We start from the raw sequence: 57,522 nt of genomic DNA, 5'->3' as shown, positions 1-57,522 counted from the left end.
TCCAACCTGAGAGGGAGGCAGCTTTACGTCCAGTTGAATCTCAAAGAGCGAGCCCTCTTCAAGTTCCTTGGAGACGAACTCTCTGGTTACATAGGAGATACCGAGTCCTTTCCGTGCAAACGCGATGAGAAGATCAACGCTGCCGACCTCGATTTCAGGCTTAAGCTCATAGCCGTAGCCCTGGAATAATTCCGTGATGGCCATCCGGGCTCGACTGTTGCGCGAGAATAAGATAACAGGATGCTGTAGCAATCTATCCAGCGACACAACCTCATTCTTTAGCTCTGCGAAATGGTCGCCAGCGACGAAGCAGTCCTGCAGCTGGATGCCTTGCCGAACTTCGAGCTGCGGATCAACGATCGGCATGCGGACAACGCCTAAATCAATTCGTCCTTCTTTCAAAAAAGCGATAATTTCCGGTGTTGTGCCATGAATCAACTGAAGCTTGATGCCTGGATAGTTGCGGTGGAAGGTTTCCAAGTAAGCAAGCAAATAATGCTTAAACAACGAGTCGCTGCCGCCGATGCGAAGCTCGCCGCTGTCCAAATTTTTGAGCGCCCCAAGCTTTTCCTCAGCGAGCGTAATCAAAATTTGTGACTGCTCAATGTAAGAATAGAGGATCGCTCCCTCCTGCGTTAGAGAGACTCCTTTGGAGTTGCGATAAAACAGAGTAACGCCGAAGCTGTCCTCAAGCTGCTTGATGGCGTGGCTGACACTCGGCTGCGTAATATAGAGCGCTTTTGCCGCTTGAGTCAAGCTTCCGGTCTTTGCAGACCAATAAAAAACCTTATACAACTCATAATTGTTCATAGACATGGTCTATAGCTCCTGTGAAATATATTAATTACTTGTATGGCTGTATTTCGTATTATAGTGGAACTAAGAAAAAGAAACCAGAGCATTCTGACAAATCAAGCGTAAACGGCTAAGGCTGTCCCTTGGCGGCTCAACTAACGTTACGCAAGAAATATAGAGAAAGGTGGCAGAAAGATACACTTTCCTATATTTTGAAAAAGCTCATGGTGTTATGTAGGGGACATACTGGAGGGAGATAGGAAAATGGAGGCAACCACGTTTGTTTTGTTTGGAGCGACAGGGGATTTGGCCAAAAGAAAAATTTACCCTGCCTTGTATAATCTGTTTATCGATCAAAAGCTGCCGCAATCATTTTCCGTATTCGGGCTCGGCAGAAGGGAAGTATCCGACGAAGCGTTCCGGGCAAGCGTTGAGCAATCGCTTCGCACTTTCTCTAGGCGCGAAGTAAGCGACCAAGAACAATTAAACAGCTTCCTAAGCGGATTCCGCTACAGCGTATTGGATGTTAGTCACAAAGAGGACTATAAGAAGCTGCTCGGCATGATTGAACAGCGCGAGAAGGAATTGGATCTAGCACCTAACCGGATGTTCTACCTGTCCGTTGGTCCTGAGTTTTTCGAAACCATTGCAACAAATATTAAAGAAAGTGGTCTAGGCGCAACTAACGGTTGGAAACGCCTGATGATCGAGAAGCCATTTGGTCATGATCTCCAATCCGCGCGTGACTTGAATGAACATCTAAGTAAAACGTTTGAAGAAAATGAAGTATTCCGTATCGATCATTATCTCGGTAAGCCGATGGTGCAGAAGCTTGAGGTGCTGCAGCAATCGAATCCAGTGCTGCAAGCTTTGTGGTCGAACCGGTACATCGCCAATGTGCAGATAACAGCTAATGAAACGGTTGGCGTAGAAGAGCGAGCCGGTTATTACGATAAAGTAGGCGCAGTTAGGGATATGTTCCAGAATCACATGCTGCAATTGCTGATGATGCTGGCGATCCATCTGCCTAAGAACAGTACGTCTAAGGACGTTCGTTTCAAAAAGAAAATGGTTATGGAATCACTCGAGCCGCTGGAAAAAGAGCATGTGCAATCTCAGGTTGTCCGCGGGCAATATGCGGCAGGTTCCATCCAAGGGAAGCCGGTCGTGGGCTACACCTCCGAGCCTAGCATCCCACAGTCGTCAATGAATGATACGTTTATCGCAGCCAGATTGCAGATTGACGATGTTTTTTGGAGAGATGTTCCTTTCTATATTCGTACAGGAAAAAGACTCAAAGAGAAATCAACTCGGATCGTGATCGAGTTCAAAGAGCCTTTGAAGCAGCAAGTGAAAGTGAACGATGATACGAGAGTTCCTAATTTGCTTGTATTTGAGATAAGTCCGAATGAGGGCATTAGCTTGCAATTGAATACTCGCGATCCACAACATAAAGGTGAATTCAAACCAATCAATATTGATTTCCACTCGATACGGAGCGACGTGCCTGAAGCCTATGAGAATCTAATTCATGATGCTTTGCATGGTGACCCAACCTTCTTTGCGCACTGGGATGAAGTCGAGCTGTCTTGGAAATGGGTTCAGCCGATATTGAACGCGTTCCAAGAAAATACGGTGCCGCTTCACCATTACTCAGCTGGGTCTTACGGACCTGCCGAGTCGGATGCGCTGCTCGCAAGAGACGGCTATCATTGGTGGTTTGATTCCAAAACAGAACAAGAAAATACAGATGCAAAAGGAGAACAATATGCCTATCACACAAACCATTGACCAACTTTCTATCGATACGATCCGCACACTGTCCATTGATTCGATCAACGCCGCAAACTCCGGTCATCCGGGACTTCCAATGGGTGCAGCTCCAATGGCATACGCGCTATGGTCCAAATTGCTGAACCACAATCCTGGCCATGCAAAATGGTTTAACCGCGATCGCTTCGTGCTTTCAGCGGGCCACGGCTCCGCATTGTTGTATAGTCTCCTTCACTTGTCGGGCTATAACGTAACAATTGAAGATTTGAAACAATTCCGCAAGCTCAACAGCAAAACGCCAGGGCATCCTGAATTTGGCCACACGGACGGCGTTGAAGCTACGACTGGCCCTCTCGGCCAAGGCTTGGCGATGGCTGTCGGAATGGCGATGGCAGAAGCGCATCTCGCTTCGAAATTCAATCAAGAAGGCTATCCCGTTGTCGATCATTATACGTATGCGCTAGTCGGTGACGGCTGCTTGATGGAAGGCGTTGCTTATGAAGCGATGTCCATGGCGGGTCATATGAAGCTTGGCAAATTAGTAGTTCTATATGATTCCAATGATATTTCATTGGACGGAGACCTAAGCCTCTCCTTCGGTGAAAATATTCAAAAAAGAGCAGAATCGGCACAATGGGAATATCTTCGGGTTGAAGACGGCAATGATGTCGAACAAATTACGAAAGCGATTGAAGCGGCTAAGCAAAACAGTTCTAAACCAACGCTTATCGAAGTTCGTACCATCATTGGTTACGGCAGCGAAAAAGTAGCCGGAACAAACAAAGCACATGGCAATCCGCTAGGTTTTGAAGAAGCAAAAGCAACAAAAGCGGCCTATGGCTGGGAGCATGAGGAGGATTTCACGGTTCCTGCTGACGTGAAAGCTCATTTCGAGCAATTAAAGCAAAATGGCGAGTCGAAAGAACAATCATGGAACAGCCTGGTCGCTTCATATAAATCGAGTCATCCTGCTCTTGGGGAAGAGCTTGAGAAAGTCATAGATGGAGCTGTACGTTTTGAAGCCGCTGATCTCTTAACCTTTGATACTTCCAAATCGATCTCTACACGAGTTGCAAGCGGTCAAGCGATCAATCACTATATTAAGTCAGTACCTTCGATATTCGGAGGCAGTGCAGACTTGTCCCACTCCACTATGACGGATATTAACGGCGAGCAAACCTTCGCCGTAGATTCCTACTCAGGCCGCAATATATACTTCGGCGTCCGTGAGCATGCTATGGGAGCAGCGGGCAACGGGCTTGCCCTGCATGGCGGCGTAAAACCATTCGTCAGCACGTTCTTCGTATTTAGCGATTATTTGCGGCCAGCGATTCGTCTTGCTGCCATTCAGAAGCTGCCCGTTACCTATGTATTTACGCATGACTCGATTGCGGTTGGGGAAGATGGGCCGACACATGAGCCTGTTGAGCATCTGGCTGCGCTTCGGACGATTCCAGGTCTTACGGTCATCAGACCGTCCGATGCGAATGAGACGGCTAATGCATGGGCTTATGCCTTGCAGCAGCAGGAAGGCCCAGTTGCACTAGTGTTGAGCCGCCAGAACCTTCCGATTTACGAAGAAACGAAGGCTAATGTCGATGGCGTGGCAAAAGGCGCTTATGTATTGTCCGAAACGAATAATAAGCCTGACCTTATCCTTATCGCAACGGGCTCTGAAGTTTCACTAGCTGTGAATGCAAAAGCAGAGCTGGAGAAGGATAACCTATCCGTTCGCGTTGTTGCAATGCCGAGCAGAGAGCTGTTCGACCGTCAATCCGATGCCTACAAAGAATCGGTGCTTCCGGAGTCCGTCACGAAGCGCGTATCGCTTGAAGCAGGAATTTCATTAGGCTGGGAACGCTACACGGGACCAAAAGGCAAAATATTGTCCATCGATACATTCGGTGCGTCAGGCCCAGGCAATGAAGTATTGGATTATTTCGGGTTTTCGACTAGCAACGTTGTTCGATTGGCGAAAGAATTATTTTAAAAAATAAAAAACTAATTGGAGGAAACAAATATGAAATTTTTTATCGATACAGCTAACCTGGTAGATATTAAGAAAGCTTACAAAATCGGAGTTTTGTCCGGTGTTACGACTAACCCGTCGCTGGTCGCCAAAGAAGGCGTGAAATTCGAAGACCGTATCGCCGAAATTTTGCGCGAAGTGCCTGAGGTTGAATCCGTATCTGCTGAAGTAACGCCTGATGCTGTAACAGCCGAAGAAATGATTGCACAAGCAGATGAGCTAATCAAAATCAACAACAACGACAAGAACATCACGATTAAGCTTCCGATGACGCTTGCAGGCCTAGAAGCATGCCGTTATTTGACTAAAAAAGGCGTTAAAACAAATGTCACGCTAATTTTCACAGTAAACCAAGCGCTCTTGGCTGCTCGTGCCGGTGCAACTTATGTATCACCGTTTCTTGGACGCTTGGACGATATTTCGGAAGACGGCGTGCAATTGATCGTTAAAGTGGCGGAATTGTTCCGCACGCATAAATTGGATGCTCAAATTATTGCTGCATCCGTTCGTCACCCCGACCATGTCACTCGCGTAGCTATGGCTGGCGCTCACATCGCAACGATTCCATTCAGCGTGATCGAGCAAATCTCCAAACATCCATTGACCGATCAAGGGATGGAGAAATTCGCAGCCGATTGGAAAAAAACAGCTGAGCTGTAAGCCTTGATAAAAAATCAGAATCAAAGGAGTCGCTTTATATGGCTATAACATTTGATTACTCCAATGCCTTATCATTTGTCCAACAGCATGAAATCGACTATTTCGGAGATTTTGTGAATGTGGCTCATCGCAAGCTGCATGAAAAGGAAGGACCCGGCTCCGATTATTTGGGATGGGTCAACCTTCCCCTTGCATACGATCAAGAGGAATTTGCGAGAATCAAGCATGCCGCTCAGCGTATTCGCAGTCATTCTGATGCATTGATTGTAATCGGAATCGGCGGTTCATACCTAGGCGCAAGGTCTGCGATTGAAGCACTATCCCACACCTTTCATAATCAAATGGAAGGCAAAACGCAAATCTATTTTGCCGGCCAAAATATAAGTTCGACGTACATCACGCATTTATTAGAAATGCTGGAGGGGAAAAACATTTCCCTGAATGTCATTTCGAAGTCTGGAACGACGACGGAGCCGGCTATTGCATTCCGAATATTGCGAGAGTACATGGAGAAAAAATACGGGAAGCATGGTGCTAGAAGACGTATATTTGCAACGACTGACCAATCAAAAGGTGCGCTGAAGAAGCTTGCTGACGAAGAAGGATATGAAACCTTCGTTATTCCTGATGATGTAGGCGGCCGGTACTCCGTATTAACGGCTGTAGGGCTTCTTCCGATAGCAGCAGCGGGACTTGATATCGATCAAATGATGGCGGGAGCTGAGGCTGCAGCCGAGAAATACAACAATGCGGATCTGGCTACGAACGAAAGCTATCAGTATGCTGCTGTTCGCAACGCGCTATACCGCAAGGGGAAATCGATCGAGCTGCTGGCTAATTTTGAACCGTCCCTGCATTTCGTGTCCGAATGGTGGAAGCAGCTATTCGGCGAAAGCGAAGGCAAAGACCAGAAAGGGCTTTATCCAGCCTCTGTCGATTTCACGACCGATTTGCATTCAATGGGCCAATACGTCCAAGAAGGGCGCCGCGATCTTATCGAGACCGTGCTTGCCGTGAAGAAACCGCGAATTGAGCTGACGATCCAAGAGGACGAGGGCAATCTGGACGGATTGAACTTCGTTGCGGGCATGACGATGGACGAAGTGAACAAGCAGGCTGCTTTAGGTACGCGGCTTGCCCATGTAGACGGCGGCGTTCCTAATCTAATTGTAGAATTGGATGAACTAACAGAATATACGTATGGCGAAATGGTCTATTTCTTCGAGAAAGCATGCGGAATTAGCGGGCTGCTGCTTGGAGTAAATCCGTTCGATCAACCTGGCGTGGAAGCTTATAAAAACAATATGTTTGCGCTGCTCGGCAAACCAGGCTTTGAATCACAGAAGGCCGAGCTTTTGAATCGTATAGCGGCAGCCAAACCCGAATAATGTCATAGAGATGCTCACAAACAACTGGGAGGAAGTCTACGATGTCTAAACAACAAATTGGTGTAATCGGATTGGCGGTAATGGGTAAAAACCTTGCCTTGAATATGGAAAGCAAAGGGTTCTCGGTTGCTTTGTACAATCGTTCGCCCGAGAAAACAAATGAGCTATTGGCGGAAGCCGAAGGTAAAAACGTAGTAGGTACTTTTAGTTTGGAGCAATTTGTTCAATCCTTGGAGACGCCTCGCAAAATATTAATTATGGTAAAAGCCGGCCAAGCGACGGATGATACCATAGATCAATTGGTGCCCTATTTGGATCAGGGCGATATTCTGATCGATGGCGGGAACGCGTATTTCCCTGATACGCAAAGAAGGAACAAAGACCTTCAAGCGAAAGGCTTCCGCTTCATCGGAGCAGGTGTTTCTGGCGGCGAGGAAGGCGCGCTCAAAGGTCCGGCGATTATGCCTGGCGGGCAGCAGGATGCTTATGAGCTCGTAGAGCCGATCTTAACGGCGATATCCGCAAAAGTGAACGGCGACGCTTGTTCCACTTACATTGGCGGCGATGGTGCAGGCCATTATGTCAAAATGGTTCATAATGGCATTGAATACGGCGATATGCAGCTTATTGGTGAAGCCTATCAATTGCTTAAAGATGTCTTGAACTTGAGTACTAGCGAGCTTCACGACATCTTCTCTGAATGGAACCGCGGTGAGCTGGACAGCTATTTAATCGAGATTACGGCTGATATCTTTGCAAAAACAGATCCGGAAACAGGAAAACCGATGGTAGATGTCATCCTCGATTCGGCTGGCCAAAAAGGAACGGGCAAATGGACAAGCCAAAGCTCATTGGACCTCGGTGTACCATTGTCCATCATCACGGAATCCGTGTTTGCACGTTTCCTATCCGCGATGAAAGAAGAGCGCGTAGCAGCGAGCAAGCTTCTGAACGGCCCTTCAACTTCTAGCTATGATGGTGATCCTAAAGCATTTATCGAAGCGGTTCGCAAAGCATTGTATACGAGCAAAATCGCTTCTTACGCACAAGGTTTTGCCCAGATGAGAGCTGCTTCCGACGAGTATGACTGGAATCTGAATTACGGAAGCATTTCGATGATTTTCCGCGGCGGCTGCATTATTCGTGCCGGAATCCTGCAGAACATCAAGGATGCGTATGATAAAAATCCGGGACTGAAAAACCTGTTCTTGGATGATTATTTCAAAGGCGTCGTTGAGAGCTACCAAGACGCATGGCGCAGCGTAATCGCAACGGCTGTCACGAGAGGAATTCCGGTTCCTGCTTTCTCCTCAGCTCTCGCATATTATGACAGCTACCGTTCAGAGCGTCTGCCAGCTAACCTGCTGCAAGCGCAACGGGATTATTTCGGAGCGCATACGTTTGAGCGTTTGGATCAAAAGGGAAGCTTCCACTTCCAATGGATGGACAATAACAACTAATTTGGCATACTTCTAGATGCAAGATGGCAGCGACTTACAGGTCGCTGCCATCTTTTTCGTTACAGGCTTCTTTCAACCTGTTAACGGATTTTATTCCATTCAGTATTGACTAACGAACATGTAACTGATAAAGTTACAAGTGTAAAGCGTAAATTTTTTTGCGGGGATTGTAACAATCAATGTTACAAAATTTACATGAGAATCTAGGAGGATAAATCATGAATCATTTAATCGTATTTGCACACCCGCATGCCGAGAGCTTTAACCATGCAATTCTGAACGCAGCGGTGGAGGCACTCCAGTCTAATGGGCATGAAGTCAGTGTCCGTGATCTTAATCAACTAAGGTTTAACCCCGTTTTGACGACGGAAGATACAGCGGCGTTGCGCGAAGGGAATATACCAGCCGATATTAAGACAGAGCAGGAGTTTTTGGCAAAAGCGGATGTTGTCACGTTTATCTATCCAATCTGGTGGACCGGTCTTCCCGCCATTCTAAAGGGTTATGTGGACCGCGTTTTCTCTTACGGATTCGCGTACCAGTACAATGCCGAAGGCGGAATTGACAAGCTGCTTGCCGGGAAAAAAGGATTGCTCGTCAATACTTACGGGACGCCAGGCGAAATCTACGAGAGCATTGGGATGAACGCTTCCTTGAAGCAGACGTCCGGCGGAGGCATATTTGAATTCAGCGKAATCGAAGTCGTGGATCATTTGTTATTCGGCGGCGTGACGTCGCCAGATGCGAATGAAGCTCGCAAAAACATGCTTGATCAAGTGAAGCAAACGTTCACTGCTCTTTAAAATATTTATTCATAGGGAAGCTTGGAATTTAAGAGGCGAGCGTGCTGCATTTTATACAGCACGTTCGCCTTTTTTCTTAGATGGATGCATCCATCCAAGCTTCCTTTGCTCTACTTATTGTATTGGTGCTTTTTTATCATTTCTTTGATCAACTGATAGATTGTCGTGACACCAAGCCACAATGCAACCGTTATGCCGGATAATGTAAGTGCGAAAGCAAAGTATTCAAAAGGTGAGTATTCCTGCATTTTTCCCCAATCAATATCGCCCTTTAAGTCCTCGATGACTTGATTCATGCCGTAAATTCCGCTTATAACCGTATAAATCGTTAGAATGAGCAGCAAATAATTGCTTCGCTTCGTCGTGAAGTTTTCTTGGTATTTGTACAAATCCGCCAGCGTTTGTTTTACATCCGTAAACAGATCGATGTTGCCGAATTGACTGCGGAGTTGAATGAAAATCTCTTTGCCCTGCGTTTGTGAAACGACCTCATTGAAATAGTATTTGGCAGAGAAGGTTGTGATCGATCGGATCAATTGCTCGATCTTGTCTTTATTCTCATCCAAACGGATATGGGAATACAAATTAGACAGCTTCAGCAGCACGATTTTATGAAACAGATTAATGATAAGCGCATAGTAGTATTCGCCATACATGTGGTTAGCGATCCGTGTTCGCATAGCTTGTTCTTCATTGGTCACACATACAAACGATGTTTCATGTGTGATGTAATACGTATGCGGCGCCCAGCGGTCATACACATGCTTGTCGAGATAACGAGCGATGTACGAGGGGTTCGTTGAACTCATATAAGGTTGATTGTCTCCGTCAAATCCGTCAATATGCGATGCACGGAACAAGTCAGCTTCGGTAATTTCACTCTTGCTCTGAAAGGCAATTAGGCCTTGTATATACATCCGTTCATCTACGAAAAACGGATGTCTTGCGAAATAGGTTTCCTCTATGCCTTTTGTATTCATGAAGGGAACGATGCCAGGCACGAGATGCTTAAACAAAAAATCCTCCACATCCTCATATTCCGATCGATCGGATACCCAGCTGACCTCACGGTCCCGGCTATTCATATCTTGAAGGACACGGAACCGTTTGGCGAATTCCATCGCTTCCGAAAAGTCGGCAGTGCCTCGCGGTATTTCAACTCGAATCGTAATAAACCCAAGGTCGAACGGACAAAGAAATACATCCGTCGATTGCACAATGAAACCGATGCTGCGGGCTTCGGAGCGCATGGTGCATGCTTGATTTATTTTTTTGGAATAGCGGTGCAGTCCCGGCTTGTCCTCTGTGTGCGGGAATATCATGCTGTTGGTAAAAGGYAAATAATATCGTTCCAGATTAAGATGGGAGACTCGATAATCATCCCCGTAATATTCCGATTCCAATGCGGTGTTCTTCAAAGAAAATCGTGTAAAACCATCCATCTGAAGCTGGGATATCAGCTTATCTTTACAATTCTTGTTTAATGAAAACGGGAAAATGAAATGGAACAATGCTGCATCAAGCAGCTTTTCCTCGGAACCGAGCTCTGTCATCATAATTCACCCTTTATTCGAAAATCTTCGTAAAGCCATATACACGGATTTGCTGAGATTTAAACGTATGAGTATGTTCAACTAGGGGGGAAGTGAAAACTGGAGCTTTCTCTATATGAGTTGATTAGCAGCCATATCATCATGAGGAGGGAAGACCTTTATTAAATCGAATAGCGGTTGCTTAGTCTGAAGATTCTTCTAGGATCTTCAGCTTTTTGTTGCCATTGCTCTGGTAACCTGCAGTATGATACGCTACTTAAAAGACTTATTAAAGATAATGTCCGTAAATGAGTCCGTAAATGATGGGGGATTTACATACATGGATCATAGCACTGAGAAAGGAATAGCGATCGGTATCATTGGTCCTGAAGTGATGGTCAATCGAATGATGAAGGTGCTGCAAGCATTTCCATCTTTCCTGCCGATAGCGAGCGTTTACAAGAAAGTAGAGGAAGCAGCGGGGCTAGCTGCTGAAATAGCGAGCGAGGCGGAAGTCATATTGGTATCCGGGCCGCTCCCTTATCATCGGATTAGGGAAGAAACAAGCTTGGATGTTGCGCTTCATTATGTACCATTAACGGACACGAGCTTCTACCGGTCGTTGTCCCGATTGAAAAATGCGCTTGAGCCAGAGCAGCAGCTGCGAATATCCATTGATACGTTAGGGAAAACAATGGTTGCTAAATCTCTTCAAGAAATTAATGAATCTAGCGTGCAGACGATGCTGTATAGCGGAACAGCTTATCCTACGATCGATGCGTTGATTGACTTTCATGCGCGGCTATACGATTCCGGGTCATCCGATGCTGCAATGACGGCAGAAGCGGCTGTATCTGAAGCGCTTACGGAGCGGGGGATTCCGAATGAATGGATCATACCTACGGATCAGAACATAACGGTTGCGCTAGAAAGAGCATTGTTATCAACGGAAACACGTCAAAGCAAAGAAGCACAAATCGTAGTCGGTTTGCTTAACATCGATCATTTCGAGAAGCGCATTCATACGCATACGTCGGAGCATGAGGTACAGAGGCTCAAGCTGGAGATTCACCGGATGCTGCTTGATTACGTGGAATCTTTGGACGGTTATTTGACCCATCTTGGCGGAGAAGAATATTTGTTTTTTACGACCCGAGGCATATTTGAAAGAGAAACCGGCGGATACAAGACCATACCGCTCGGCAAGCATGCCAACCAGAAGTTTGGCTTGTCACTCAGCATCGGCATCGGATTTGGCCGTTCTGCGAATGAAGCGGGCACCCATGCGAGATCTGCATTGCGCAAGTCGAAGGATGCTGGCGGAGATACTTGTTTTATTGTGAGGGAAGACAAAACATTTATTGGGCCGCTTGCGATGGCAGACCCCATTGAAATTACATTGTCGATGACCGACGCGGCGCTTATAAAGAAGGCCGAGGAAGCGGGCATGACTTCGGTTTATTTGAGCAAAATGCTTGCTCATGTTGCGCGAAGCGGCCGCGTTGATTATATGGTGCATGAGCTGGCGGCTATTCTTGATATAACAGTCAGAAGCACGCACCGGCTTGTTCTGCAGTGGATCGACTACGGACTGGTCCGGATCGCAGGGGTAGAGAAGGTTCCCAAAGGGAGGCCGCGCCAAATATTCAAGCTATCCTTTCTGGAAGACAAAGTGAGTGACTAACCCGAATATTTCGTTATTCGGGTTTTTATTCGAACATTAAAAGACAATTAAAAGATTTGTCTTTTAAGAACGGAATCACTATGATGAAGATATCCTCACATCTGGAAGGGAGTTATTTATCAAATGAGAACGATTGAACAGCTCGAGGCTAAGCTGGCCGAACCGTCGGAAGCAATCATAAACGATATGAAAGCACTCAAGGGGGACATTCTCCTATTAGGTGTTGGAGGAAAGATGGGGCCGAGCTTGGCTAGACTATTGATGAACGCGATCAAAGCCGCTGGCTTGAACAAAAAAGTGATCGGTGTATCGCGATTTTCAGAAGCGGGACTTCAGGCACAGCTTGAAGCGGAGGGGATCGAGACGATTGCTTGCGATCTATTCGACGATGAGAAGCTTCAGGCTTTGCCGGATGTTGAAAATGTCATATATATGGCAGGAAACAAATTTGGCACAACAGGCAATGAATCATTCACTTGGGCGATGAATGCGTATTTGCCGGGAAGAGTTGCCGTGAAATACCGGTCCTCGCGCATTGTCGTGTTTTCTTCGGGAAATATATACCCGTTCACACCGGTTGGCTACGGCGGGGCTAGTGAAACGGTAGCGCCTTCTCCAATTGGGGAGTATGGACAATCTTGTCTTGGACGGGAACGGATATTCGAGCATTTCTCCAAAAAGTACGAGATTCCAATGGTCGTTTATAGACTCAACTATGCCATTGACATGCGCTACGGCGTGCTGCTGGAAATTGCAAAATCCGTCAAGAACGGCATACCGATCAATCTGACGATGGGGCATGCGAATGTCATTTGGCAGGGGGACGCTAATGAAATTGCGATTAGATCATTGCTAGCTTGCGAAACGCCGGTAAACTTTCTGAATGTGACAGGCCCGGAAACGATGTCGATTCGATGGGCAGCAGAGGAATTCGGCAAGAGATTCAATGCGGCGCCGATCTTCGAAGGCATGGAAGCGGATCAGGCGCTGCTGAACAATGCATCCAAAAGCCATCAGCGTTTCGGATATCCTCGGGTTTCTTTGCTTCAAATGATTGATTGGACTGCCGAATGGGTAGAGGCTGGCGGAGCAACGCATAACAAGCCGACACATTTCCAAGAAAGAAAGGGGAAATTCTAAGGATGTCCCCTCTACTATCGCAAGAGCAGACGCAGGCGCTTCATGAAGGGCTTGTCATTCCTGCACATCCCCTAGCTCTTGATGAACACAGAAAATTGGATGAGCAGCACCAAAGGGCGCTTACCCGTTATTATCTCGCTTCAGGCGCAGGCGGTGTTGCCGTTGGCGTTCATTCGACACAATTCGAAATTCGCGACCCGCAGTACGGATTATTCGAAAAACTGCTTCGTTTAGCCTCGGAGGAGGTTGAGGCTGCGAGGCTCTCACGTCCCTTCCTGCGTGTTGCTGGTATATGCGGGCCAATGGAGCAGGCGCTGAGCGAAGCCGCTATCGCAGTTGGACTTGGATATGATGCGGGGCTACTGAGCATGGGCGGACTTCAGGGCTGGTCGGAGGCGGACATTTTGAAGCGCACGGAACTGGTAGCGGAGGTTATTCCCGTTATCGGATTTTATCTGCAGCCTTCAGTAGGCGGGAGGGCATTCAGCTTCGAGTTCTGGCGTGCTTTCGCTGATATTCCCGGTGTAATTGCAATAAAGATGGCCCCGTTTAACCGTTACCAGACGATTGATGTCGTACGCGCCGTATGCTGCTCTGAGCGAAGGGATCAAATCGCATTATACACGGGCAATGACGATAATATCGTCAATGATTTGTTTACGGTTTACCAGTTCCAGGTACAGGGCAGAATGGTTGAAAAAAGAATCGTCGGCGGGCTTCTTGGACATTGGGCAGTATGGACGCATAAGGCTGTGCAGCTGCTGGAGGAAATCAAGCTTGCGCGGATACAAGAAAGCCTGTCGCCTGAATGGCTGGTTCGCAATATTGAAGTAACCGACTCCAATGCCGCATTATTTGATCCGGCACACGGCTTTGAAGGATGTATTCCCGGCATTCACGAGGTTCTGCGCAGGCAAGGGCTTCTTAAAGGGACATGGTGCCTGAATCCGCACGAGGAGCTCTCACCGGGACAGAATGAAGAAATTGACCGGGTTTATGCGGATTATCCGCATTTGAACGATGATGAGTTCGTAAGGAGACATCTTTCTGATTGGCTAAAATAGGAGGTATCGACCCCGATATGCGGTTTAAAGATGTGTTCTCCATTATTGGTCCTGGTATGATCGGACCGTCCAGCTCACACACGGCGGGAGCGGTTCGTCTGGGCAGAGTAGCCCGTGGATTGCTTGAAACACAGCCATTAGAGGCTGAAATCGTATTTTACGGATCTCTTGCTGCCACCTATAGCGGGCATGGGACGGATTTGGCTGTGACAGCTGGATTGCTTGGATTCGATACGGATGACGAGCGAATTCCGGAATCACTGGAGATCGCCGAATTATCGGGGATGACGGTGGACTTTCTGACGAGCAGCGTGCCTGCTGTTCATCCGAACACATTGAAGATTAAGTTATCCGCTGGCAACAGGGGATGCCAGATGACTGGCTGCTCTATCGGGGGAGGAAATATCGAAGTGATCGAAGTGAACGGATTCGATCTTACGTTTACAGGAAATTACCCGACGCTTATTGTCGAACATACTGATCAGCCTGGCGTACTTGCGGACCTGACAAGGCTGTTAAGCGAGGCTAGCGTTAACATCGGTTACATGGATGTTGACCGCAAGGCCAGACAAGGCCACGCAGCAACGGTTTTTGAGACGGATAGCATGATTCCTAAGGAGCTGCTCGGTAGAGCGAAGTTACTATCGCATGTGAGAAACTTACATTATATTGATTTGAATGGCGGTGCTTCAGAATGAGGTTCAGCTCTTTGAAAGAACTCGCAGTTGTTTGCGAGAAAGAGGGCAAATCGATTTGCGATATTATGCTGGTAGACCAAGCTGCGGAATCAGGGCGCTCTATAGAGCAGGAATGGGAGAAAATGAAAGCTTATTACGGCATTATGAAAGACGCAGCTGCGAAAGGCATTGTTTCTGAGAAAACATCGCGAAGCGGATTAACCGGCGGGGATGCGAAGCGCGTGCATGAATATACTCGGAAGCCGGATGCGTCGCTAGAGCCCTTCACTGGCCTTGCAATGGCCTATGCCCTCGCCGTATCTGAGGTGAATGCCTCTATGGGCCGCATAGTTGCGACGCCTACGGCAGGATCCTGCGGCGTTATTCCCGGCGTGTTTGTAAGCAGCCAGGAGCGTTTCGGCTGGGATGACGATCATATGGTAAAAGGGCTGTTCAGTGCAGGCGCTATCGGCTATATCATTGCCAACAATTCGTTTATCTCCGGCGCTGAGGGGGGCTGCCAAGCCGAGATTGGATCAGCAATCGGAATGGCTGCAGGCGCCTTAGTCGAGTTGAAAGGGGGGACACCAGCCCAAGCGGTGCATGCCGTTGGACTGGCGTTAAAGAATACGCTTGGCCTGATCTGTGATCCGGTAGGCGGCTTGGTGGAAATTCCTTGTATTGTCCGAAACGGGTTTGGGGCCGTCAATGCGCTTGCTGCTGCTGATATGGCACTTGCAGGCGTACGCAGCGCCATCCCGACAGATGAGGTGATACAAGTCATGCTTGAAGTGGGTAGTGCGATGCCAGAAACATACCGAGAGACGGCAAAAGGCGGTCTGGCGCAGACGCCGACAGGCAAGCAGATTATTCGTCAGCTGGCCAAGGACAAAAAGAAGTCGACTGCTAGCAAGAAGGAGGATACAACATAATGGTTTTCGCATTGCATGGACTTCGTACAACTGCCAAAGCGCCGGAAGGAGAGCTGATTGCGCTGCGGTCAGATATGGATTCAGCTGAAGATCATTGGATGGCTTGCTTACGGAAAAGGATGATTGATTAGCGCAAGGGAGATGAAACGGGTATGGCATTTCGAATGGAAACGAATAAACATAAGCTTAAGGTCATTCTAACAGGTGCTACAGGCATGGTAGGAGAAGGGGTGTTGCACGAGAGCTTGGCGCATCCGGATGTGGAGCAAGTGTTGGTTATTGGCCGCGAGCCTTGCGGAGTTACGCATGTGAAGCTCAAAGAATTAGTCGTTCCTGATCTTTATGATTTATCAGCCATCAGTGAGGAGCTAGGCGGATTTGATGCTTGCTTTTTCTGTTTAGGCATTTCGTCTGCGGGTATGAGCGAAGCGGAATACAGTCAAATTACGTATGATTTGACGATGTATGTGGCAGGGCTGCTTTCAGGTAAAAATGAAAAGATGGTGTTTTGTTATGTGACAGCAGGAGGAACGGACACCGGAAAGAGCATGTGGGCGAGGGTAAAGCGGAAAACGGAGAACGAATTGCTGAAACTTCCTTTTAAAAAAGTATACATGTTCCGCCCCGGCTATATTCATCCGACCAAAGGATTGAAAAACGCACATCGCTATTATGCGGCACTGACTTGGCTGTATCCCCTCATACGCCGGTTGATGCCGAAGCATGTCATTACGTTAAGCGAGCTTGGCAAAGCGATGGTCCATGTCGTTCAAAAAGGGAACGATACTCCTTATTTGGATAGTCGTGATATGGCTAGGCTTTCTCGTTAATAATCGTGATTGATCACAGGCTTGGACTTATTCAATTTAAATGAAATGACTTTTGTCATCTACAATGGGTTACTTCCTTCACTAGTGATGAAAGCATGGATAGGAGATACTTGATTCATAAATAAACAAGGATGTGTYGTCATTTATGAATCCGATAGAATCATTTAGTATCTCGCTAGCCATCTTTATTCTCATCGTGCTAGGCTTGTCACGCGGAATGCGCAAACCGATCCATAAATCAGGTATCAGACTGCTGCTGCCAATTGCTTATATTTCGATGTCTATGTTCCAGTTACTAGACCCGACAATCCAAGTCAGCCCCAAGCAGCTATGGATTTCCATTTTGATCGGCCTGATTATCTCAATCCCGCTGATTGCTACAACGAACTTCGTAAAACGAGAAAACGGGGAAACCTTTATCCAACGCAGTAGGTTGATTTTTGCGTTATTAGCAGGAGTTTTTATTGTCCGGATCATCATGATATCCCAGATTCATTCGATTGACCAGAGCACTCTTTCTTTTCTAACGAGCATGGTTATGGTTTGTTATATAACGGTTTGGCGAACGGCCAGCTTCGTGAAGTTCCGTCAATTGGTTAAATCGATCACATAAATTCTATGCTGAAATGTAGTGTTCAAAGGCAGCTTCCTCTCATTGAGGAAGCTGCCTTTTTGCTGTTTATTTTGCCTATACCGGTAATCACGGCAACAAGATTTGCAGTGCTTCCATACTTGCTTAATTCTCGATTATAGATGGCCATCGATCCCATTATTTACGGAAAAAATGTCACCATTGCTCTTGCATTACTTTGATTTTGAAGGTTGGTGCATATTTATGGGTCAACTATCTCAATATAATGTTATCCAATTTGATCCATGTAAAGAAAGGAATGCATTTTGAAGCAAAGGCGGTGCATCAGTATTGAACGTACCAGAGCTGGAGTATTTGGACAATCCCATGCTGGAAAAGCTTGAGCAGGAGTTGTTGAGCCTTTCGATTAATGAAAATGCAGACGTGCTTGGACAGTTCTTTCTGGATTGCGCTGATCTTGTGATGCATGATTTCGTTGCAAGCAGAGGCAGGGCTGCGACTGTCTTTTATTTTCAAGGCCTAACGGATACGATGCAGCTCGAAATGCAGATCATTCGACCGCTTTCAACACGAGAAGCAGAGTCGGGCGAGCTAGACAGCTTTGAAGGGGTCATTATCAGCAACAAAAAAACGGTCGAAACTTACGGCGACGCCGTAAGATCGATTCTGACAGGCCGTTCGCTGCTGCTCATTGATGGAATTAAAGGTGGACTCTCCTTAGGCTTAACAAAGTTTGACGCGCGAAGCGTGGAGGAACCTCAATCCGAGTCGGTCGTCCGCGGACCGCGGGAGGGCTTCACGGAAACCTTAACGACGAATACCTCGCTGCTGCGCAGAAGGATTCGCAGTTCCACGATGAAAATCCAATCGTTCGAGTTAGGCAGATACTCCAAGACGATCATTGATCTGATTTACATAGAAGGAATTGCAAGAGATGAAATCGTGCAGCAGATCACTGATCGACTGCAAGCCGTAGATATTGACGGAATTCTTGAAAGCGCGATGGTGGAGGAAGCAATCGAGGATTCCACCTTTTCACCGTTTCCACAAATCCAAGCGACCGAAAGACCGGATGTAGCCGTTGCGGCGTTGCTTGAAGGCCGGATCGTAATATTAACCGAAAATACGCCGATTGCACTTATCGCGCCTACTACTCTTGCTTCGCTAATGCAGTCTCCAGAGGATTATTATCAGCGATTTTGGATCGGCACGACGATTCGGTGGCTCCGTTATTTATTTTTCTTCATTGCCTTGCTGGCACCCTCGGTGTATGTAGCCATATTAACTTTTCATCAAGAGATGGTGCCCACAACGCTGCTTCTGCGGGTTGCGCAATCCAGGGAAGAAATACCGTTTCCCGCGTTGCTTGAAGCGCTCATCATGGAAGTTATTTTTGAAGCACTGCGCGAAGCTGGAATTAGGCTGCCGAAGCAAGTAGGTTCCGCAGTAAGCATCGTAGGCGCACTTGTCATCGGCCAAGCAGCTATTCAGGCGGGGCTCGTATCTGCTCCAATGGTCATGGTCGTTGCCATTACGGGCATTTCGTCATTCATGATGCCGCAATATCCGGCAAGCATTGCGCTTAGATTGCTTCGATTTCCAATCATGATCCTATCAGGGATGTTTGGGATATTCGGCCTTATGCTGTCGCTGCTGCTTATCATCACGCACTTGTGCACCCTGCATTCCTTTGGCATACCTTACTTGTCCCCATTCTCTCCATTGCGGCCAACAGAGTGGAAGGATTCACTGATTAGAGCTCCGTTGAAATATTTGAAGCAGCGACCTAGCACCTATGTTGGCAAAAACAAAATGCGGCAATCGGTTTATGCCAAAACAAGGGAATGATAAGCCGGGAGGAGGGTTTCGAACGTGAGTATTCAAATTTGGAAGCTGACTTGTCTATGCTTGGTTCTTGCGATTTTGCCGGGATGCTGGGATCGGATTGAAGTTAATGATATGGCGCTCATCATGGCGGTAGGCATTGACAAGGCAAAGGACGAGCACATAGAGCTCACGGTTCAAGTCTTCATTCCGAATCCCTCTTCAGGAGGAAGCGATGGTGGAAGTAACGAAGGGCGCGTCTATACGCTATCCCGTACAGGGATGACGCTGCCTGATGCCTTGTCGGTGATGCAGAGGGAGCTTCCGCGAACTTTTTTCTGGGGCCATGCCAAGGCCTATATTTTTGGTGAAGCATTAGCAAGAGACGGCATGCACGACCAATTTGATTTTTTATTCCGAGATATTGAACCGAGAGAGCAAGCTAACGTTTATTTGTGCCGCCAAACCGCCAAAGCTCTGCTGCTTTCATTGAGCGATCCAAATTCCTATGAAACGTTGATTAAAATGGGTCAGAAAAGGTCACTTGAGTCATCAACGGTCATTAATATAGCAGAAATGATTGCATCGGAATCGGATTCTTTTACCTTGCCGATTGCCCATTCCTCATCATTCATGTCTGCAGGCGAAGAAAAAAACATTCTCATCGTTAAAGGTGATGCGATCGTAAAAAAGAGGAAGGTAATCGGTTATTTAGATGCTGGAATGACTGAAGGACTGCAGTGGTTTCAGAATATGCGAATTGAACGCAATGTTGGAATAGCTCTGGATAATCCGAAACAAAAAATAACAATAAAGCTCAAACGAAGCAGCGTTCGAGTCATTCCCTCTATTAAGAACGGAGAATGGAGCGTGCTCATGAAACTGAAAATTAACGCGGACGTGGCTGATAATTCAACCAAGCTTAATCTTATTGATGAGCATGACCATTTAAGAAAGATTGAGAAGCCGTTCAACGAAATGCTAAGCAGACAAATAGAATCGGCTGTCAAAAGGCTGCAAAACCAATATGATGCGGATGTGCTTGGTCTTGCAAAAGCATTTCACCATAAATATCCAAAAGAGTGGAAGCAAAACCGACAACGCTGGGATGAACGATTTAAGTCGCTGGACATCAAGATTGAAGTGGATACGATTATCAGAAATCCAGGTATTTCGAACATTAATGTACGTGTTAACAAAGGGGAAAGGAGTTGAGCTGCCTATGGATTCCATGGTCTTATCGAATCGGCAGATTTTCTGGATGATTGCAAGCATGCAAATGCTGATGCTCATATTGCTTACTTCGTCGGCTACCGTTCAAATAGCCAAGCAGGATGCCTGGGTATCCTCTTTGCTGGTCGTAGTGATTGGTACCAGCATTGCGTATTGCTGCGCGAAGATAAGCACGCTTTATCCGGGTCAAACGTTGATTTCATTCAGTCATCAGCTACTCGGCAAATGGCTTGGGAGCTTCGTAGGCATGCTGTATATTATTTATTGGATCATCGTGTATGCAGCAATATTACGGCAGTTCACATCTTTTATTATCGGCACGATTCTGCCTGAAACACCGATTGCAAGCATCCTTTTGATCATGTCGCTTGCCGTCATTTACCCTACGATTCAAGGCATTACGGTGATTGGGCGTTTAAGCGAAGTGTTAGGTCCGATTATCGTCGCAGGGGTGCTCATCCCGATCCTGCTAGCCGTCAACAAAATGGATATTGAACGACTATTTCCAGTGTTCGGCGATAACAACGCGCTTACGGTGCTGTCAGCCGCAATCCCTTCAGCGCCTTTTCTTGGCGACTGTATCGTACTCATGATGTTAATCTCATTCCTGAAACAGAAAAAATCGGTCATACGGCATTCTGTCCTCAGCGTTCTGCTCGCAGGCTTGGGGTTCGTGTTGTCCATATTCGCTGTACTTATGATGTTCGGACCAATGGTTACGGGAAGCTCCCCTTACCCCTTGTTGCTGCTCGTTCGTTCCATATCCATAGGCGGGGTTGTCGAGAATTTGGATGCTATCATGACGGCGATTTGGATGATGAGCATCTTCATTAAGCTCTCGCTATACTTGTTCGCCGCAAGCTACGGTACCGCCGAATGGTTCGGTACGAAGAGATGGCGTCCATTCGTGTGGTGGATTTCATTAATAGGAGGCCTGATTGCATTAATTCCAAGGAACTATGTCGAGGTATCCATTGTATTTCCGGCGAAGGTTGCCGTTCCATATATTTTCCCCATACTAAATGTTTTTCTGCCTCTGCTTATGCTGATGATTGCCTTGGCAAAGCGGAAACGTACGGATCAGCTGCCTTATGGATGACAGGAATTTTGGTATGGATGACAGAAATTATGGTTAAGTTTTTCATTTGAACTGCTCAGACAATCGGTATTCACGCGGTGATTGGCCGGTTTGCTTCCGAAAGAGTCTAGAGAAATAGTGAACAGAGCTGAAATGGTATTTTTCGGATATGTCCGTAATGCTCAAGTTGGTATGCAGAAGATCTTCCATCGCTCGGCCTATACGAAAGCGGTTCATATACTGGACCGGCGAGTAGCCTGTTGTTTGTTTGAATATTTCAAAAAAATGCCCTCGGCTGATATGAAGGCTTTCATAGTAATAAGCAGGAGGATATTCGGCTCCGCTTAATAGATTTTGTTCCATTTGCGTCAAAAGCCGTCCGATCCGAGGGTCCGGAATATGATCCTCCTTAAGCACGTTTTGAAGGAAATATTCGATAAAGTCTTGGAAATTCCGCTGCGTCGTTAAGCTCCTCAGGAATGTTTTTCCGCTTGTATATTCCCCTGTTTTATAGAAGCTTTGAAAATGATCAATCCATGGGCGCATGGAATCGACCGCAAGCACCTCTGGTATTGCATAGGGGAAAGAGGGTCCAACCAATTCAGCCACCAGCTGCTCAGCTTGATAACAGATCGGTGCTGCCCAATCGGAAATCGCGCTTCTCTCCACATAGGACCAGTCAAAATAACAGCAAATATGGACCATCGGTCGTTCAAGGTCGGCTAACCATTCGTGATGCTGACCAGCTGGGATATATACAAGGCTGCCTGGCTCCATCATGTAAGTTTTCCCCAGCATATTTAACGTCCCCCTACCTTCGCTAATTAAATAGATGGAACTGGCATAACAGATTCTAGGAAAGCTAGTTTGCCCACGGGCAAACGGATATCTTGTCGCGTAATACACATAAGGATGAAAGCTTGAAAAAGTCATGTATATAGTCTCCTTAACGCTTTATGAAGAAAATAGCCTACTATTGTGCAAAAGGAAGACATCTATGTAAATACATAAAACGGCTGCTCCCATACAGTTAATACTGTAGTTATAAGATAATATAAGGAGCGATCGATATGCAACAGAATCTAAAATGGCTGACTGATGAACAAATCGTTCAATTTATTACGAATGGTTATTTGGTGCTGCAGAATGAGCTGCCCAATGAACTGCATCAGAAAGTAATGAGCCAAATCCACACGGTACTGATGGAAGAAGGGAATCCTGGAAACAACATATTGCCAAGAGTTCCTGATATTCAAGCTTTCTTTGAAACGCCGGTTGTAAGGGGAGCTTTGACGGGCATACTCGGACCAAACTACTATATGCATCCGCATCGGCATTGCCATTACAACCAGCCAGCGAATCAGAATCCAGGAGGCGGACTGTGGCATAAGGACGGTTATTGGAGCGCAATGAGGAGTCACCGGCCTTGGTGGGCCATGATTTTTTATTATACGCAGGACATAACAGAGGAGCTCGGTCCAACAGCGGTTATGCCAGGGTCTCAATACAATGAACATTTTCCCGGAGATGATAAGCCGTTCCTATTGCCGACAGGTCCAGCAGGAACCATGGTGCTCGTCCATTTTGATCTGTGGCATAAGGCTTCGCTCAACACATCCAATCAGGACCGCTATATGCTGAAATTTCAATTCGCAAGACTGGAAGCGCCAACATCGCCAACTTGGGACAATGAGAACAATTCATTTCAAGTTTCCGCAGGTCAAGCAGATGAAACCTTGCTTCCCATTTGGTTGGATGTTTGGGACTGGCTGAGAGGCGGTTCTGACGTGATCGAAAAACGAATCGATTCGCCTACGGTAGATCAAAGAGAAGCGGATCGATTAAAACAGTTGGTCGTGGGGGATGTGGAAAATTTAGCACTGAACGCTGTCTATACGCTGGGGAGATCGGGCGCAGCGGGGCTAAGCGAATTATTAAGTATCATGCGTTCGGAGTCAACCGAAGCGTCGGTTAGAGCCGCATATGGCTGTATTGCAGCTGGGGAAGCTGCTGTCGAGGGATTAATCGAGCTGCTTGACCATACTGACGGAGAAAGGCGAGCATTGGCATGTTTTGCGCTCGGCATGGTCGGCAGTCCGAAGGAGCAGGTCGTACCTGCGCTCATTGTTGCTCTATCAGATGAGCATGCACAGGTAGAGCGGCAAGCGGCGGAAGCACTCGGTTTCATCCATGCGACATCTTCTGAAGCGGTCTCATCCACCGCCCACACTTTAGTGAAATCACTAGAACAGGAGAAGCAGGAGCAGGCAAACGATTTTTGGCCGCATCAAGGCTATATTGCGAATAAGATAGGCTATAGTGCGGCATTGACACTGCTGCGTACTGGGAAAAACGGGGAAGCAGATGAAGTCATAGGTGCACTCACTGCTGCTCTGGACAGCAAAGACCGTTACGTAAGGGCGTATGCATTTGAAGCGTTGACCTACTTGCGGACGGAGAAAGCTGTAGAAGTCCTTCTTCGTTATTACCGCACTGCGCGGTGGTGTCCGGATACGAGCAATGCAAGCATGTTTTAGTCATCGCAATTAAATAAATCGAAGAACGAACCTTATTGAAGCGGCAAGTAATAATTCTCATAGACAATAACAGATAAAATGAGCGAGGCTGTCTAGGGCAGCCTCGCTGCATGTAATCTCTAGCTTTTGCTTGCAATCGGAATATAAAGATCAACCTCGCAATAATCATCATTCGCTAACCCGACGTCAATATATTCGAAGAAATATGGCTTGCAATGCGAATAGGACGATTCTGGAAGCCATACATGTATATAGTCCCATATTTCTTGTAGCTGATGAAAAGTAAGCAGCCGTGGACGGAAGTCGCCTACATATTTAAATGTAGCGTATTTTTGTGTTGGTAAAATATTCGTATGAAGCATGGGATTCTGATTGTTAAAATGATGAACTTCGGCGGATGGGAAATAAAGTGTACTATCTGGCTCATCTGTTAGATAAGTCAGTCCGATATAGAGCTGATCGTTGGTTTTCTCAGGAATATGAGGATGTATCCGATAAAAGAATTCATTGCCTGCCGTGTTAGCCGTATGTTTGACATAATTCTCCGCACTGCTCATCACATGTCTGCTTCCTATCAAGTAACTGGTTGATTTAATAACGAAAAGCGGTTCGAACAAAACGCCACGTGTCATCTTCTTAAGCTTGCTGCTGTCAAATTTCTCTGTTATTGTAATTTGCTCGAAGCGCTTCCGAAGCCGGGAAGGGGTTACGCCGAATTGCTGTTTGAAAGATCGGATGTAGGATTGCTCGTGCTCGAAGCCGAATTCCATGCCGATGCTCAATATATTCCAATCGGTATTCAGCAAATAATCGACACTGCTGCTCAGCTTGCGGGCTCGAATGTACTCCATTAAAGGAATGCCAGTTGCATGCCGCATCAAGCGATGCAGATGGAATTTAGATAGGTTTAAAGCAGCAGATATACGGTCAAGTGTAAGCTGCTCTTTCATATTCTTTTCGATATAGAGAACGGTGTCCTCAATAATCCGATGGAAGTGGTTGTCGCTCATTCTAACTCAAACTCCTTATTAGGTAGAGCAAGATTTGTTCATTTTATTATAGGTAGTTTTATGATAATAGCAATAACAAGGCATTGTGCTATCATTATAAAAGATGGAGAGTGAATCGTTTGCCCTATCTATCTGTTCGGAATTGGATTTCTTCAAACGTACTGCAGCTTGAGCGGCTAACTTTGCTTGATTTGCCATTGGAAGCTTCCAAGAGAGGTTATCAAGCCGTTGAAATTTGCCATTTTCATTTCCCGTCCATCGAAACCTCTTATTTGCTGCGACTGAAAGAAGCTTTCTTGGACAGCGGCATTAGTTTTGATACGCTGCTTCTGGATTACGGAGATTTATCCAGTGAAGACAGAATAAAGGCGAAAGAAGATTTTCGCTATATTTGTGAATGGATCGAAATCGCTTCAATCGCTGGAGCCAAACAAATTAGAATCATAGCCGGTGAGGCATTAGCCACGGACAAAGCTGCGATGCAAAGGGTTGCAAGGTGCTTAATGGAGCTTGATGAATATGCCGCGATGCTCGAGACTAAGGTCGTGTTGGAAAACTACAAGGCGCTCACATCGAGCGGGGACAGCTGTCTGCGGCTTCTTGGCCAGACGAGGTTTCAACTGCCATTCATAACGAATTTAGGGAACTTTTCCGGTAAAAACAAATATAAGGATTTGTCGCTGACGGTTCCTTTTAGCGTATCCATTCATGCAAAGCCGCAATTTGATGATAATGGTCTGCTGGACGAAGAAGATTTCATGCAGTGCATGGAAATTGCGCGGTCTGCAGGTTATGACGGTTCTTATGTGCTGATCCACGAAGGACAAGGCGATGCGTGGATGGAGCTGGAGAAGCTCAAGCATCTCGTTATGCCGTTTCTCACTTCCACGACTTTGAAGTCATTATGAGACTATACGAACCAGTTTTGTTAGGAGACTGGTTTTTTTATGTTTCCGCTGCGTTTCAATTGTAAAAATATTGTATTTTATCCTTTTGTCGAAAGAGGCAGGAATTTGCACATGCGACACGAATAATATGTATACTCGTATTTTTGAATTAATTATGATAAAGACCGCAACTTTTCGTTCCCGGCTCGGTACAATGTAATATAGCGGCCCGGGAATAATCCGCAGGTGGAGGAGGTTCGCCTGTCATGACTGATTCCCAATTAATACGTGAGATCAAGGATGGCAACGTCGAGCTGTACTCCGAGCTTATGCGGCGCTATCAGCGTAAAATATTAGCCTTTATCTATCATATGTTAAAGAGCGCAAAGCTTGAGCTGCTAGCAGAGGACTTGTGCTCCGAAACATTTTATAAAGCTTACCGCAGCCTCCATTCTTTTCGTGAACTGGATGCTTCTTTTTCGACGTGGCTATATACGATTGCTCGCAATACGGTGCTGAGTGAGCTTCGCAAGCAGAAATCGGCTAATGTTTCACTCGATGAATCCGGCTTCGAGCCTGTTGCGGCGCTTGATGCGGTACCGGAGCAGCAGGTGCTTAGGAAAGAACGAATGGCTATGGTGCGTGACGCGATTAATAACTTGCCAGAGAAACAACGCTCGGCTCTTATTCTTAGGGAATATGACCAGCTAGACTATCAGGAAATCGCTAATATATTGGGACAGACGGTCAGTTCCGTTAAATCACTGCTTTTCCGGGCTAGAGCAAGCGTAAAGGCGCAGCTGGAACCTTATTTCGGTCAATCGCCGCTGCTGGAAGAATTTGAAGGGATGAATACGAGATGAATTGCAACGATGCGCAAGACAAATTCGGCGAATATTGGGATTTAGCTGAGCATGACGAGGATCGAATAGCGATCGATACTCATATGCAGCAGTGTAAATCATGTGCGGAGCAGTTTCGGCTTTGGGAAGAGAGCGAGGAGATGATTCGTTTTCTATCGGAGGATGAGGAAAGTCTGGGACCAATCGAGCATATGAACCGGAGCGTTATGGATCGGATTTATGCGGAAGAATCTTGGCTCATGCCCGTACCTCACAAGAGCTACCAATTCTCCAAAAATTTTCGCCGCAATATTGCGTTGATCGTTGCTGCATGCATGGCGATGTTTGCAAGTGCATTTTTTGTTTTCGTATTCGATGGTCACAGCGGTGCATCGCAAGCCGAGATCGCGGACTTAAGCGGATTAATGGATACGGCCAACGCTTCAGGAGATGGACTGGTATCCGCCGCAGGATTTTATGCCGAGGTTCCCGTTGCAAGCATTAGCGATCCATTCGTTCTAAAAGTGATGCCCGCTTTTCCACAATATTATGTTGCTCTATCGTTGCTCGGAATTATTATGACATTGTTAATCTTGAATTGGCTATCGCGGACGCGAAGCTAACTTGGCCTGATATGAAGCTCCTACGGGGGCTTTTTTATTGTATTCATATAGATGAAGGAGTTGCATGCAGCATGTTAATCGGATTGGTTCGGCATGGCAAAACAGATTGGAACAAGGATGGCAGAATTCAAGGGCAAACCGATATTCCATTGAACCAGGAAGGCATATCGCAGGCAATCTCGTTAGCTGAGCGTTTGAGCGGTGAAGCTCGAATATGGGATGCGGTTATTTCAAGCGATCTGCAAAGAGCTAACGCAACAGCAAAGATTATAGCGGAGAGACTGAGCATTCCGCTTCTAGACAGCGACCCGCGGCTTCGGGAACGATTTTTCGGTGAAGTTGAAGGTACGAAGGAGCAGGAGCGGCATGAACGCTGGGGTACCAATTGGCGCGATTTGGCTGATGGTGTAGAGTCGAATGATGATGTTAGGACACGCGGCTTAAGTGCCATTAATGATTGGAAGAAGACTTTTCCTGACCGCAATTTGCTTGTCGTCTCCCATGGCAGTTTTTTGGCTCAAATACTAGCAGAAGTTTGCTCGGATCTAGAGGATCAATACTTATCTAATTTATCGTACTCCATCTTGGAGCTAAGGGATGATCGGTGGCATCCTCAGCTTTATAATTGTACGATCCATTTACAAACATAATTGTTCGCTTATTGAGCTCTCTCCTTATTCGTAAAGGAGAGAGCTCATTTTTTATACAATCTTTCTGTACGGCAGGTTATAAAACGATAGAATTTTTCCCATAATGTAATCAACAGACGCTTAACCAATGCACAATACGCTTACGTAACGGAACGCGGACCATCTAGCGAATGTTCCTGCAGAAAGGAGAGAGYCATGAATTTATCGGATATGCTAGGTTATGCCGACATAAAGCAGCTAAGCAGCATTGCTGACGTCTATCGATGCGAGTGCAACGGCCATTCAAAAAACGATTTGATTCAATCCATTCTCTCTACCGTAAGTCGAAATGATGTCTTTGAAGCGCAAATTAGCAGCATGAAGATGGAGGATTTAAGGTTTTTGAATTCCTTGCTGTTCGAAGCGCGCAATTCCTTCAGCCTGGAGGATTTGCTTGCACGAGTTCAGCAGAGCCGGTTTGGGGAAGATGCCATCAAACAAGAGCCCGAGCCGCAGCCGAAAGCAAAACGCTCGAAAAAGAAAAAAATAGAGGAAACAGTGCCTCTAAGCCCGCGTGAAATGATTGTGAAATTCAAGCAGCAAGGCTGGTTATTCAATGGCTTCAGTGGACCCAGCAGATATTTGTTCCAGGTTCCAAATGATCTGAAAGCACGGTTCCGTGACACGCTTGCAAGAAGATTTGCTTCTGACCTTACCTATTCGGAAGAACCGCCAGTCTACCGCGATGAACAAATGTTGATTCACGATGATATCTCACATTTGCTTCATTATATGTACCATAATGAGGTGCAGCTGACGGCTGACGGATCCATGTACAAACGGTTTACCTTGCAGCTTCTCGAGAAGTTTGGCGTACAGGAAGAACTGCCGACCAAGGGGGCGTGGCGTTTCGGCTATGGGAGGCATTTCAACCATTATCCGAATCGATTATCGTTTATTTACGATTACTGCTATTTCGCCAATTACATAACGGAGAACCAAACACAGCTCAGTATTACAGGCCTCGGCGAGGAACGCATGCGGAGCAAGCCAGCAGGCGAGGCGGAACAAATCTATCGCTTTTGGCTGAAGCTGTATAAAGGGCCTATTACGCACTTGCTGTCGCTCGTCCATTGGATAAATGCCTTGACGGTGGAATGGGTTACGGTGGACTCGCTTAGGACAGTACTCGTTCCGTTTATCAAGCCTTATTTCTATGATGATGCTAATACGATTTTAGAGCAGCGTATTTTGGCTATGATGGTTCATTTGGGCTTGCTTCGGGTCGGGGAGCATCCGATCAACGGCGCTGTAGTCAGAATGACCAAGGCCGGCCGTTCGATCGTATCCGGACTCGGGCTGGAAGATTTGGAATCAGTACGTCTGCATTGACTAATGACCACACTCTTGGAGAATCATTCAATATAAGCTAGAGTATAAGCGAGTTATGAAAAAACCTAGCGATTTGAAACGAACAAAGGGAGTGAAGGTTATGTTGATTCCTTATAAAGGCGTACAGCCGAACGTACATCAGAGCGTATATCTAGCAGAAGGCGCGAAAATAATCGGAGACGTATCGATTGCGGATAATAGCACGGTTTGGTTCAATGCAGTTTTGCGAGGGGACCTCGCGCCGATCCGCATTGGACACAGCTGCAACATTCAAGACGGAGTTGTCGGGCATGTTAATGTGAACCAGCCTCTTCTATTAGCAGATGAGGTATCTATTGGACATGCTGCTATTATACACGGCTGTACGGTAGGCAAGGGCACATTAATTGGAATGGGGGCAATCGTACTTAACGGCGCAGACATTGGTGAATATGCTTTAATAGGAGCCGGTTCGATTGTTACAGAGAATAAAAAAATACCAGCCTATACTCTATCAATTGGTTCACCTGCCAAAGTCGTACGAGAATTGACAGATGACGATCTGCTGCGCATGAGAAAGACGATGGAGAGCTACGTGACTAAAGGTATAGAATATAGGATCTCTTAACGCCGGTTTGGAGGTGTATCCTATGGACAAAATGAAAGTAACGTATGAAGCGATGCTAGGTTTGGCTGCGGAATTCGTGCTGGATGACGCGGTATTGAAATTTCAAACCAATCAAATTTATACGGCAATTGACAAAGCGCTGGCTGCAGGTGATGAGGATACGTTCTACCGTCTCGCAAAACAGCTGAATGCATTAAAAAAATAACGTACTGCTGCAAGGTCAACGGCCGAGGCAGTCTATGAAGCTTTCCAGTTTGGCAGGGCAAGTATGCTCGTTCTGCAAGCCGGAAGGCTTTTTTCTGCATTTTTGTTTGGCAAGAACGGGGTATGGGGTTTAACATAGAAGCTGTGATGTTTATTTGGCTGCCAATTATGTTAGGAGTGACCGTAAAAAGATGAAATTCAGCGAAATTGAAAAGGATCAGTGGGAGGAGCTAAGTCCATTTTTGGATACATGCCTGCTGCCTATTACCGGAATGACCTTAGCAGTAAAGCCATTTGAAGCGACTGGATGGCTGGAGAGGCTTAGAGACGTGATGGACGTGATAGAAATTCCATTCAAAGGAAGGGTCGTTACCTATCCGGCTTGGCATTATTATTCAGACCGCACGAAGCTTGCAGCGGATCTGGAGAGCTGGTGCTCATCCGTGAAAAAACTCGGTTTTCGTTATGTTATCGTTGCCACTGCGGACGCCAATCTTATTCTTAATTGTCCATCCGTTGATTTGTGGGTCTCTCCTGATGCTGAAGGAGGAATTCCGCAGCAAAAAGAGATATCCGATGCCATTCGAGCGCTTTGGAGCGGACAAGCCGCATCAACTTCTTGAAATTGCCGTATAATATAATCAAAATATGGGGAAAACAAATGCCAGACAAGGTCAAATGTGACAAAATAATAACAAATTATTGAACGGGTTTTTGATAAGCTTGCAAATATGAAGCCATATTCTTGACGCTCCCAAGCACCTAGGCTATTATAAGTTATGTCCTAGTTCGTCATGTGTTTTTGCCCTGCGGCAAGACGCGAGATATGGTTGGCAAAGGGGGTTAGAACAGAAGATGAGTAACCATGAACAACACGAGACCGCGCATCGACCGGTTCAGCGCAAAGAAATGTCCCGGCGTCAATTTTTGTCATATACGCTCGGCGGCACGACTGCATTTATGATGGGCGGCGCGGTATTGCCAATGGTTCGTTTCGCAGTGGACCCGCTCTTGGAAAAAAAGGGCGAGGGCACTTACGTAAAAGTTGTGGAAGAGAGCAAAATTACGAACGAGCCGCAAGAATTTAAATTTAAAATTCATCAGATCGACGGTTGGTACGTCAGCGACCCTGAACTTGCAGCATGGATTTCGAAGGATGCGAACGGTAAGATTTTCGCGCTTTCACCAGTTTGTAAGCACTTGGGCTGTACGATCGGCTGGAACACAAAAGGCCAAAATGAGTATGATTGTCCTTGTCATGACGCACGTTATACGAAAGACGGGAAAAACATTACCGTCGCACCGAATCCTTTGGATGAGTATGAAGTGAAGCTTGAGAACGGATTCGTATACTTGGGTCCAGTAATGCCGAATACAAGAACGAGTTAAGGAGGGCGTATTGCAGATGTTTAAAAGTGTATACAACTGGATCGACGAACGTCTTGACATTACGCCATTGTGGAGAGATGTAGCTGACCATGAAGTGCCTGAGCACGTCAACCCGGCGCATCATTTTTCCGCATTCGTTTATTGTTTCGGCGGATTGACGTTTTTCATTACAGTCATCCAAATTTTGTCTGGTATGTTCTTAACGATGTATTATGTTCCAGATATCATTAACGCGTATTCCAGCGTTGACTATCTGCAGCATAAAGTGGCATTCGGACAAATTGTGCGAGGCATGCACCATTTTGGGGCAAGCTTAGTAATCGTAATGATGTTCCTACATACCCTTCGAGTGTTTTTTACCGGTTCTTACAAGGCACCGCGCGAAATGAACTGGGTTGTCGGAATGCTGATCTTCTTTATCATGTTAGGCCTAGGATTCACAGGATACCTGCTTCCTTGGGATAACAAAGCTTACTACGCAACAAAAGTTGGTGTCCAAATTGCTGAATCCGTACCGGTAATCGGACCATATCTCGCTTCATTCCTATACGGGGGCGATATCGTAGGCGCGCAAACGCTAACACGTTTCTTTGCGATCCATGTATTCTTCTTGCCTGGCGCTTTGATTGCCATGTTGGCAGCGCACTTTATTATGATTCGGAAACAAGGTATTTCGGGACCACTTTAAGCGAAGGGAGGCTTACTTATGGCGCATGGTCATAATTCGAACGAGAAGGTTGTCTTTGTAGGCGACTCGCGTGTAAAGAAAAGCAACCATCCGAACATTCCGCCAGACTACACATCCTTCCCAGGGAAATCGGAAGCGTTTATTCCGAACTTCCTACTTAAAGAATGGATGGTCGGCTGCGTCGTATTGGTCGGTTTTCTAGTGTGGGTCATTGCTGAGCCGGCACCGCTCGGTTATCCAGCAGATCCAACAAATGCGGCATTCATACCAATGCCGGACTGGTATTTCTTGTTCTTGTATCAATTTCTGAAATATCCATACGTATCTCAGGATTACATCCTGCTCGGTACTGTAGGAATACCTGGCGTTATGTTCGGAGCCTTGCTATTGGCGCCGTTCTTGGACACAGGCAAAGAACGCCGTTTCTACCGTCGTCCTATCGCATCATCCTTGATGGGGCTGACGCTGATTGCATGTGTTTACTTGACGGTCGTTTCATGGGATCACTACCAGCATCAGCTGGAGATCAATGGTCAAGTACCAGAGCATATCGAACGCGAAGAGAAGGCGAGAGAAGCCGCGGAAGCGGGTCAAGAACGCCCGAATTATACAAAGCCTGCCGTAGAGGCAGCACTTGTTGATGCAAACGATCCAGCAATGGACATTGCAAAGCAAGCGCAATGTGTAAGCTGCCACGCAGCCGATCTGAAAGGTCAAGGTTCTGTACCTAGCCTTGTCGGTGTCGGTGACCACATGACCAAGGAGCAGCTTGTAGAAGTTGTTACCAACGGTCGAAACGGGATGCCAGCATTCGCTGAAACATTGTCTGCAGAAGAGATTGACCAGCTAACGACGTGGTTATCGAAACAGAAAGCAGCAACCGAATAAAGTATTAACGGAGAAACCTGATCGATTTATGCGGTCAGGTTTTTCTTTGAATTTGCACTTCACATTTGTTCGAAGGAGAAGTGGTTCTACATGCTCTCTTTTTTTTGGAGTCGTCAGTTTTTGCTTAGTCGAGCCTTTTTATGGCCGCTGTTTATCGTCAATTTTTTTGGGACGATCTATGGGTACATTTGGTATGAAGATCAACTAATTGCTACATTTAATGAACATCCGCTTTGGCGGCTCGTATTTGTGCCTGACTCGCCGACTGCGAGCTTATTCTTTACGATTGCTTTACTTTATTTGTTATTCCCGCCAAAAAGCGAATACGGCATTACCAAGGTTGGGCGTAACATAATAGAAGCTCTTGCTGTCGTATGCTCGGTGAAATACGGGATATGGGCGGTTTCCATGATCGTTGCTGGCGCTTGGCAGGGAGCTGAGCTTAATTGGCAGCATTATATGCTTATGGCTTCACATTTGGGCATGGCGTTCGAAGCCTTGTTGTTTCTCAGGTTTATGAAGACGGGTATCGTTTCGTTAGTGATAGCAACTGGTTGGCTGCTGCTAAATGATACGGTTGATTATACGTTTGGCGTGTTTCCTTACTTAGCGAGGGAGCTGCGGGATGATTTAACGGCGGTTCGCGGCTTTACATACGGTTTATCTTTATTTAGTTTTTTGGCTGCAGTAATGACGTGGCGATTCAGGAAGAAGGCATAACATAGGACATCCCCTCATAGAGTGATCTATGGGGGGATGTCCTATGAAGATACGGTTTATTATTCCATTCGTCCTTTGTATCCTCATGACGGCTGGATACGCGAATTCGCTTTGGACCGGGAATCAATCGCTGCATGCGTATGCCGATCTGCTTCCACAAAGCACGGAACGAAAGCTTCAACGGTTCGACGCAATCGCAACCTCTATCTATGAAGCGGCTTATTCGAATAATAAACAAGCCGGTTTTCAACATATTCAGCTTCTTAAGCAGCTGCTGGCAGGCGATCTCATGCAATCAGCCGGTAGTCTGGAAGGCTGGTCTGCAATTGAATTTGACGCAAAGCAGCTTGAGAAAAAGCTAATAGGGGAAAGCTCGAATTCCAATTGGTTGATGGAAGCCGCTAAAATTCGCTTAGCAGCAGATGCGCTCGTCCATTCGGATCATGCCTTGTGGCTTCAATACGAGAAAGTAATGCTTGATGATTGGTCGCGCGTGGAGAAAGCATGGAAGCGTCAAACCGACGATGGCGCCATTGCAGCAAGAGCTTCTATGTCAAGTCTTGAAAACCACTTTGAACGCATCTCAAGCGCGCTGAGCATTCAGTTCGGACTCGGAATTGAGAGAGAGCTTATGGAGAGAATCCAGTACACCAATCGATTGCTTGAAGCTAACGCATCGAACAAAACGAACGAAGCGATGATTGACCGTTCCTTTCAAGCATTAAAAACGTCGATGGATCGACTGTTCGATAAGAGCCGTTCTACGGAAAGCATGCCAGTCATTGCAACCGAACCTGTGTCGAATCCATTAAGCTGGACATTATTTTTAGGAGCTGTCATTTCTGCTGTTCTAGCCTGGTCAGGCTGGAGAAAATACAAGTCGGATCCTTTTGGCGTGAAGCCTCTTCCATAAAACTGGTTCATAATCATGAGCAGCTACTCTTCTTTGAAGCCTTCACCCAGTACATCCTGCACATCATTAATTACGATAAATGCTCTGGGGTCGATATTGCGAATAATCGTTTTGAGACGGCGAATTTCTTGCCGTTGGACGACGCAATAGACGACCTCTTTTTGGTGTCCAGAAAAGGCTCCCATTGCTGGAATGATTGTAACGCCTCGATCCAGCTCCAGTGTTATTTTTTTCGCAATCGTATCGCCTTGATCGCTTATAATGGAAAAAGCTTTGGCAGCATAAGCACCATCCTGAATGAAATCGATGAGCTTAGAGGCGATAAATACGGTGACGAGCGTGTACAAAAACTTTTCAATCGGAATGTAAAACAAGGATAAGCCGATAATAAACGCATCCAGCGCCAGAATGATTTGACCCATGCTCATCCCTCTAGAACGCGATACGATCCTTGCTACAATATCAACGCCGCCAGTTGTCCCGCCAAATCGAAACACAATGCCAAGACCGGTCCCGAGCGTAACACCAGCATAAAGCGCTACGAGCATGTAGTCATGCGAGCCTTGAAAGGGGATAATCCATTCGAGGTCGATTAACAGCTCCATTAACGCAAGAAAGCCAGATAAAGCAACAATACCAACCAATGTATATAACATTTGTCCGGAACCAAGCGCCTTCCACCCAAGAAAAAACAATGGCACGTTTAAAACCAAAGTAGAGATTGATAGCGGGAAACCAGCCGCGTAATTGAGGAGAACCGCAATTCCCGTTGCCCCGCCTTCCATTAACTGATTAGGAAGGACAAAATAATGCAGACCGAAAGCATATATTGCAGTTCCAACCAGAATAGGAATAATGATCCTTATTTGTTGAATGAGTTTTACCACTCAGCTGTTCTCCCTTGTTATTTCGTTGAGATCATGACCGCATAAATCGGCTGCGGTTATGTCTGCTCGAAATCATTTGTTGCCTCTTAGTATGGCTTTATTTCGCGATTCGAAAAACATTGATTTTAAACATGGCTTTACGTTAACATAAGGAAGTATAGCTATCGACAGAAAGGAAATGTAACGATGTCGGAAAAAACATTATCAGATATACAGCGAGAAGTAGATGATTACATCTCGCAATTCAAAGAAGGCTATTTCAGCCCGCTCGCTTTGATGGCTAGAATGTCCGAGGAAGTTGGCGAACTCGCACGCGAGGTGAACCATTCCTATGGCGAAAAACCAAAAAAAGCCGATGAAGCGGACAATTCCGTGGAAATGGAGTTAGGCGACATTTTATTCATTCTCTCTTGCTTCGCGAATTCGCTCAATATAGATTTGACCGAAGCGCATAATAAGGTTATGCATAAGTTTGCGACTCGCGATGCGAATCGTTGGACAAAGAAAATAACCGAACAGTAAACAAGCTCCCTACATATGCTGTACCATCAACCTGTGTACAAGGAGGATGGGCGGATGGATGGCGAGAGCTGCATCAAGAAGGCTTATGAATTCATTCTTAACAGCGATTTCGAGCAAGCGATTTACTGGTTCGAGCAGGCAATCGAAGCCGAACCAGAGAATGCGTTTTTTCATCATACATGCGCCGTATCATGTGCTCGCAGCGGCAAATGGGCCAAAGCGAAGCAGCATGCGGAGACAGCGCTTGCGCTCGATGAGAGCAGCGCGGAATATAAATATCATCTTCAAGTCGTTGAGGCGAAGCTTCTGCTCGCAGATGCTGATATGCTCCTTGCAAAGGTACCGCCCAAGCTTGCCGAAGCAGCAGAGCTGCTAGAACAAGCTGCAAGGCTTGATCCTCTCAGCTTTGATGCGTTCTATACGCTAGGCGTACTATATGCATCACAGCATATGTATGAGAAAGCAGCACATCACGCAAGAGAAGCGATGCGGCTTGATCCTGGCCATTCGGCTGCGAGAAGGCTGTTTGCAGATGTTAACCGGAAAAGACGCATGATGCGCATTCGAATAAATGCAACAAAAAGAAAAAGGAATAGGTGATGACGATGTCGACTCAAAAAATACGGGTTGCCGTAGCAGGTGCAAGCGGTAGAATGGGCCGCGAAGTTGTGAAAATGGTGCTGGAGGACGAGTCGCTTCAATTGGTAGCGGCCGTCGCTCCTTCAGCAGGCCCGGTGGACGCGGGTAGCTTTGCAGGTAAGCCAGCAACAGGCGTTATTGCTGCCGCTACGCTGGAAGAGGCGCTCAGCGCGGTTCAAGCAGATGTCCTTGTAGACTTTACCATTCCTCAAATGGCTTACGGCCATACCAAAACAGCCGTTGCTTTCGGTGTTCGTCCCATCATGGGGACAACGGGCTTTACGCCAGAGCAAATCGAAGAGCTGGACGAGCTTTGTTTGGAAAAAGGGATTGGCGGATTGATTGCCCCTAACTTTTCCATCGGGGCGATACTTATGATGAAGTTTGCCGCTGAGGCTTCCAAATACATGCCGCATGTCGAAATCATCGAATATCATGGTGACCAGAAGCTGGATGCCCCTTCCGGAACTTCCATCAAAACGGCCGAATTGATCTCACAGGTGCGCAAAGAGCTTCGACAAGGCAATCCGCACGAGGAAGAAACGATTGAAGGCGCTCGCGGCGGCTACTACAACGGATTCCGTATACATAGCGTTAGGCTTCCAGGTGTTTTCGCGCAACAGGAAGTAGTCTTCGGAGGCCATGGTCAAACGCTTAAAATTCGCCATGATTCGTACGATCGCGCAGGCTACATGCCAGGCGTCAACATAGCGGTCAAAAAGGTTATGAATTACAGCGGCTTGATTTACGGCTTCGAACATATCATGGATTAACTCGAATCGGCAGCAGGAGAGGGGAACAAAATGTTAAACATCGCATTTATCGCACATGACCGTAAAAAAGAGGAAATCGTTAATTTTGTAATTGCCTATGAGAAGGTATTTGTTCCTCATAAATTGTATTCTACAGGTACGACAGGTACCCGCATCATGGAACAAACCAACCTGTCCATCCACCGGTTCATGTCAGGTCCGCTCGGCGGTGATCAGCAAATCGGAGCAATGGTCGCTCAGAACGAAATGGATCTTATTATCTTTTTGCGCGATCCATTAATGGCTCAACCGCATGAGCCGGATATTATTGCGCTTCTTCGCTTGTGCGATGTGCAAGGCATCCCTGTTGCTACTAACGTCGCAAGCGCTGAACTGCTTGTTAAAGCATTGGAACGCGGGGATTTTGCATGGCGTGAGCTCGTTCATAAATATAAACCAGGTATTGCGGAATGACGAACGAACTCGATATCCTTGTTTTTGGAGCGCATGCCGACGATGCGGAGATAGGCATGGGCGGTACGATCGCCAAACATGTACAAGCCGGTCATAAGGTAGGTGTCTGTGATTTGACGTACGCCGAAATGTCCTCCAATGGAACTGTGGAGCTGCGGAAGCAAGAAGYTGCTGCTGCCTCGGAGGTACTCGGACTGAGTGCGCGTACAAATCTAGGCTTGCCTGATCGCGGTCTTGAGCCGTCTCGCGATCAGATTGAGCGGATCGTAACCGAGATTCGGCTTTTCAAACCTCGAGTCGTGTTCGCTCCTTATTGGGTGGACCGCCATCCTGATCACGTAGCCAGCAGCCGGTTAATCGAGGAGGCTGTTTTCAATGCGAAGCTTCGCCGCTATTTGCCGGATCTGCCGGCTGTGCAGGTGACTCAGCTTGTTTATTATTACATCAATGATTCTGAGCATGAATCGTTGGTTGTTGATATTAGCGAATTCTATGAAACAAAACGCAACGCACTGCTTGCATACCGATCACAATTCGAGACTGCAGCAGAAGGATCGGATCGCGTCTCGACACCGCTGACGAATCGTTACATAGAACGTGTCGAAGCGCGCGATTCTTTGCTTGGACAAGCAAGAGGCTGGGCATATGCGGAAGGCTTTGCAGTAAAGCGACCGCATGCCGTACAATTTTTTTGACAAATCGTACAGCTCTTGTGTAATACAATAGTTATACGTGACGAACACAGGAGGTGCGACAACAGTGGCTAGAAAATTAAAGATTGGCATAACTTGTTACCCGACGCTTGGAGGGTCAGGCGTTGTTGCTACGGAGCTAGGCAAGCTTCTCGCAGAACGAGGCCATGAAATTCATTTTATAACGCACAGTATTCCGTTTCGATTGGGTCATTTCAATAAAAATATATTTTTCCATGAGGTTGAGGTTAATGATTATTACGTTTTCCGATACCCGCCATATGATCTGGCATTAGCTAGCAAAATGGCACAAGTCGCCAAAATGCAGCAGCTCGATCTGCTCCATGTTCACTATGCGGTTCCGCATGCCGTTTGCGCGTATATAGCGAAACAAATGAACGGTGACGGCTTGAAAACGGTGACGACGCTCCATGGTACGGATATTACCGTACTTGCTCAGGATGAATCATTGAAGGACTTGATTAGGCTTGCTATCCATCAAAGCGATGCCGTAACAGCCGTATCCAATGATCTCATCAATGAGACTAGAAACCTGCTTGATATTACGACACCAATTGATTTAACTTATAATTTCGTGGATAAAAGAGTGTATTATCCGCGGGATGCGGTTTCGTTGCGTTCTGATTTTGCAGCTCCGAACGAAAAAATATTGATGCATATCTCCAATTTCCGACCGGTGAAACGGGTGGGAGATGTCGTTGAAATATTTTCACGCGTCTCTGAGAAAATACCTTCTAAGCTTCTATTAGTGGGTGAAGGGCCGGAGCTGTCAAAAATCCAATATCGGATAAGGCAGCTTGGCCTTGAAGATCGTGTACATTTTCTCGGCAAACAGGAGGATGTCGCGCAGGTCATTTCGATGGCGGATGTGCTCCTTCTTCCTTCTGAGAAAGAAAGCTTTGGCCTTGTCGCACTAGAAGCCATGGCTTGCGGCGTGCCAACGATCGGTTCCAACGCGGGCGGTATTCCTGAGCTCGTTACGCATGGCGAGACTGGCTTCTTGTCGCCGATCGGCGATGTCGAGGATATGGCAAGAAATGCAGAGAAGCTGCTGTCTGACGAGAAGCTTCATGAGCAATTCAGGCAAGCTTGTATTTTTAGAGCTCGCAACGAATTTTGCAACGATGTGATTACGACCCAGTATGAGCAAATTTATTATCGCGTGCTTGGCATCGAGGCTGATTTGCCTATTGCCGTCTGCAGCGATTAACAGAATAAGCAAATGCAGCCAAGGATGGTGATAGAAATGCAGCTTGCATTTTCTAATCTGATAATATCCGCGGTGCCCATCGTAAGAAGGCTTCGAGAGCATCATTTCGAAGCCTTCTTCGTTGGTGGCGCCGTACGCGATACGGTGCTTGGCTTGCCTATCAAGGATGTAGATATCGCGACCTCAGCAACGCCAGAACAGGTGCTTGCGCTTTTCGATCACTGCATCCCTACAGGCCTGCAGCACGGAACCATTACCGTCGTGGAGAAAAACGTGGCATACGAGGTGACAACGTTCAGGCAAGAATCGGCATATGAGGGGCACCGAAAGCCTGAGAGCGTATTATACATAACAGAGCTGGAAGGCGATTTGCTGAGACGAGATTTCACGATGAATGCGATGGCGCTTGCAGAGAACGGCGAGCTGCACGATCCATACGGCGGGCTCCGCGATTTAGAGCTTAAGCAGCTTCGCTCAGTCGGCGATCCGAATGCACGTTTTCAGGAGGACGCACTGCGCATGCTGAGAGCGGTTCGATTCATAGGCGTTTATCGGCTGCGACCGTCTCACCGGACTTGGCGTGCATTAAAGCAGCATAGGCAGCTGCTGCGTTTCATTGCGATGGAGAGGGTGCTGGCGGAGCTCGATAAGATGATGGAAAGCGAATCACCGCAGAGAGCGCTACACTTTGCGGTCGTTAGCGGCTTGTTGGCGTATCTTAAGGAGCCGCTAAGTGAAGAAACACAACTCGTACTGCATCAAGCAGATCCAAATATTCCCGCTATGAAGAAGACATTTGAGAACATTCATGAGCTCAAGCAGGCGCATGCTCGATGGGCTGCTGTCGCTATCGGCCTGAAATTGTCAAAGTCAGCCTTGCTGCAGGCGCTACAGGTGCTGCGGTTTTCCAATGCCCGCTTGAAATCTATATCGTCGATCGCGGACGTTCATTATGAAATGTTTGATTTTAGAAGCGATGTATCACTGAGTGATCAGAAGCGTAAGTGGTTAAGCATTGTGATCCATTACGGTAGAGAGACCACGAGTGAATGGCTAACGGTGACGCGGCTGCTGCCAGAAGCTGCTCTACGCCTCCCAGCTGAACAGCTAAGCGATCTGGAGCGATGGAGCGATCAAATGATCATCTCTAAGCTTAAACAGCTTAACGTTAACGGCAAGGAGCTTGCAGGTTATTTGGCTAAAGAAACGGGACCATGGATCAGTGAGTATTTGACTCGGCTGCTGCTTCTTGTGGCATGCGGCGAGCTTACAAATGAGAAAAGCATACTGCTGGAGCAGGCAGCGCTTTGGGAGGTTAACAGACATGAACTATGAGCCATTGCTACAATTGTTTGTGGACAAGCCTGGGGAATATGTATCGGGAGAAGTAATAAGCCAAGAGCTTGGCGTAAGCAGAACAGCAATCTGGAAACAAATCCGCAAGCTGGAGGGTGCAGGCTATCAATTCGAAGCTTCAAGAAGGTTAGGCTACCGCCTGTTAAGCGTTCCTGAACAACTGTCTGTTGAAGGCTTGACCAGCAGGCTCGAAGCGAAAACATTCGGTAAAACGCTTCATTGGTTCGATACCGTGGAATCGACACAAAATTTGGCGCGAGCAGCTGCCGAAGAGGGTGCCGAAGAGGGCACGTTGTTTATCGCGGAGCAGCAAGTTAGCGGCCGCGGCCGCATGGGCCGCGGCTGGGTGTCGCCACGAGGGAAAGGAGTGTGGATGAGCATGGTTCTGCGTCCTTCCGTGCCCATTCATTTTGCGCCTCAGCTTACTTTGTTGACCGCAGTTGCGTTATGCAGAAGCTTGAAGAGGTTAACTTCACTGCCAATCGGCATCAAATGGCCGAACGACTTATTGATCGACGGCAAAAAAATAAGCGGTATCCTGCTTGAGTCTGCTGCGGAGGATGAGCGCTTGCGGTACGTGATAGCCGGCATCGGCATCAGCGTGAATCTAGAACAGCTCGATTACCCGTCAGAACTGCTGGACAAAGCAACCTCCCTGCGGATCAGCAGCGGCACGAAATGGGACAGAGAAGCCGTAATCGCTGATTTTCTAAAGGAATGGGAGCAGCTTTATTACTTATACCAAGAGCAAGGCTTTGGGTTAATCATCACGCTTTGGGAAGCCCTCTCCGTATCGCTCGGCAAATCGGTTCGTTTAATTACGCCGCAAGGCGATATTGTCGGTGTTCCCGTTGGACTTGACGACAGCGGAGCAATCCGGATTAAGCTGGCAGACGGCACTATTAAGCCTGTTTTTTCAGCTGAGATGGGTGAACCGCTTTAGTCCGCGAGAAGCCGTTTACGGAATGCGGAAAGTTTGGTAAACTAGAGCTATCAGGCGGTATTCGAATGAAGCTGCACTGGTAATTACATGAATCATGTAAATGGTTGGGAATGCACACTCTGCTCTGAGCCGTAGGGACCGAGACAGAAGGAAGCACAACAAGCAATCGTTTCCTTTTCAGTTTGGGGACCTTTTTAGCAGCGGCTAAAAGGTTTTTTTGTGTTTATCCTATCATTGAACGGAGGATGAAGCTGATGAGGAAACGACTGACGATTACGAATTTGAAAAAAATGAAGCAGGACCGCAATGCGATTTCCGTTTTGACAGCTTATGATTATCCTTCAGCCAAGCTTGCTGAGGAAGCTGGAATTGATGTCATTCTTGTCGGAGATTCGCTTGGGAATGTCGTATTGGGTTACGATACAACGATTCCCGTTACGATCGACGATATTGTTTATCATACACGAGCGGTTGCCAGAGGTGCTCAGCAGACGTTCATAGTAGCCGACATGCCATTTATGACCTATGGCATTGGTCGCGAATCAACGCTGCGCAATGCAGCAAGAATTATGCAGGAAGGCGGCGCACAGGCCGTAAAGCTTGAAGGCGGCGTTGATATAGCAGACGATGTAGCAGCTCTTGTGAAAGCGGGTATACCCGTTATGGGACATATTGGATTAACGCCTCAATCGGTTCATCAGCTTGGCGGCTACAAAGTCCAAGGTAAGCTGGACGCTGATGCGCAGCGACTCATTAATGATGCAAAAGCGATAGAAGCAGCAGGTGCATTCAGTATTGTGATTGAGCTTGTAACCGAACCGCTTGCCGCACTCATTAGCGAATCGCTGACTATACCAGTCATCGGAATCGGAGCAGGAAGGTCATGCGACGGACAAGTGCTCGTATATCATGACATCCTGCAATACTCATCTCCTTATTTTGAGAAAAAATTTGTAAAAACCTATGCCGATATCGGAACAACGATCAGAAATGCCATTCAATCTTATGTGGACGATGTGAAATCAGGGCAATTTCCTGAGGAGGAGCATGTATTCTCCGCACAGCCGGCAGACCTTCCTTCCCTATATGGCAACACGAATAATTCTGCTCTGGATTCAGAAAAGAAAACCGTGGATTCTAGCAATAAGGGGGTACGGCTCACATGATTATTTGCCGTACGAAGGCTGAGCTAAAGCTAGCGCTATCTAACCTGCGAGAACAAAATAAATCAATTGGCTTTGTGCCGACAATGGGTTTTTTGCATGAAGGGCATGCGTCATTGCTTAGACAAGCAAAGGAAGAGAACGATGCCATTGTGCTTAGCATATTCGTGAATCCGCTCCAGTTTGGACCGAATGAGGATTTGGATCGTTATCCTCGTGACGAGCAGCGGGATTTGGCTTTAGCTGAGGAAAATGGCACTACACTTGTATTTCTGCCGTCCGTGCAGGAAATGTATCCGCATAAGCCGTTAACGACGGTTATTGTCAATCAAGTAACGGATCGATTATGCGGTGCCACTCGGCCAGGCCATTTCGACGGAGTCGGTACCGTCGTCAGCAAGCTGTTTCATTTGGTGAATCCAGATCGTGCATATTTTGGAATGAAGGATGCACAGCAGGTCGCCGTTATCGAGCAAATGGTCAGCGACCTTAACTTCGATGTACAAGTTGTTGCTTGCCCAATTGTTCGCGAGCCGGACGGACTCGCATTAAGCTCAAGGAACGTATATTTAACGCCTGAACAGCGCGAGCAAGCCGTTGTGCTCTCAAGAACCCTTCAGCTTGCAGCAGAATGGAAAGAAGAGCGTGGAATGACGGCTATGCGGCTTGAAGCCAAGGTGAAGGAAGCGCTGAACGCAGCAGGAGAAGCTGTCATCGATTACGTAGAGCTGCTTCGTTATCCGTCCTTGCAGCCACCGGAGGCTGCTGCAGAGCTTCATACCCTTGCAGAACCATTGATTTTGGCGTTGGCCGTGAAATTCGGAGCAACGCGGTTAATCGACAATCGTATTTTACAGGCAACGGAGGTGCATTCGAATGTTCAGAACGATGATGAAATCCAAGCTTCACCGGGCAACCGTAACGGAAGCGAACTTGAATTATGTAGGTAGTATTACGATTGATGAGGATTTGATGGAAGCAGCTAACATATGGGAAAATGAAAAGGTCCAAATCGTTAACAATAATAACGGCGCTCGATTTGAAACGTATGTCATCACAGGCGAGCGAGGTTCAGGTGTTATTTGCCTAAATGGAGCTGCTGCGAGGCAGGTGCAGCCTGGAGACCAGGTCATCATCATATCCTATGCCATGATGACAGATGATGAAGCCAGAGAGCATAAGCCAATCGTTACGATTTTGGATGCCAACAACCGTCCGCTGCAAATGCTGAATCAAGAGCTTCACGCGACGATTCTGTAAACCAAGGCTCCTTATTTAAATCCCTGCATTATGTAACGAATGGGATGCTGCATGAAAACCATCTTTAAAACAGAAAATGAACATAACACTCCTTAATTCTTTGGCGAAGGCGGGTGCGGTATGTTCCAACATATGTTTTCATCCATGAATGACATGCTTGATCAAATTATTGAGCAGTATGGCGATGCAGACTCCAAGGAAAAGCAGCTTTACGAAGAGCAAATGAATGAATTGAAGAAGGTCAGCGATACGTTTATCGAGCAATGGCTTGAGTTCGAAGAGAAGTTTGCTGATTTCAAGGAGCAGCAAGGTGAAATGTCCAATGCCCCGAACTCTGCGGGTGCTGTTCCGTCCATTATGCCTATTAGCGGAAAAGCAACCTGCAGCTCGGCAGATTTGGAAATTCCAGATGAGCTTGCTTCCGTCATATCCAAAGGCCAAGGCTATTATAAATTATTTATGTTTTCTGAAGCAGAGATGCAATTCCAAACTGTTATCATTCAGTCGCCCGAATGTAATTTGGCTCGATTATTTCTTGGCATGACGAATATGCATCTTCAAAACTGGAGCGAGGCACAGCGACATTTTCAAATGCTGATTGCCACAACGGACTTTCCCAAATGGCTGGCAATGGGCTATAATGCGCTAGGGTGCATTCAAGCGGTGCATATGAATATGGCGCAGGCAGAACAATTGTTTCTGAAGGCACATGATGTTTGTCCAAGCTTTAAGGATCCAATGAATAACTTGAAGTCATGCCAGGAAACGCCTAAGCAATTATCGTTATATTTCGGAAGCACGGAGTTGTGCTGTTTGTGAGAGGATCGGGGAATGAATGAAATTTGCAGTATTGGATTTAGAAACGACGGGACATAGCTCGGAGGATGACATTTTGCAGGTTGGTCTAGTCATCGTGTCGGATGAGCTAGAGATTATTGACCAGTATAGCTCCTTTGTTCGGCCTAATATCCCAATACCGGCCTTCATTACACAACTAACAGGAATTGATGAATCGGTCGTTGCGGATGCACCGTCGCTCAACGAGGTAATCGACAAACTTGTCCCTCTCTTGCAGGATGCTGTATTGGTTGCGCACAATGTCGGATTTGATGCAGGTTTTTTGAACCAAGCGCTAAAAAAATGCGGCATGCGTCCTTTCGGCGGAAGACGATTAGATACGATTGAGTTACTCAAAATTTTATATCCGACCATTAATACGTATCAGCTTGGAGCGGTCTCCGAGCTATTCGGTATACCGCATGATCAGCATCACCGTGCAGATAGCGATGCTAGGGCAACCGGGTTATTGCTAATTGAAACGGTTAAAAAGCTTCGCAAAATGCCGCTGCTTACTTTGCAGCGGCTTTCCGCGCTTGTTGATGACGACAGCGATTTAAGCTGGTTCATTAAGCACACACAGAAGGAAATGGAGTACAAAAACGTATTTGAATCAAATGAATACGATTATTTCAACCAATTCGCTTTGAAGGTAAGGGAATGGAACGAGGAGCAGCCTCCGCGCTCAAGCAGCGCGAATGCGATGCCGCTCACCGATGTTTCTTTTGACAATTATTTGGCTGACGTTCGGCAGCGCTTCGAGCAAAAGTTCGAAAATTATGAAGAACGTGAAGCGCAGGTCGCGATGTTCCAAGAGGTGTACAGTGCACTTCATCAAAATCAGCATTTGCTCATTGAAGCAGGGACGGGGACGGGGAAATCACTCGGTTATTTGATTCCCGCTTTGTATTATGGCATTCAGAATGGCAAAAAGGTTGTCGTCAGCACACATACCATCAACTTGCAGGAACAGTTGAGGCAGCGTGATCTGCCATTGCTCGAGGACATTTTACCCTTCGAATTTAGAGCTTCGATATTTAAGGGCAGAGGCAATTATTTGTGCTTGCGCAAATTCGAGGGCAAAGTGAACACCAAGGATCTGGTTTCTCCCATTGATGATACGGTAACTGCCGCGCAGATGGTCGTTTGGCTTGGCGAAACAGAAACCGGAGACCAAGAGGAGCTTAACTTTGGCAACAAAGGAGCCGAATTCTGGTCAACGGTAGCCAGCGACACCGATTCTTGCCTGAATCGAGCATGCCCTTGGTTTAAGCGATGCTTTTATCACCGAGCCAAACATGAAGCTAACATCGCCGATGTCACTATCACGAATCACTCCATGCTGTTCACGGATGTTCAAGCCGATCATCGGCTTCTGCCGTCATATACGCATCTTATTATTGATGAAGCGCACCATGTTGAAGAAGTCGCAGGCAAGCATCTAGGCATGCAGATCAATTACTTCTCATTGACTCAGGTCATTCAGCGTTTATACAAGGATGCGCGTTCAGGCTTGCTGCCTGGGCTTCGTCAGAAGCTGTTATATGAGGATGATGCGCATCAGGCGTCTTGGCTTGAAACCATTGATACGGTCATTCCGATATTCCAAGAAATCAAAGAGCATTGGGATAAGCTATTCGAGATGTTCTACAGCTTCACGTCCACCTCATCTGATGGTCCCACAGAAAACGGGCAATCAGTCTGCCGGCTCAAGAAGAATGAGCTGCCCGCAGGGTGGGAGGATGGCGAAACGGTTGAAGGCAATCTTCATACGGAGCTGAACCGCGTAGCGCGTACCGTTGAAAAAATGGTAACGGACATTAAAGACCGCATCGATGACATAGCCATACAGGCTATTATTACGGATTTGAATGGTGCCGTTCGTGACATTGTAAGGTTGAAGGATGAGCTGCGTATATTCATTAAGCTCGAGTTAACCGATTCTGTATTTTGGATTGAGGCAAGCAGCGTCTACCGCTATCGTTCCGTACAATTATATGGCGTTCCCGTTGACGTCAGCGCACAGCTGCAGAAATATTTTTTCGACGTCAAAGAAAGCATTGTCCTTACCTCGGCAACCTTGTCTGTGCAAAAGTCGTTTCAGTACGCGGAGGAGCAGCTTGGCCTTACTGGTTACGAGGAGCAAGGACGGCTGAAAACCGTTCAGCTGCCTTCGCCTTTTAATTATAGAGAGCAAGCGCTCGTCGTCATTCCGCGAAACTTTCCTGTACTTAAAGGTACGAACGTTGATGACACCTATATGGAAATGCTCGTAACATCTCTTGCAGACGCAGCGAAGGAAACGAATGGCAGAATGCTCGTTCTGTTTACCTCATACCGAATGTTGAAACAGGTGTACGAGCCGCTGAAGGATAGATTAAGCTCCTCAGGCATTCAAGTACTCGGTCAAGGGATCGACAGCGGCAACCGTACGAAGCTTACGAGACGCTTCCGTCAGACTCCGGAGTCTGTGCTGCTTGGCACGAGCAGCTTCTGGGAAGGCGTCGATATACCGGGAGAAGCCTTGATCTGTTTAGCCATCATTCGTTTGCCATTCCAGCCACCAAGTCATCCCTTGGCAGAGGCAAAAGCAGAAATGCTGCAGCGGCAAAAGCAGAATCCGTTTATGAAGCTGTCCATTCCGCAGGCGGTTATTCGGTTCAAGCAGGGGTTTGGCCGTTTGGTCAGAACGTCACAAGACAAAGGCATCGTCATCATTTATGATACGAGAGTCATTGACACCTACTACGGCAAACATTTCTTGTATTCGCTGCCAGGTCCTAAGATCGAAACGATGCACACGGATCAGATGATCAACCGTATGCGTGAGTGGCTTAGCGAGGGCATAAAGGAAGAACCGGACAATAAGACGATCGAGCCAAGTTAGGAGGAGGAGAAGCGATGAAGCAAACGAAAATATCAGAGGCTGTCGTTAGAAGGCTTCCCGTGTATCTCCAAGTGTTGAATGAGATGGTGAATCGCGAGATACAGACTATCTCTTCACAGGATTTAGGAAATAAGCTTGATTTGAACCCCGCGCAAATCCGAAAGGATCTAGCCTATTTCGGTGAATTCGGCCGCAAAGGCGTAGGCTATGACGTCGTTTATCTCATCGAAAAGATTCGTCAGATTCTAAAGGTGGATCAGACGATAAAGGTTGCATTGGTAGGCGCTGGAAACTTAGGGCATGCCTTATGCAATTACAATAAGTACTCGAAGGATAATATGCAGATAACGGCAGTATTCGATGATCATCCGAGCAAGATCGGAACGAGCATCAATAACTTAATCGTTCTACCTATGAGTGAGCTTGTCGCAACGGTCGCCGAGCAGAAGATTCGAATTGGCATTATTACGGTACCTGCCATCGAGGCACAAAACGTAGCCAATCAATTCGTGGAGGCTGGCGTGGAAGGCATTCTCAACTTTGCGCCTGCCATCTTGAGAGTTCCAGATGAGGTACGCATTCAAAACGCGGATTTCACCAGAGAATTGCTAAGCATTGCCTATTATTTAGTTCGAGAAGGAGAGAGCCAGGATGAGTCAGATTTGGATTGAAAACGGTTTGTTTATTACGATGGATGATGCAGCACCATCCTTTAAAGGACATATGGTCGTTACGGACGACCGAATTTCGTACATAGGTACCGAGGCGCCTGTTGGACTATCTGATGTTGTAGAAAAGATTGACGGAAGCAAGCTGGCTTTCATGCCAGGATTGATCAACACCCATGGTCACGCGGCGATGAGTCTGCTAAGAGGCTATTCCGATGACCAAAATCTCCAAGTGTGGCTTGAGCAAAAAATGTGGCCAATGGAGGGCAAATATGTCGATCAGGACACGCGCGCTGGCAGCGGATTGGCCATTGTAGAGATGCTGCGTTCAGGTACGACTGCTTTTGTTGACATGTATGACCGTATGGACCAGGTTGCGCAAATGACGGAGCAAAGCGGTATACGAGGAGTATTGACTAGAGGTGTCATCGGATTATGTCCGGAAGACGTTCAGGAAGCTAAGCTAGCTGAAGCCATTGCATTCGCACGGGATTGGAACGGGAAGGCAGACGGACGCATCACGACCATGATCTCGCCTCATGCGCCTTACACTTGTCCACCCGCATATATTGAGCGATTCGTACAGGCTGCGCACGACCATAACCTGCCGCTTCATACGCATATGTCCGAGACAATTGCAGAGGTTGAGCAGAATGTAAGAGATTACGGTGTCAGACCTGTCGAGCATTTAGACCGGCTTGGATTTTTTTCACGTCCAGCCCTTGTCGCTCATGCTGTGCATTTGAATACGGAAGAGATTGAACTGCTGGCAGCCAAAGGTGTAGCAGTGTCACATAATCCTGTCAGCAACTTAAAGCTGGCGAGCGGAATTGCACGCGTACCCGAGATGCTGCGCGCAGGCGTAACGGTTTCTTTGGGAACGGATAGCGTAGCAAGCAACAATAATCTTGATTTGTTCGAAGAAATTCGGTTCTCTGCCTTGTTGCACAAAGGAATTTCCGGTGATCCCACTGCTATTCCTGCATGGGAAGCACTCAAGCTTGGCACGATCTACGGAGCGAAATCGATCTGGCAGGAAAACGACCTAGGAAGCTTGCAGGTTGGCAAAAAAGCAGATTTCATCGCTATCGATCTTGAACAGCCGCATTTCTATCCCCAAACCGATATGATCTCCCATTTGGTATATGCGGGGTCTGGCAGGGATGTAAGGCATGTATGGATTGATGGACGTCAAGTGCTCCGAAACGGTGAAAGTACATTCCTGGACGAGGAGAAAATTCGTTACGAGGCGCAGGCGAGCTTCGATCGTCTGCTGAACGCCTAATGCGCGCGACAGCAAGGAAACGTCCTCCGTTCATGACGCTGCAGAGATGGATATTTCTTTTCGTCGCTGCTCTCTTGCTGCTAATAACCATCGTTTTCATTTATTTTCTTGATATACAAAATCCGCAGCGTGCCGCTATCGAAGAAGCTGAAAGGCAAGCTATTGAAGCGGCAGGACTTACGCAGGTCGAGCACGTGTACCATCAAGTTTGGGATAAAGAAAGCTGGATTGTGGAAGGAACCGACAAGGATGACGAGAAAGTGTTCGTATGGCTTGCGGATGAATCGAATCCGGAGATCGTGAAAGCCTCTTCGGGAATCTCGATGCAAGAGATGAAAACCAGCTTCAAAGGCGAGCATCCAAATGCGAATATCATCAGGATTCAGCCAGGCTTGCTTGATAACCAGCGGGTGTGGGAAGTATATTACAGCAGCGGAGACGAGACGAACCATTATAAGTATGATTTCTATAGCTTTGACAACGGAGCTTTGATTAATTCGTATACGCTGCCTAACCGGACGGAGCCATAAGGCTCCGTTTCCTTTTATTGATGGACGATTCTTGCAGTGATTGATGATATACTTTCGTATAGAGACAGTGATATACGGAAGTAGCATATAAAACTGCGGGAGGGATTTTATACATGATGAGACCGCGTGTCATACCCATTGTCATTACAGCGGCTATTTCGGCAGGCGTTCTTTTTGGCGGCTGGGCGATTTATAATCAGGTGGCTTTAGCTGCGCCATTAGAGCAGGTAGCAAATAACGTAAAAGGCGTTATCGCCTCAAATAAACCAGTTATTGATGGGGACCAAATTACCCTTTCACTTGAGCTTGCAGATGACGCCAGCTTAAGGGATGTCTACGAGCATATTGAAGCAAACGGAAAAAAGGTTTTTGATGAACGGCAGTTGGTCCTCAATATTAAACAAAGCACAGATAAAGAGCTCGATGATATATGGTTTGCGGCTATGTTCGATATCGCTGAAGCGATGGAGAACAAGACCTATTCCGGCATTCCTGCAGCAATGGACAAAGCGGCTGCGGCTAATAAGGATGTCGAAGTAACAACGGAAATGGATGATGTGAACGTATATGTGACCCTCAGGAACATGGATGCTGTGAAATATGTCGTGCTGCCGCGCACGTCTGCCCAATTGGAGGCGTGGTAAAATGCGTAAGTATGGAATGGAAATCGCGATTGGCATCGTGCCAGTAGGTATTGTTTTTTTGATTTTCATCGGACAAAATGTCGTTCCCATGCTGCTGCTTGGTCTACTAGGCTTTGCTGTCGTATATGCGGCAAGGGGCAGAGGCAAGCTCACAGCATTGTCAGGTCAGAAGCAGCGTGCCAATGAAAAAACAAGTCCGCTTACCTTCGAACAAATCGGAGGACAGGAGCGTGCAAAGCAGGAGCTTGTAGAGGCGCTTGATTTTCTTGTCCACCAAGACAGAATTGCGAAGCTAGGCATACGGCCGTTGAAAGGTATTTTGCTATCTGGTCCTCCCGGAACGGGAAAGACGCTTCTAGCGAAGGCAGCTGCCCAATATACGGATTCCATTTATTTGGCTGCTTCAGGCAGTGAATTTGTTGAGATGTATGTCGGTGTCGGAGCCGGACGCGTCAGGGATTTATTCAAGGAAGCACGAACCAAAGCAAACAAGGCGAAAAAGAGCAGTGCTGTTATTTTTATTGATGAAATTGAAGTCATCGGCGGCAAGCGGGATGGCGGACAGCAACGTGAATACGATCAGACGCTGAATCAGCTATTGACTGAGATGGATGGGATTTATGCCAATGAATCTCCGCGAATTTTGTTGATTGCGGCAACCAACCGCAAGGAAATGCTGGACAGCGCACTGCTGCGGCCCGGCAGGTTTGACCGACATATAGGCGTAGATCTTCCGGACAAAAAAGGCAGGCTGCATATTTTGAACATCCACGCGAACAATAAGCCAATTGAGCCTAGCGTTGACCTCGACCGCATAGCCAGGGAATCATTCGGATTCTCAGGCGCTCAGCTCGAGAGCGTCATGAATGAAGCGGCGATTTATGCGATGCGTGACAGCAGCGAACAGATTGCTGAGAACCATTTGTCGATGGCTATTGATAAAGTGATGATGGGCGAGAAGACGGATCGAGAGGCTTCGAAGGAAGAACGAGAACGGATAGCGCTTCACGAGCTAGGACATGCGATCATGGCAGAGCTTGTCCGTCCTGGCAGTGTATCGCAGGTCGCCTTGTCGCCGCGTGGACAGGCACTCGGCTACGTTCGTCATAACCCGCAGCAGGATCAGTATCTATACACCAAAGATTTTTTGAATGGTCAGATCATGATCGCTCTAGGTGGCGCCGCTGCGGAGGAAATGTTCTACGGAGACCGCAGCACCGGCTCCAGAGGGGATTTCGAGCAAGCCATAAATATCGTCAAAACTTTAATGGAATCAGGGCTCACAGAGCTTGGCATAATCGATACAAGCATGCTGACTAAGGACGTATGGGCATCGACGAACCGATTAATCTTGGATCAGCTAATGCTGCAAACCAAAACGATGCTGGAGGCGAGAAGAGTGGTGTTTACACAGTCGCTTGAGACGCTGTTACGTGAGGAAACGCTCAGCGGCGATGAGTTCAGAAAACTGTTTTCACCGAATTCGGCTGCATAAAACGTTTACAATATTACAATTTGAAGGCGGAGTACGTATCCGCCTTCTCTTTTTGATGAAAAACGTTATAATAAGAATGAATATAAATATAGAGAATGCTTCTCAATTGGTTATAAGAGGCATAAGTAACAAACTAAAGGAGAAAATACATTGCACATAAAAACAGTGGGCGTGGTAGGAGTAGGAACAATGGGGCAAGGAATAGCAGAGATGCTGGCCTCAAGAGGATTGGATGTTATTATTATCGAACGCTCGGAGGAGCGCCTTGCCTATGGCAAAGAAATGATAGAAGTAAGCCTGGATAAGCAAATCGAAAAGTGGGCGCTCACGCAATCGGAGAAGAAGCTTATTATAAATAGAATTCAAGCAACGACCAGCTATGACAGACTGGCTGAATGCGAGCTTGTCATTGAATCGATTACGGAAGATCTAGAGCAGAAAAAAGCGATATTCGAGACCATTGATCAAATCTGCGGAGCTGACGTTATTCTTGCGAGCAATACCTCTACACTCAGCTTAACCGAGCTTGCCAGCGTTACAAACCGACCCGATCGGGTAATCGGCATGCATTTCATCTATCCCGTATCCAAAATCGATTTAGTGGAAATCGTTCGCGGATTGAAAACCTCAGAGGATACTTTCCTTCAAACGAAGCATTTCGTTGAAGAAGTAATCAACAAAAAAGGTGTCATGGTGTTTGAATCACCAGGCTTCGTCACGACACGCCTTATCTGCTTGTTCATAAACGAAGCGCTTCATGTGCTTGAAGAAGGCGTTGCTTCTGCTGAGGATATTGATAATGCCATGCGCATCGGCTACTCCTTCCAGCATGGGCCTTTTGAAATGTGCGATCGCTTCGGTTTGGATTCCGTGCTTGCTGCCTTGGACCGGATGTTCCGCGAATATGGCGAACTTAAATATCGTCCGTCTATCGTCTTGAAAAAAATGGTGCGAGCTGGGCATCTCGGCGCTAAATCAGGCGTAGGCTTTTTCAAATATGACAAGGATGGGGATCGTATATAATGAAAGTACTAGTCATCAATGCAGGAAGCTCCTCATTAAAATACCAGCTGTACGATATGCGGGATGAATCCGTTCTGGCGAGCGGACGCGTTGAAAGAATCGGAATGGATTCATCCATCGTAACGCATGAGCCAGTCGATAAGCCGGAAGTACGCAACGTGAGCGAAATTCTAGATCATGTAACGGCCGTGAAGCGGGTAATCGACATGCTGACGAATCCGGAATTCGGAGCGATCAGCCATTTGAACGAAATCGAAGCAGTGGGCCACCGCGTCGTACACGGCGGCGAGGCCTTCAGCAGCTCCGTACTTGTGACTCAGGAAGTCAAATTAGAGATACGCAGATTGTTCGATCTAGCACCGCTGCACAATCCTGCGCATATGATGGGGATTTCAGCGGTTGAGACGAATCTGCCGGATGTTCCGCAAGCAGTCGTATTCGACACTGCCTTTCACCAAACGATGCCTAATACCTCTTACTTGTACCCAATCCCAACCGTGCTTTACCGACGTCACAAAATTCGCAGATACGGCTTCCATGGCACATCGCATTCTTACGTAAGCGCGCAAGCTGCAAACTATTTGCAAAAGCCGCTCGAGTCTATCAAAATGATTACTTGCCATATCGGCAATGGCGCAAGCTGCGCAGCTATACTAGATGGCAAATCATTCGATACGAGTATGGGAATGACGCCGCTTGAGGGCTTGATGATGGGTACGCGCAGCGGCGATATAGACCCGGCCATTGTACCTTTTGTCATGAACAAAGAGGAATTGACATTAAATGAAGTTAATTCTATGCTAAATAAACATAGCGGCATGCTTGCCATTTCTGGCATAAGCAGCGATATGCGCGAGGTTACCGAAGCCATGGTTGACGGTGACAAAAACGCTAAGCTCGCTTTTGACATGTACGCTTATCGGGTGAAAAAATATATCGGCGCCTATGCTGCGGCAATGAACGGCGTAGATACAATCGTGTTCACTGCAGGCGTTGGCGAAAACTCAGTTGCGCTGCGGAAAGCGATTTGCGAAGGGATATCCTTCCTTGGCATTGAGCTGGATGACGCTCGGAACGAGCAGCGCCGCAAGGATTGTCGCGAAATTACGAAGGAAGGCTCACGCGTGAAGGTTCTCGTGGTGCCAACCAACGAGGAGCTGCTCATTGCTCGAGACACGTACAACTTAGTGAAGCAGTCCAGAACGTCATAGATGCATGAATAGGAGGCAGGGCTGGCAGTGAACAACGAGATATGGAAAGCGTACTCGCATGGTATGGCTGCTGCATTGCAAGAGGGCGGCGTATATGTATCAGCGATGCTGCTGCGTACATACAGCCAGCTTGGCATAACGGATACAGAAGCGATGCTGCTGCTGCAGATCATGGTCTATATGGAAGCAGATATGAACGATTTCCCAACTCCTGAAGAGCTGGCTGAACGGATGGGCTTGACTGTGAAGGAGGTTGGTCAGTCATTAGGCAGGCTGATGAAGGACGAATTTCTAACCATTGACGAATATGTAGATAATATTACTGGGATGCAATCGGAGCGATATAATTGGACAGGTTGGCTATTAAAGGCTTCATCGCTTACTGCGGAGCAGAAACGAGAGTCGAGAAAGGCTGAACGCGTGCCCGTTAGGCAGCCACAAGCGCCAGTATCAGATTTGTTCAGCGTGTTCGAGCAGGAATTCGGCAGATTGCTTTCGCCAATAGAATGCGAGACGATCTCAGGCTGGCTTGATCATGATCGCTACACGGATGAAATCATTCGTTTTGCTCTCAAGGAGGCCGTTTTTGCCGGCAAGCTTAGTTTGCGTTATATTGATCGGATTCTTATCGAATGGAGCCGCAACCGTGTGACGAACGCGGATGAAGCTCGCGCCCACGCACAGAAGTTCCGTGGAGGAAGAGGTTAAGCCTATTAGGGCGTAACCTCTTTTTATTTGTGCCGAGTAAAGGACGGAGGAGTTATCACACCTATATGAGTTGAACGAATGAATGAGCTGCGCAGGCGGAGAGACCAAATATGAAGCTATCGGCAGCCGAAGAATATAATCATGACTTATATGCCARCTATCCAATTAATTACTCTTTAGTGGCTAAACCGTTACTCAATTGTATAACGTAAACATAGTTGGCAAATCGCTATAGCTTGCTTGCAAACACAAGCTGAGAAGCTGAATTCAAGCTTTCCGTAATGACCGAATAGCCATTTCTCCTGAACCAATCAGCCTGCTGTTTGGCATTCTCTACGTTTATCGTTGTTAAACCTGTAATAGCGATCCTTCCGCCGCTAAGCAGCACGCGGTCCATCTCTTCAAGCGCAACCTCCTGTTGGGCATGATCAAGATGATGCATGGCGAAGGAGCAAGCAATAAAGGAAAAGCTTTGGGCTGCTAGCGGCAGGCTAAGCAAATTGCCTTGCTTCGCATCTACAGCCGGAAGCCTGCGGCGAACGATGGCGAGCAATTCAGCAGATTGTTCAACGGCCGTTAAGCTGGCGCCTGTCTGGACAATTAGGGCAGTTAGATTCCCGCTGCCTGATGCAAGCTCAAGACCTAGCTCATCGCTAACCGGATCTAGCCATTCAACGGTTCGGATGAGCGCTTCATAATAATGGTCTTCTTCAAGTACACCTTGGAGTGCAGCAAGCGGTGTATCATAACCATGTAGAAGTGCCATCTCATCGTAATTCCATTGATCGCTCCAGGAAGCACGTATCATCCGGGTGCGCTTCATCTCATCGGCTGCATGCTCTAGCCTCTCAAGGCCAGGATTTCTGCTTCGCTGCCATTCGGAGATCGTTTCGTCGAGTGCTTTCAGCGCTTTGGTAGCAGTGACCCATTGCTCATATAGAATAGCGCGCGCACTGTCTAAATTGCGAATGAAAATATCGGTCTCATTCATTCGGCTTATCGTTTCATGGATTGTTGAGAGCGGCATGCCAAGCTCTCTCAGCGATATAATCCAACGAAGTCTCGTCAGATCCTGTTCTGAATATGACCGGTATTTATTGTCGGGAGCTTTTTGGGGCTGGATCAGCCCTTTTTCCTCGTAAAACCGCAGCGTGCGAGGCGTCACGCCTAACTGCTTAGCAGCTTCATGCACTCTTATGCTAATCACCTCCATTCTCATAATGAACGTTACCGTTACGTCAAAGTCAACTATTTAATCTCATTATTATGATTGGAGTGACAATGGCTAACGAAAAAAGATGCCAAAGCAGCCGGATGACTGTTTGACATCTATAAGATCTATCTAACGATTGCCGCGCTGCAAAAGCTCCAAGCGATATACGTATTCGAAAATGAATTCAAAAGCTTCCAGATGTCTTTTCGCTTCGAAAGCATTGGCACCCCATGCATAAATACCGTGCTTACGCAGCAATACGCCAGGAATATGCTTAAC

Annotated in this window: 59 protein-coding genes (2 of these 59 running past the window's edge); 52 read left to right on the top strand and 7 right to left on the bottom strand. The window is 47.0% G+C overall.

Going from position 1 to position 57,522, the window contains the following annotated elements:
- Nucleotides 1-816 carry the 5' portion of a LysR family transcriptional regulator gene (locus tag AB4Z29_RS09235; RefSeq protein WP_441942757.1) on the bottom strand. The gene continues 66 nt to the left of window position 1, outside the view, so the window shows 816 of its 882 coding nt (coding positions 1-816); the start codon lies at nt 814-816; the stop codon falls past the left edge of the window.
- Between the two features lie 243 nt (nt 817-1,059).
- On the opposite strand from AB4Z29_RS09235, the gene zwf reads away from it, so the two are divergent.
- The 6 genes from zwf (at nt 1,060) to AB4Z29_RS09205 (ending at nt 8,908) form a co-directional block, all read left to right on the top strand.
- Nucleotides 1,060-2,586 (top strand): glucose-6-phosphate dehydrogenase, encoded by a 1,527-nt coding sequence (zwf, locus tag AB4Z29_RS09230; protein WP_441942756.1) that lies wholly within the window; start codon nt 1,060-1,062, stop codon nt 2,584-2,586.
- On the top strand, nt 2,570-4,558 hold the full coding sequence (tkt, locus tag AB4Z29_RS09225) for a transketolase (RefSeq protein ID WP_441942823.1): 1,989 nt from the start codon (nt 2,570-2,572) through the stop codon (nt 4,556-4,558). The genes zwf and tkt overlap by 17 nt, the downstream gene beginning before the upstream one ends.
- A 30-nt stretch (nt 4,559-4,588) precedes the next feature.
- The gene (fsa, locus tag AB4Z29_RS09220) at nt 4,589-5,257 is read left to right on the top strand and encodes a fructose-6-phosphate aldolase (RefSeq protein WP_183561166.1); all 669 of its coding nucleotides are present in this window, start codon (nt 4,589-4,591) and stop codon (nt 5,255-5,257) included.
- A gap of 38 nt (nt 5,258-5,295) precedes the next feature.
- Nucleotides 5,296-6,645 carry a glucose-6-phosphate isomerase gene (locus AB4Z29_RS09215; RefSeq protein WP_441942755.1) on the top strand — a complete coding sequence of 450 codons (1,350 nt, stop codon included), beginning with the start codon at nt 5,296-5,298 and terminating at the stop codon, nt 6,643-6,645.
- Between the two features lie 41 nt (nt 6,646-6,686).
- Nucleotides 6,687-8,105, top strand: a complete 1,419-nt coding sequence (gndA, locus tag AB4Z29_RS09210) for an NADP-dependent phosphogluconate dehydrogenase (protein ID WP_441942754.1) — start codon at nt 6,687-6,689, stop codon at nt 8,103-8,105.
- A gap of 218 nt (nt 8,106-8,323) precedes the next feature.
- The gene (locus AB4Z29_RS09205; protein WP_441942753.1) at nt 8,324-8,908 is read left to right on the top strand and encodes an NAD(P)H-dependent oxidoreductase; all 585 of its coding nucleotides are present in this window, start codon (nt 8,324-8,326) and stop codon (nt 8,906-8,908) included.
- Nucleotides 8,909-9,018: 110 nt separating this feature from the next.
- On the opposite strand, the gene AB4Z29_RS09200 is transcribed toward AB4Z29_RS09205, so the two are convergent.
- Nucleotides 9,019-10,464 (bottom strand): hypothetical protein, encoded by a 1,446-nt coding sequence (locus AB4Z29_RS09200; protein ID WP_441942752.1) that lies wholly within the window; start codon nt 10,462-10,464, stop codon nt 9,019-9,021.
- A 316-nt stretch (nt 10,465-10,780) separates the two neighbouring features.
- Here AB4Z29_RS09200 and AB4Z29_RS09195 point away from each other — a divergent pair, with 316 nt between their 5' ends.
- The 11 genes from AB4Z29_RS09195 to AB4Z29_RS09145 all read left to right on the top strand — a co-directional run bounded on the left by AB4Z29_RS09195 (nt 10,781) and on the right by AB4Z29_RS09145 (nt 21,515).
- Nucleotides 10,781-12,124 carry a hypothetical protein gene (locus AB4Z29_RS09195; RefSeq protein ID WP_441942751.1) on the top strand — a complete coding sequence of 448 codons (1,344 nt, stop codon included), beginning with the start codon at nt 10,781-10,783 and terminating at the stop codon, nt 12,122-12,124.
- Nucleotides 12,125-12,247: 123 nt separating this feature from the next.
- Complete coding sequence (locus tag AB4Z29_RS09190; RefSeq protein WP_441942750.1) at nt 12,248-13,264, top strand: NAD-dependent epimerase/dehydratase family protein; 1,017 nt, start codon at nt 12,248-12,250, stop codon at nt 13,262-13,264.
- 2 nt (nt 13,265-13,266) lie between these two features.
- Nucleotides 13,267-14,328 carry a dihydrodipicolinate synthase family protein gene (locus AB4Z29_RS09185; RefSeq protein ID WP_441942749.1) on the top strand — a complete coding sequence of 354 codons (1,062 nt, stop codon included), beginning with the start codon at nt 13,267-13,269 and terminating at the stop codon, nt 14,326-14,328.
- Between the two features lie 17 nt (nt 14,329-14,345).
- On the top strand, nt 14,346-15,026 hold the full coding sequence (sdaAB, locus tag AB4Z29_RS09180; protein WP_441942822.1) for an L-serine ammonia-lyase, iron-sulfur-dependent subunit beta: 681 nt from the start codon (nt 14,346-14,348) through the stop codon (nt 15,024-15,026).
- Nucleotides 15,023-15,937, top strand: coding sequence for an L-serine ammonia-lyase, iron-sulfur-dependent, subunit alpha (gene sdaAA, locus AB4Z29_RS09175; RefSeq protein ID WP_441942748.1), 915 nt, complete (start codon nt 15,023-15,025; stop codon nt 15,935-15,937). Before sdaAB ends, sdaAA begins: the two co-directional genes overlap by 4 nt.
- Complete coding sequence (locus tag AB4Z29_RS09170; RefSeq protein ID WP_441942747.1) at nt 15,937-16,068, top strand: hypothetical protein; 132 nt, start codon at nt 15,937-15,939, stop codon at nt 16,066-16,068. Before sdaAA ends, AB4Z29_RS09170 begins: the two co-directional genes overlap by 1 nt.
- A 21-nt stretch (nt 16,069-16,089) precedes the next feature.
- Nucleotides 16,090-16,767 carry an epimerase gene (locus AB4Z29_RS09165; protein ID WP_441942746.1) on the top strand — a complete coding sequence of 226 codons (678 nt, stop codon included), beginning with the start codon at nt 16,090-16,092 and terminating at the stop codon, nt 16,765-16,767.
- Nucleotides 16,768-16,912: 145 nt separating this feature from the next.
- Nucleotides 16,913-17,380 carry a CcdC protein domain-containing protein gene (locus AB4Z29_RS09160; protein WP_441942745.1) on the top strand — a complete coding sequence of 156 codons (468 nt, stop codon included), beginning with the start codon at nt 16,913-16,915 and terminating at the stop codon, nt 17,378-17,380.
- A gap of 309 nt (nt 17,381-17,689) precedes the next feature.
- Nucleotides 17,690-19,207, top strand: a complete 1,518-nt coding sequence (locus tag AB4Z29_RS09155) for a spore germination protein (protein ID WP_441942744.1) — start codon at nt 17,690-17,692, stop codon at nt 19,205-19,207.
- 24 nt (nt 19,208-19,231) lie between these two features.
- Nucleotides 19,232-20,398 carry a Ger(x)C family spore germination protein gene (locus tag AB4Z29_RS09150; protein ID WP_441942743.1) on the top strand — a complete coding sequence of 389 codons (1,167 nt, stop codon included), beginning with the start codon at nt 19,232-19,234 and terminating at the stop codon, nt 20,396-20,398.
- Between the two features lie 7 nt (nt 20,399-20,405).
- Nucleotides 20,406-21,515: a GerAB/ArcD/ProY family transporter gene (locus AB4Z29_RS09145; RefSeq protein WP_441942742.1), complete on the top strand. Its 1,110-nt coding sequence runs from the start codon at nt 20,406-20,408 to the stop codon at nt 21,513-21,515.
- A gap of 42 nt (nt 21,516-21,557) precedes the next feature.
- Here the strand turns inward: AB4Z29_RS09145 and AB4Z29_RS09140 are convergent, their stop codons facing one another.
- Complete coding sequence (locus tag AB4Z29_RS09140) at nt 21,558-22,427, bottom strand: AraC family transcriptional regulator (RefSeq protein ID WP_441942741.1); 870 nt, start codon at nt 22,425-22,427, stop codon at nt 21,558-21,560.
- Nucleotides 22,428-22,564: 137 nt separating this feature from the next.
- Between AB4Z29_RS09140 and AB4Z29_RS09135 the strand changes: the two genes are divergently transcribed.
- A complete protein-coding gene (locus tag AB4Z29_RS09135; RefSeq protein ID WP_441942740.1) occupies nt 22,565-24,031 on the top strand; it encodes a HEAT repeat domain-containing protein in 1,467 nt (488 codons plus the stop codon).
- Between the two features lie 119 nt (nt 24,032-24,150).
- Here AB4Z29_RS09135 and AB4Z29_RS09130 read toward each other — a convergent pair whose 3' ends face one another.
- Nucleotides 24,151-25,041, bottom strand: a complete 891-nt coding sequence (locus AB4Z29_RS09130; protein WP_441942739.1) for an AraC family transcriptional regulator — start codon at nt 25,039-25,041, stop codon at nt 24,151-24,153.
- 119 nt (nt 25,042-25,160) lie between these two features.
- On the opposite strand from AB4Z29_RS09130, the gene AB4Z29_RS09125 reads away from it, so the two are divergent.
- From AB4Z29_RS09125 to AB4Z29_RS09065, 13 genes are all read left to right on the top strand, one after another.
- Nucleotides 25,161-25,949, top strand: coding sequence for a sugar phosphate isomerase/epimerase family protein (locus tag AB4Z29_RS09125; RefSeq protein ID WP_441942738.1), 789 nt, complete (start codon nt 25,161-25,163; stop codon nt 25,947-25,949).
- 245 nt (nt 25,950-26,194) lie between these two features.
- Nucleotides 26,195-26,791 (top strand): RNA polymerase sigma factor, encoded by a 597-nt coding sequence (locus tag AB4Z29_RS09120; protein ID WP_441942737.1) that lies wholly within the window; start codon nt 26,195-26,197, stop codon nt 26,789-26,791.
- Entirely contained in the window at nt 26,788-27,393 is a 606-nt protein-coding gene (locus tag AB4Z29_RS09115) for an anti-sigma factor family protein (RefSeq protein ID WP_441942736.1), read from the top strand. The genes AB4Z29_RS09120 and AB4Z29_RS09115 overlap by 4 nt, the downstream gene beginning before the upstream one ends.
- 71 nt (nt 27,394-27,464) lie before the next feature.
- Nucleotides 27,465-28,043 (top strand): histidine phosphatase family protein, encoded by a 579-nt coding sequence (locus AB4Z29_RS09110; RefSeq protein WP_441942735.1) that lies wholly within the window; start codon nt 27,465-27,467, stop codon nt 28,041-28,043.
- 195 nt (nt 28,044-28,238) lie between these two features.
- On the top strand, nt 28,239-29,414 hold the full coding sequence (locus tag AB4Z29_RS09105) for a hypothetical protein (RefSeq protein WP_441942734.1): 1,176 nt from the start codon (nt 28,239-28,241) through the stop codon (nt 29,412-29,414).
- A gap of 100 nt (nt 29,415-29,514) precedes the next feature.
- Nucleotides 29,515-30,021, top strand: a complete 507-nt coding sequence (locus tag AB4Z29_RS09100) for a gamma carbonic anhydrase family protein (protein WP_441942733.1) — start codon at nt 29,515-29,517, stop codon at nt 30,019-30,021.
- Between the two features lie 22 nt (nt 30,022-30,043).
- Complete coding sequence (locus tag AB4Z29_RS09095; RefSeq protein ID WP_054024511.1) at nt 30,044-30,226, top strand: IDEAL domain-containing protein; 183 nt, start codon at nt 30,044-30,046, stop codon at nt 30,224-30,226.
- Between the two features lie 190 nt (nt 30,227-30,416).
- Nucleotides 30,417-30,848, top strand: coding sequence for a DUF2487 family protein (locus AB4Z29_RS09090; RefSeq protein ID WP_441942732.1), 432 nt, complete (start codon nt 30,417-30,419; stop codon nt 30,846-30,848).
- 232 nt (nt 30,849-31,080) lie between these two features.
- Nucleotides 31,081-31,614, top strand: coding sequence for a ubiquinol-cytochrome c reductase iron-sulfur subunit (locus AB4Z29_RS09085; RefSeq protein WP_183561111.1), 534 nt, complete (start codon nt 31,081-31,083; stop codon nt 31,612-31,614).
- 16 nt (nt 31,615-31,630) lie between these two features.
- Nucleotides 31,631-32,302 (top strand): menaquinol-cytochrome c reductase cytochrome b subunit, encoded by a 672-nt coding sequence (qcrB, locus tag AB4Z29_RS09080; RefSeq protein WP_183561109.1) that lies wholly within the window; start codon nt 31,631-31,633, stop codon nt 32,300-32,302.
- Between the two features lie 18 nt (nt 32,303-32,320).
- A complete protein-coding gene (locus AB4Z29_RS09075) occupies nt 32,321-33,190 on the top strand; it encodes a menaquinol-cytochrome c reductase cytochrome b/c subunit (protein WP_183561107.1) in 870 nt (289 codons plus the stop codon).
- Between the two features lie 90 nt (nt 33,191-33,280).
- The gene (locus tag AB4Z29_RS09070; protein ID WP_441942731.1) at nt 33,281-33,910 is read left to right on the top strand and encodes a DUF1405 domain-containing protein; all 630 of its coding nucleotides are present in this window, start codon (nt 33,281-33,283) and stop codon (nt 33,908-33,910) included.
- 43 nt (nt 33,911-33,953) lie between these two features.
- Complete coding sequence (locus AB4Z29_RS09065; protein WP_441942730.1) at nt 33,954-34,823, top strand: sporulation protein YpjB; 870 nt, start codon at nt 33,954-33,956, stop codon at nt 34,821-34,823.
- 23 nt (nt 34,824-34,846) lie between these two features.
- Here AB4Z29_RS09065 and AB4Z29_RS09060 read toward each other — a convergent pair whose 3' ends face one another.
- Nucleotides 34,847-35,710 (bottom strand): YitT family protein, encoded by an 864-nt coding sequence (locus AB4Z29_RS09060; protein WP_441942729.1) that lies wholly within the window; start codon nt 35,708-35,710, stop codon nt 34,847-34,849.
- A gap of 186 nt (nt 35,711-35,896) precedes the next feature.
- Between AB4Z29_RS09060 and AB4Z29_RS09055 the strand changes: the two genes are divergently transcribed.
- The 21 genes from AB4Z29_RS09055 to AB4Z29_RS08955 all read left to right on the top strand — a co-directional run bounded on the left by AB4Z29_RS09055 (nt 35,897) and on the right by AB4Z29_RS08955 (nt 56,030).
- Nucleotides 35,897-36,232: a nucleotide pyrophosphohydrolase gene (locus tag AB4Z29_RS09055; protein ID WP_441942728.1), complete on the top strand. Its 336-nt coding sequence runs from the start codon at nt 35,897-35,899 to the stop codon at nt 36,230-36,232.
- Between the two features lie 54 nt (nt 36,233-36,286).
- Entirely contained in the window at nt 36,287-36,832 is a 546-nt protein-coding gene (locus AB4Z29_RS09050; RefSeq protein ID WP_441942727.1) for a tetratricopeptide repeat protein, read from the top strand.
- The gene (dapB, locus tag AB4Z29_RS09045; protein ID WP_441942726.1) at nt 36,832-37,644 is read left to right on the top strand and encodes a 4-hydroxy-tetrahydrodipicolinate reductase; all 813 of its coding nucleotides are present in this window, start codon (nt 36,832-36,834) and stop codon (nt 37,642-37,644) included. The genes AB4Z29_RS09050 and dapB overlap by 1 nt, the downstream gene beginning before the upstream one ends.
- A gap of 30 nt (nt 37,645-37,674) precedes the next feature.
- Nucleotides 37,675-38,097 carry a methylglyoxal synthase gene (locus AB4Z29_RS09040; protein WP_441942725.1) on the top strand — a complete coding sequence of 141 codons (423 nt, stop codon included), beginning with the start codon at nt 37,675-37,677 and terminating at the stop codon, nt 38,095-38,097.
- A complete protein-coding gene (bshB1, locus tag AB4Z29_RS09035; protein ID WP_441942724.1) occupies nt 38,094-38,792 on the top strand; it encodes a bacillithiol biosynthesis deacetylase BshB1 in 699 nt (232 codons plus the stop codon). Before AB4Z29_RS09040 ends, bshB1 begins: the two co-directional genes overlap by 4 nt.
- 64 nt (nt 38,793-38,856) lie before the next feature.
- Complete coding sequence (gene bshA / locus AB4Z29_RS09030; RefSeq protein ID WP_441942723.1) at nt 38,857-40,020, top strand: N-acetyl-alpha-D-glucosaminyl L-malate synthase BshA; 1,164 nt, start codon at nt 38,857-38,859, stop codon at nt 40,018-40,020.
- Between the two features lie 36 nt (nt 40,021-40,056).
- On the top strand, nt 40,057-41,355 hold the full coding sequence (locus AB4Z29_RS09025) for a CCA tRNA nucleotidyltransferase (RefSeq protein WP_441942722.1): 1,299 nt from the start codon (nt 40,057-40,059) through the stop codon (nt 41,353-41,355).
- Complete coding sequence (locus tag AB4Z29_RS09020; RefSeq protein WP_441942721.1) at nt 41,345-42,319, top strand: biotin--[acetyl-CoA-carboxylase] ligase; 975 nt, start codon at nt 41,345-41,347, stop codon at nt 42,317-42,319. Before AB4Z29_RS09025 ends, AB4Z29_RS09020 begins: the two co-directional genes overlap by 11 nt.
- A gap of 254 nt (nt 42,320-42,573) precedes the next feature.
- Complete coding sequence (gene panB, locus AB4Z29_RS09015; protein WP_441942720.1) at nt 42,574-43,485, top strand: 3-methyl-2-oxobutanoate hydroxymethyltransferase; 912 nt, start codon at nt 42,574-42,576, stop codon at nt 43,483-43,485.
- Nucleotides 43,482-44,432, top strand: a complete 951-nt coding sequence (gene panC / locus AB4Z29_RS09010; protein ID WP_441942719.1) for a pantoate--beta-alanine ligase — start codon at nt 43,482-43,484, stop codon at nt 44,430-44,432. Before panB ends, panC begins: the two co-directional genes overlap by 4 nt.
- Nucleotides 44,359-44,742 carry an aspartate 1-decarboxylase gene (gene panD, locus AB4Z29_RS09005; protein WP_441942718.1) on the top strand — a complete coding sequence of 128 codons (384 nt, stop codon included), beginning with the start codon at nt 44,359-44,361 and terminating at the stop codon, nt 44,740-44,742. The genes panC and panD overlap by 74 nt, the downstream gene beginning before the upstream one ends.
- 120 nt (nt 44,743-44,862) lie before the next feature.
- Nucleotides 44,863-45,561, top strand: a complete 699-nt coding sequence (locus AB4Z29_RS09000) for a hypothetical protein (RefSeq protein WP_441942717.1) — start codon at nt 44,863-44,865, stop codon at nt 45,559-45,561.
- A gap of 16 nt (nt 45,562-45,577) precedes the next feature.
- The gene (gene dinG / locus AB4Z29_RS08995; protein ID WP_441942716.1) at nt 45,578-48,466 is read left to right on the top strand and encodes an ATP-dependent DNA helicase DinG; all 2,889 of its coding nucleotides are present in this window, start codon (nt 45,578-45,580) and stop codon (nt 48,464-48,466) included.
- Between the two features lie 14 nt (nt 48,467-48,480).
- Entirely contained in the window at nt 48,481-49,137 is a 657-nt protein-coding gene (locus tag AB4Z29_RS08990; protein WP_441942715.1) for a redox-sensing transcriptional repressor Rex, read from the top strand.
- Nucleotides 49,118-50,419, top strand: coding sequence for an amidohydrolase (locus AB4Z29_RS08985; RefSeq protein WP_441942714.1), 1,302 nt, complete (start codon nt 49,118-49,120; stop codon nt 50,417-50,419). The genes AB4Z29_RS08990 and AB4Z29_RS08985 overlap by 20 nt, the downstream gene beginning before the upstream one ends.
- A gap of 32 nt (nt 50,420-50,451) precedes the next feature.
- A complete protein-coding gene (locus AB4Z29_RS08980; RefSeq protein ID WP_441942713.1) occupies nt 50,452-50,949 on the top strand; it encodes a cell wall elongation regulator TseB-like domain-containing protein in 498 nt (165 codons plus the stop codon).
- Nucleotides 50,950-51,062: 113 nt separating this feature from the next.
- On the top strand, nt 51,063-51,593 hold the full coding sequence (locus AB4Z29_RS08975) for a hypothetical protein (protein WP_441942712.1): 531 nt from the start codon (nt 51,063-51,065) through the stop codon (nt 51,591-51,593).
- A gap of 1 nt (nt 51,594) precedes the next feature.
- Nucleotides 51,595-53,088 carry an AAA family ATPase gene (locus AB4Z29_RS08970; protein ID WP_441942711.1) on the top strand — a complete coding sequence of 498 codons (1,494 nt, stop codon included), beginning with the start codon at nt 51,595-51,597 and terminating at the stop codon, nt 53,086-53,088.
- 150 nt (nt 53,089-53,238) lie between these two features.
- Nucleotides 53,239-54,111, top strand: a complete 873-nt coding sequence (locus tag AB4Z29_RS08965) for a 3-hydroxyacyl-CoA dehydrogenase family protein (RefSeq protein WP_441942710.1) — start codon at nt 53,239-53,241, stop codon at nt 54,109-54,111.
- Nucleotides 54,111-55,322: an acetate/propionate family kinase gene (locus AB4Z29_RS08960; protein WP_183561062.1), complete on the top strand. Its 1,212-nt coding sequence runs from the start codon at nt 54,111-54,113 to the stop codon at nt 55,320-55,322. Before AB4Z29_RS08965 ends, AB4Z29_RS08960 begins: the two co-directional genes overlap by 1 nt.
- Nucleotides 55,323-55,349: 27 nt before the next feature.
- Nucleotides 55,350-56,030, top strand: a complete 681-nt coding sequence (locus AB4Z29_RS08955) for a DnaD domain protein (RefSeq protein WP_441942709.1) — start codon at nt 55,350-55,352, stop codon at nt 56,028-56,030.
- A gap of 229 nt (nt 56,031-56,259) precedes the next feature.
- On the opposite strand, the gene AB4Z29_RS08950 is transcribed toward AB4Z29_RS08955, so the two are convergent.
- Nucleotides 56,260-57,237 (bottom strand): MerR family transcriptional regulator, encoded by a 978-nt coding sequence (locus AB4Z29_RS08950; RefSeq protein ID WP_441942708.1) that lies wholly within the window; start codon nt 57,235-57,237, stop codon nt 56,260-56,262.
- A gap of 135 nt (nt 57,238-57,372) precedes the next feature.
- Nucleotides 57,373-57,522 carry the end of a methylthioribulose 1-phosphate dehydratase gene (mtnB, locus tag AB4Z29_RS08945; protein ID WP_441942707.1) on the bottom strand. 504 nt of this gene lie beyond the right edge of the window, so only the last 150 of its 654 coding nucleotides appear in the window; its start codon lies off the right edge, out of view; its stop codon occupies nt 57,373-57,375.

The organism is Paenibacillus sp. 2TAB23 (assembly GCF_052115165.1).
In the GTDB taxonomy this organism is placed as follows: domain Bacteria; phylum Bacillota; class Bacilli; order Paenibacillales; family Paenibacillaceae; genus Pristimantibacillus.
Note: the sequence above shows the minus strand (reverse complement) of the source record. Positions and strands in the feature narration are given on the sequence as shown.

What these genes read in the sequence shown, in the direction of transcription:
- AB4Z29_RS08960 (WP_183561062.1), top strand. Translation starts at nt 54,111, where the DNA reads ATGAAAGTACTAGTCATCAATGCAGGAAGCTCCTCATTAAAATACCAG.
- AB4Z29_RS09085 (WP_183561111.1), top strand. Translation starts at nt 31,081, where the DNA reads ATGAGTAACCATGAACAACACGAGACCGCGCATCGACCGGTTCAGCGC.
- AB4Z29_RS08990 (WP_441942715.1), top strand. Translation starts at nt 48,481, where the DNA reads ATGAAGCAAACGAAAATATCAGAGGCTGTCGTTAGAAGGCTTCCCGTG.
- panB (WP_441942720.1), top strand. Translation starts at nt 42,574, where the DNA reads ATGAGGAAACGACTGACGATTACGAATTTGAAAAAAATGAAGCAGGAC.
- AB4Z29_RS08985 (WP_441942714.1), top strand. Translation starts at nt 49,118, where the DNA reads ATGAGTCAGATTTGGATTGAAAACGGTTTGTTTATTACGATGGATGAT.
- qcrB (WP_183561109.1), top strand. Translation starts at nt 31,631, where the DNA reads ATGTTTAAAAGTGTATACAACTGGATCGACGAACGTCTTGACATTACG.
- AB4Z29_RS09090 (WP_441942732.1), top strand. Translation starts at nt 30,417, where the DNA reads ATGAAATTCAGCGAAATTGAAAAGGATCAGTGGGAGGAGCTAAGTCCA.
- AB4Z29_RS09190 (WP_441942750.1), top strand. Translation starts at nt 12,248, where the DNA reads ATGAGAACGATTGAACAGCTCGAGGCTAAGCTGGCCGAACCGTCGGAA.
- panC (WP_441942719.1), top strand. Translation starts at nt 43,482, where the DNA reads ATGATTATTTGCCGTACGAAGGCTGAGCTAAAGCTAGCGCTATCTAAC.
- AB4Z29_RS09100 (WP_441942733.1), top strand. Translation starts at nt 29,515, where the DNA reads ATGTTGATTCCTTATAAAGGCGTACAGCCGAACGTACATCAGAGCGTA.
- AB4Z29_RS09145 (WP_441942742.1), top strand. Translation starts at nt 20,406, where the DNA reads ATGGATTCCATGGTCTTATCGAATCGGCAGATTTTCTGGATGATTGCA.
- AB4Z29_RS09115 (WP_441942736.1), top strand. Translation starts at nt 26,788, where the DNA reads ATGAATTGCAACGATGCGCAAGACAAATTCGGCGAATATTGGGATTTA.
- AB4Z29_RS09065 (WP_441942730.1), top strand. Translation starts at nt 33,954, where the DNA reads ATGAAGATACGGTTTATTATTCCATTCGTCCTTTGTATCCTCATGACG.
- AB4Z29_RS09025 (WP_441942722.1), top strand. Translation starts at nt 40,057, where the DNA reads ATGCAGCTTGCATTTTCTAATCTGATAATATCCGCGGTGCCCATCGTA.
- dapB (WP_441942726.1), top strand. Translation starts at nt 36,832, where the DNA reads ATGACGATGTCGACTCAAAAAATACGGGTTGCCGTAGCAGGTGCAAGC.
- AB4Z29_RS09170 (WP_441942747.1), top strand. Translation starts at nt 15,937, where the DNA reads ATGGTTTTCGCATTGCATGGACTTCGTACAACTGCCAAAGCGCCGGAA.
- AB4Z29_RS08980 (WP_441942713.1), top strand. Translation starts at nt 50,452, where the DNA reads ATGACGCTGCAGAGATGGATATTTCTTTTCGTCGCTGCTCTCTTGCTG.
- AB4Z29_RS09000 (WP_441942717.1), top strand. Translation starts at nt 44,863, where the DNA reads ATGTTCCAACATATGTTTTCATCCATGAATGACATGCTTGATCAAATT.
- AB4Z29_RS09020 (WP_441942721.1), top strand. Translation starts at nt 41,345, where the DNA reads ATGAACTATGAGCCATTGCTACAATTGTTTGTGGACAAGCCTGGGGAA.
- AB4Z29_RS09050 (WP_441942727.1), top strand. Translation starts at nt 36,287, where the DNA reads ATGGATGGCGAGAGCTGCATCAAGAAGGCTTATGAATTCATTCTTAAC.
- AB4Z29_RS09135 (WP_441942740.1), top strand. Translation starts at nt 22,565, where the DNA reads ATGCAACAGAATCTAAAATGGCTGACTGATGAACAAATCGTTCAATTT.
- AB4Z29_RS09040 (WP_441942725.1), top strand. Translation starts at nt 37,675, where the DNA reads ATGTTAAACATCGCATTTATCGCACATGACCGTAAAAAAGAGGAAATC.
- AB4Z29_RS09120 (WP_441942737.1), top strand. Translation starts at nt 26,195, where the DNA reads ATGACTGATTCCCAATTAATACGTGAGATCAAGGATGGCAACGTCGAG.
- fsa (WP_183561166.1), top strand. Translation starts at nt 4,589, where the DNA reads ATGAAATTTTTTATCGATACAGCTAACCTGGTAGATATTAAGAAAGCT.
- AB4Z29_RS09070 (WP_441942731.1), top strand. Translation starts at nt 33,281, where the DNA reads ATGCTCTCTTTTTTTTGGAGTCGTCAGTTTTTGCTTAGTCGAGCCTTT.
- AB4Z29_RS09105 (WP_441942734.1), top strand. Translation starts at nt 28,239, where the DNA reads ATGAATTTATCGGATATGCTAGGTTATGCCGACATAAAGCAGCTAAGC.
- zwf (WP_441942756.1), top strand. Translation starts at nt 1,060, where the DNA reads ATGGAGGCAACCACGTTTGTTTTGTTTGGAGCGACAGGGGATTTGGCC.
- AB4Z29_RS09095 (WP_054024511.1), top strand. Translation starts at nt 30,044, where the DNA reads ATGGACAAAATGAAAGTAACGTATGAAGCGATGCTAGGTTTGGCTGCG.
- AB4Z29_RS09165 (WP_441942746.1), top strand. Translation starts at nt 16,090, where the DNA reads ATGGCATTTCGAATGGAAACGAATAAACATAAGCTTAAGGTCATTCTA.
- sdaAA (WP_441942748.1), top strand. Translation starts at nt 15,023, where the DNA reads ATGAGGTTCAGCTCTTTGAAAGAACTCGCAGTTGTTTGCGAGAAAGAG.
- dinG (WP_441942716.1), top strand. Translation starts at nt 45,578, where the DNA reads ATGAAATTTGCAGTATTGGATTTAGAAACGACGGGACATAGCTCGGAG.
- AB4Z29_RS09215 (WP_441942755.1), top strand. Translation starts at nt 5,296, where the DNA reads ATGGCTATAACATTTGATTACTCCAATGCCTTATCATTTGTCCAACAG.
- AB4Z29_RS09110 (WP_441942735.1), top strand. Translation starts at nt 27,465, where the DNA reads ATGTTAATCGGATTGGTTCGGCATGGCAAAACAGATTGGAACAAGGAT.
- AB4Z29_RS09185 (WP_441942749.1), top strand. Translation starts at nt 13,267, where the DNA reads ATGTCCCCTCTACTATCGCAAGAGCAGACGCAGGCGCTTCATGAAGGG.
- AB4Z29_RS08975 (WP_441942712.1), top strand. Translation starts at nt 51,063, where the DNA reads ATGATGAGACCGCGTGTCATACCCATTGTCATTACAGCGGCTATTTCG.
- AB4Z29_RS09130 (WP_441942739.1), bottom strand. Translation starts at nt 25,041, where the DNA reads ATGAGCGACAACCACTTCCATCGGATTATTGAGGACACCGTTCTCTAT.
- AB4Z29_RS09075 (WP_183561107.1), top strand. Translation starts at nt 32,321, where the DNA reads ATGGCGCATGGTCATAATTCGAACGAGAAGGTTGTCTTTGTAGGCGAC.
- gndA (WP_441942754.1), top strand. Translation starts at nt 6,687, where the DNA reads ATGTCTAAACAACAAATTGGTGTAATCGGATTGGCGGTAATGGGTAAA.
- AB4Z29_RS09195 (WP_441942751.1), top strand. Translation starts at nt 10,781, where the DNA reads ATGGATCATAGCACTGAGAAAGGAATAGCGATCGGTATCATTGGTCCT.
- sdaAB (WP_441942822.1), top strand. Translation starts at nt 14,346, where the DNA reads ATGCGGTTTAAAGATGTGTTCTCCATTATTGGTCCTGGTATGATCGGA.
- AB4Z29_RS09055 (WP_441942728.1), top strand. Translation starts at nt 35,897, where the DNA reads ATGTCGGAAAAAACATTATCAGATATACAGCGAGAAGTAGATGATTAC.
- AB4Z29_RS09140 (WP_441942741.1), bottom strand. Translation starts at nt 22,427, where the DNA reads ATGACTTTTTCAAGCTTTCATCCTTATGTGTATTACGCGACAAGATAT.
- AB4Z29_RS08970 (WP_441942711.1), top strand. Translation starts at nt 51,595, where the DNA reads ATGCGTAAGTATGGAATGGAAATCGCGATTGGCATCGTGCCAGTAGGT.
- AB4Z29_RS09160 (WP_441942745.1), top strand. Translation starts at nt 16,913, where the DNA reads ATGAATCCGATAGAATCATTTAGTATCTCGCTAGCCATCTTTATTCTC.
- panD (WP_441942718.1), top strand. Translation starts at nt 44,359, where the DNA reads ATGTTCAGAACGATGATGAAATCCAAGCTTCACCGGGCAACCGTAACG.